Below are 55,059 nucleotides of genomic sequence, written 5' to 3' on the forward strand. Positions count from 1 at the left end.
GCGTTCCTGTGGTTTCCCTCGGGCGAGCTGTCGGTGCTGATGCTGCGCGCCTACCGCGAGCGCGGCCTGGAGCAGGCCGGCATCAAGGCGCTGGGCACGGGCGACGGCACCGACGACATGTTCCTGGACAGCATGGGCGACGTGGCGCTGGGCCTGACGACCTCGTTCCACTATTCGGCCGCCCACGACTCGGCCAAGAACCGGGCGTTCATCAAGGGCTATGAGTCGCAGTTCGGCACCTCGATCCGTCCGAACTTCATGGCGGTGGGCGGCTATGACGGCATGGCGCTGATCTACGAGACCATCAAGAAGCTGAACGGCAAGATCGACGGCACGAAAGCGGTCGAGGCGATGAAGGGCGCCAAGTGGGAAAGCCCGCGCGGTCCCGTCATGATCGATCCGGAAACGCGCGACATCGTGCAGAACATCTACATCCGCAAGGTCGAACGCCGCGGCAACCACCTGTACAACATCGAGTTCTCCCATCTCGACGCCGTCAAGGATCCCGGCAAGATCAAGTAGCACGGCACGCACCCGGTCCGCCCGCTTTCCCGCGGACGGACCGGCATAAGTTTTTTAGGCCGGTAAAAAAGCATATGCGGCTGTTTCGGCCGCGGCCGGGCGCGGACAATAGCAACACCGCCCAGAAGGACCCGACATGGAACCGTCTTGCCGGTCTGCCATGGTCCCCGCGGCGGAGCGATCTGCAGGAGATCATGAACTGCCCTAACCGCACTCCGCGGCCCGCCTTCGTCCAGGCCGCCATCGTCCCCCCGCACGTCACCTGGAAGCACACATGGGCATCGTAATCTTCGACGGCCTGGCCTACGGTATGTTGCTGTTCCTGATCGGAGTCGGCCTGTCGATCACGATGGGCTTGATGAACTTCGTCAATCTCGCCCACGGCGCCTTCGCCATGGTCGGCGGCTACGTGGCCGCGCTGGCCATGAGCCGCCTGCAGGTACCGTTCGTCGCCAGCCTGGCACTGGCCTTCATCAGCGCCGCCGTGGTGGGCGCGCTGCTGGAATTCGTCTTCTTCCGCCGGCTGTACCGCGCGCATCCGCTCGACCACGTGCTCCTGTCCATCGGCATCGTGTTTGTCTTCGTGGCGGGCGGCACCTACCTGTTCGGTCCCACCATGCAGCCCTTCACCGCGCCCGAATGGCTGCGCGGCCAGATCTCGCTGCTGGGCATGGACGTGGGCGCCTACCGGCTGTTCCTCATCATCGTGGGCTTCGTCGTGCTGGCGGCGCTCTTGCTGCTCATCAACAAGACGCGCTACGGCGCCATGGTGCGCGCGGCGGTGGACAACCAGCGCGTGGCCGCGGGCCTGGGCGTGCGGGTCGACCGGCTGTTCTTCCTGACCTTCTCGTTCGGCTGCGGCCTGGCGGGGCTGGGCGGCGCGCTGGGCCTGGGCATGCTGGGCCTGGATCCGTCCTTCCCGCTGAAATACATGATCTATTTCCTGATCGTGGTCTGCGTGGGCGGCGCCGGCACCATCGTCGGCCCCTTCGTCGCGGCCGTGCTGGTGGGCATCGTCGACGTGGGCGGCAAGTACTACATGCCCGAACTCGGCGCCTTCCTGATCTACGTATTCATGGTGGTCGTGCTGCTTGTCCGTCCCCACGGCCTGATCCCCAAGAAGGGGCTCGTATGAAATCCCACCCCCTACGCCCTTCGGCCGCCCCCTCAAGGGGGCGACGCTGGCGGACCGGCAGAGCCGGATCCGCGGCGTCCTGGATCCAGCGGCATCCGTTGCATGCGATGCGAGTAGTACGCGGCGCCATGGGAAATTGACATGACAAAACTCAATCTGAATCCGCGCCAGATCGTGGCGCTGGAAGTGGTGTTCTGGCTGGCGCTGGCCTCGACCTACTTCCTCTTGCCCGAGAAGCTGGTCCTCATCACGCAGATCATGATCACCGGCCTGTTCGCAATCGCGCTGGACATCGCCCTGGGCTACGCCGGCATCCTGACGGTGGGCCATGCGGCGTTCTTCGGCATCGGCGCATACCTGGCGGGCCTGCTGGCCAAGTACGGCTGGGGCGAACCGTTCTCCGGGCTGGTGCTGGCGCTGGTGGTGTGCGCGATGCTGGGCTATATGCTCAGTTACCTGATCGTGCGCGGCAGCGACCTGACCCGCCTGATGATCACCATAGGCGTATGCGTGCTGTTCTTCGAGCTGGCCAACCGCCTGACCCCCATCACCGGCGGCGCCGACGGCCTGCAAGGCGTGGACATGTGGCCGGTGCTCGGCCAGTTCCGCTTCGACCTCTGGGGCAAGACGGCCTTCATCTACACCTTCTGCATCGTGCTGCTGATGTTCCTGGCGGTGCGCCTGATGCTCAAGTCGCCCTTCGGGCTGGTGCTGCGCGGCATCCACGACAACCGGCGGCGCATGCTGGCCATCGGCTCGCCCGTGGATGCCCGCCTGCGCCTGGCCTATTGCTTCTCGGCGGCCATCGCCGGCGTGGCGGGCGCGCTGCTGGCGCAGACCACCCAGTTCGTCGGGCTGGAGATGCTCAGCTTCAACCGTTCCGCCGAAATCCTCATCATCCTCATCCTGGGCGGCACCGGGCGCCTGTACGGCGGCCTGATCGGCGCGCTGCTGTACATGACCGTGCACGACGTCTTCTCCGACTTCGATCCCAAGTTCTGGCAGTTCTGGCTCGGCATCTTCCTGATCCTGGTGGTCATGATCGGCCGCGGCGGCGTGCTGGGCGTGCTGTCCCGGGTCTTCAAGGTACGGGAGCAACGCCCATGACGACCGCGACCCTCGCGACGCCCGCGCTGCGCACCCGGAATCTGACCAAACGCTTCGGCGGCTTCACCGCCGTCAACGGCGTGACGCTCGATATCGCACCGGGTTCGCGCCAGGCGTTGATCGGCCCGAACGGCGCCGGCAAGACCACGCTGATCAACCTGCTGACCGGCATATTGCGCCCGACCGAGGGACGCATCAGCCTGGATGACGACGACATCACCCACCTGCCGGCGGACAAGCGGGTGCACCGGGGGCTGGTGCGCACCTTCCAGATCAACACGCTGTTCCCGCGCCTGACGCCGCTGCAGGCCGCCTCGCTGGCCATCTCCGAGCGCGAGGCGCTGGGCAAGGTCTGGTGGCGCACGCTGCGCAGTTGTTCCTGGGTGGCCGACGAGGCCCATGCGCTGCTCAAGCAGTTCAACCTCGCCCAATACGCCCACATCGACACCGCCGAGCTGCCCTACGGCAAGCAGCGCCTGCTGGAAATCGTGCTGGCGCTGGCCGCCAAGCCCCGCATCCTGCTGCTGGACGAACCGGCGGCCGGCGTGCCCGAGGACGAAAGCGGCGAGCTGTTCGAGGTGATCGCCGGGCTGCCCAGGGAAATGACGGTGCTCTTCATCGAACACGACATGGATCTGGTGTTCCGCTTCGCCGAGCGCATCTCGGTGCTGGTGGCGGGCGCCGTCCTGGTGGAGGGCACACCCGCCGAAATCGCCGCCGACCCACAGGTGCGGGCGGCCTACCTGGGGAATTCGCGTGTCTGATTTCCTGCAAATCGAAAACCTCACGGCCGGCTACCACGACGCGGTCGTGCTGAGCGACCTGTCGGTCACGATCGAACGCGGCCGCAGCCTCGCCATCCTCGGACGCAATGGCGTGGGCAAGACCACCCTGCTCGAGACGCTGATGGGCAACACCACCGTCAAGCGCGGCCGCATACGGTGGCTGGGCGAGGACATCACCCGCCTGCGCTCGGCCGACCGTGCCCGTCGCGGCATCGGCTGGGTACCGCAGGAACGCGAGGTCTTTCCGTCGCTGACCGTGCGCGAGAACCTGGAAGTGATCGCCCGCGGCACGCACTGGACGCTCGAACGCGTGTACGGGCTCTTTCCACGCCTGCGCGAACGCGCCGGCAACTACGGCGGGCAGCTCTCCGGCGGCGAACAGCAGATGCTGGCCATCGGCCGGGCGCTGATGACCAATCCGCAGTTGCTGCTGCTGGACGAGCCGATGGAGGGCCTGGCACCCATCATCGTGGAAGAATTGTCCGAGGCGGTACGCCGTATGTGCGCCGATGAAGGCCTGACCGCCATCATCGTCGAGCAGCATCCGGTCCTGGCCCTGTCCATGTCGCAGCACGCCATCGTGCTCGAACGCGGGGTGGTGGCCTATGCCGGCGCCAGCGCCGAGCTGGCCGCGGACACGGAACGGCTCGACCAGTTGCTGGGTGTCGGCAATCGCGCCGCGGTTTCCTGATTCGAATCTCCGGCGCAGCCAGTGCCGGCTCTCACGGCAAGGAGTCGTCTGATCATGAAAGGTAAGAATGCGGGATTGCGCTGCGGGCTGGCCGCGGGCGCGTTGATGGCGGCCGCCTGCGCCCAGGCGCAGGGCGTCGTGAAGGTGGGATTCATCGGCGAGATGTCGGGTCCGTTCGCGGAATTCGGCAAGCAGATGGAAACGGGCGTGCAGCTCTACCTGAAAGAGCATGGCGACACGGTGGCCGGCAAAAAGGTGGTCGTCATCGTCAAGGACGTCGGCGGGCCCAACCCCGAGCTGGCCAAGCGCCACGCGCAGGAACTGGTGGTGCGCGACAAGGTGGACTTCATCGCCGGCTTCGCGTTCTCGCCCAACGCGCTGGCGGTGGCGCCGCTGGCCACCGAGGCCAAGAAGCCCATGGTGATCATGAACGCCGCCTCGGGCAGCCTGCCGTCCACCTCGCCCTACATCGTGCGCACCTCGTTCTCGCTGCCGGCCATCGTGCCGCCCATTTCGCAATGGATGATCAAGCAGGGATACAAGACCACCTATTCAATGGTGGCGGACTACTCGCCCGGCCATGAGGTCGAGGCGGCCTTCATGGATTCGTACAAGAAGGCCGGCGGCACGGTGGTGGGCTCGGTGCGCACGCCGCTCAGCACCATGGATTTCTCGGCCTACATGCAGAAGATCAAGGATCTCAAGCCCTCGGCGGTGTTCGCCTTCGTGAACGGCGCGGACGTGGCCCAGTCCTTCATGCGCGAGTACCGGGCCCGCAACCTGGCCGAGGGCGGCACCGCCATGGTAGGCACGGGCGACATCACCGACGAACCCACCATCGATTCGATGGGCGACACGCCGCTGGGCGTGGTGACCGGCTATCCGTATTCCATGGACCACGATTCGGCGCTGAACAAGAAGTTCGTGCAGGCGTTCAAGGCCGCGCGCGGCCAGCAGGCCCGTCCCAACATCATGGCGGTGGCCGGCTACGACGGCATGGCCCTGATCTACGAGGCCCTGCGCAAGACCCAGGGCAAGACCGACGGCGACGCGCTGATCGCCGCGATGAAAGGCGTGAAGCTGGAAAGCCCGCGCGGCCCGATCGAGATCGACGCCGCCACGCGCGACATCAAGCAGCGCGTCTACATGCGCAAGGTCCAGCGGGTCGACGGCCGGCTGGCCAACGTCGAGTTCGAGACCATCGAACCCCGCTAGGAGACCTATCCATGTCCGCAGCGGACTCCGCCTGGCTGTCGAAGACGGCGGCCGAACTGCACGAGGCCTACCGCGCCCGCGCGCTGTCGCCGCTGGACCTGGCCACGGCGCTGATGGACGCGGTGGCCGACGATGCCCGGGACCTGAACGCCTTCTGCGTGCTGGACCGCGACGCCGCCCTGCGCGACGCCGAGGCCTCGGCCCGGCGCTGGCGCGGCGGCACGCCCATCGGGCCCCTGGACGGCGTGCCGGTGTCGATCAAGGACCTGGTGGACGTGGCCGGTTGGCCGACCCGGCGCGGCTCGAACATGACCGCCGGCGCGCCGCCCGCCGCCGCGGATGCGCCCAGCGTGGCGCTGCTGCGCCAGGGCGGGGCGGTGCTGTTCGGCAAGACCACCACGACCGAATTCGGCTGGCTGGCCGATTCCGAGTCGCCCTATACCGGCATCACGCGCAACCCGCTGGCGCCGGGCCGTAGCGCCGGCGGTTCGAGCATGGGCGCGGCGGCGCACGTGGCCAAGGGCTGGGGCCCGCTGGCACTGGGCAGCGACGCCGGGGGTTCCATCCGCATCCCCGCCTCGTACTGCGGGCTGGTCGGATTCAAGCCCACCTTCGGCGCCGTTCCCTCGGGTCCGCGCCTGAGCGCTTTCGCCGAATACGCGCACCTGGGCCCCATCGCCCGCACGGTGGCTGATTGCCGGCTGGCGCTGCAAGTCATGGGCCGGCCGCATTTGCTGGACCCTCACTCCCTGTACGCGCGTGCGCGGGACCTGCCGCCGCGCCGGCCCGCCATCGGCTACCTGACCGACGCCGGCCCCGATACCGGGCTCGATGCCCGGGTCGGATCGGCCATCGAGGCACTGGCCGAGCGGCTGGGCCGCAAGGGCTATTCGGTGGTACGCCTGCGCATGGACTGGATGTCGCTGGCCGAGAATGCCTGGGCCCTGTGGGAGAACCGCCTGTACGAATCCTTCGTCGACGCCACGTCCGCCCAGCGCGCGCGGCTCGATCCGCGCCTGCAACAATTGTGCGAACGCGGCGCCGCCCATGGCGCCGAACGCCTGGCCCGGGCGCGGAACCAGTTGCGCGACACCGCGACCCAGCTCACGCTGGCTTTCGCCGACATCGACCTGCTGCTGACGCCCGCCAGCCCGGCCGGCGCGCCGAAGGTGGGCGCGCTGTGCACCGACAGCCACCCGCTGCGCGACCGCATCCGCCAGACCTTCAACTGGCAGTTGGCCAACCCCTATACCTTCCCGTTCAACCTGACCCAGCAGCCGGCCCTGTCCATGCCGCTGGCCGCCGATGCCGACGGCCTGCCCGTCGGCTTGCAGATCGTCGGCCGCAAATACCGCGACGACGATGTGCTCGACTTCGCGCAAACGCTGGAGTCCACCCATCTTTTCCAGGAGTCCGAACATGCCTAAGATCATCGTGCAATCCGCGCAGGCCCCCGTCACCGGGTTCACCGACAAGAGCACGCCCTCGCCGCTGGCCCAGGGCATCCGGGCGGGCGACTTTCTTTACGTATCGGGGCAGGGTCCCCTGGACCCGGTTTCCAAGGAAGTCGTGTCCGACGACATCCGCGAGCAGACGCGGCGCACCTTGCAGAATCTGATGGCGGTGCTGGAGGCGGGCGGCGCCACCGCGGCCAACATCGTCAACATGCGGGTGTGCCTGCGCGACGTGGCGGACTTTCCCGCGTTCAACGAGGAGTTCCGCGCCTTCATGGGCGGCGAGAAAGTCACCCGCACCTGCATAGGCGGCACGCCGCACCGCCCGGGCGTGCGCGTCGAGATCGACTGCGTCGCCTATTTCGGCTGAGGAGATCGCGATGTTCAAGATGCCCATCGTCGACCTGATGAAACAGGGCGACGAACTGGCCGCCAGCGGCAAGCGGGTGGCCGTGCTCTGGCAGGAACCCGAGTCCCTCGTGTTCCTGGCCCGCGGACGCGAATACCGCAGCGAATTCCACATCAACCCCAGCGACGAGATGATGTACATGGTCAAGGGCGAGATGAAGCTGCACTACCGCACGCCCGACGGCAAGGAAGAAATCGCCGTGCTGCCCCAGGGGTCGGTCATCTACACGCCGGCGGGCATCCCGCATTCGCCGCGCTTCCCGCCCGACGCCTACCTGCTGGTGCAGGAGCGCAAGCGCAAGCCGGACGAGATCGACCGCTTTCAGTGGTTCTGCCCCAGCTGCGACACGCTGCTGCACGAGGAATCCTGCCACGTCGCGGACTACAAGGCCGACCCCGTGTCCAAGGCCTACCAGCGCTTCTTCGACAGCGAGGAATTCCGTACCTGCAAGTCCTGCGGGACGGTGATGCCCCGGCCGTAGCGCGGGAAGGCCCGGCGGGCGCGGAACCGCGCCCCCCGGGCCGCTTGCGCCCTCAGTCGGCCTTGACGCCCGCCGTCCTGATGATGTCGCGCCAGCGCGCGGTTTCGGCGGTGATGAAGTCGCCGAACGCCCGCCCGGTCAAGGCTTTCCCTTCGCCTCCTATTCCGGCCATCCGCTCCTTGAACTCGGGCATGCGGGTCACCGCCTCCAGCTCGCGCTCCAGCCTGGCCACCGCTTCCGTCGGCGTGCCGGCGCGGGCCAGCACGCCGAACCAGCCGCCGGCGACGAAGTCGGGCACGCCGGCCTCGGCCATGGTCGGCACCTCGGGCAGCATGGGCGAACGCTCGGCGCTGGTCACCGCGAGCGCGCGCAGGGACCCGTCCTTGATCCGCGGCGCGACCGCCGCCACGGCCGACGGCATCATCTCGATCTGCCCGCCCAGCAGGTCGGTCACCGCCGGGCTGCCGCCCTTGTAGGGCACGTGCACGATGTCCAGGCCGAACCTGGCCTTCAGCATCTCACCGATCAGGTGGACATTGGTGCCCGTGCCCGGTGAGCCGAAGTGGTAGCGCCCGGGCTGGGACTTCGCCAGGTTCACGAACTCCATCAGTGTCCGGGCCTGCACCTGGGGGTTCACGACGAACACCGACGGAATGCGCGTGACCAGGGCGATAGGCGTGAAATCCCGGATCGCGGGCGTGTTCTGGCCCGGCGTCAGGTTCTCGGCGATGCCAAAGGACTCGGCCGTGCCCAGCAGCAGGGTATAGCCATCGGGCGCGGCCTGCGCCGCGGCGGCCACGCCGATCGCGCCACCCGCCCCGCCACGGTTTTCCACCACCACGGTCTGCCCCAGCCTCTGCCCCAGGTACTGGGCCACCACCCGGCCCACCTGGTCGCTGGCGCCCCCGGGCGGGAACGGCACGATCAGCCGGACGGGCCGATCGGGATAGGCAGCCCACGCCTGCGCGCCCGCCAGCACCCCGGCGGCGGCGAATATCCACGGCGCGAGGCGCCGGCTCAGCTTACGACTCATGCATGTCTCCTTCCGCGCTTATCGGGACGCGTCGGTACGCGGGGCGGCGCCGCGCACGACATCGATCACGGCATCCGCATCGGCGGGCGAGGCATCGCCGCGCCACGCGCAATGGCCATCCGGCCGCACCAGCACCAGCCGGCGCTCATACAGCCCGGCCACCCGGGGCGAGGCGATGTCCACGACCGTGAGCGGCAGCCCGCGGCGGCGGGCCGCCTCGACCAGCGGCGCGGCATCGAGCGGCTCGGCCCCCAGGCGCAGCAGCACGAAGCCCCGGCCGAACAGATCGAGCGTGGAGCGGCCGTCATCCAGCCAGGCGTGCGGCGCGCGATGTCCCGGCCGGGTGGTGGGCGTGTAGTAGCGCGGATGGTCCGGCGGCGCGGACGTGCCGTCCGGCACGCAGATGGGCGAATCCTCGTAGCGGTATCCCAGGTGGATGCCCAGCGTTTCCCATTCGGTGTGCGTGGCCTCGGCGATGGCGGCACCGACCTGCGCGCGCTGCGCCTCGCCGCGCGCGGAGTCCTCCAGCAGCTCCGAGGCGTCCTCGACCGACTTCAGCGCGAAGTAATTGTGCGCGGACGCGTTGACGTTGCGCTCGCCCACCGGCTGGCGCTCGACCTCGTAGCTGTCCAGCAGGCGGGGCCCGCCCCAGCCGCGCAACATGGCCTCCAGCTTCCAGCCCAGGTCGACGACATCGCCCATGCCCGTGTTCATGCCGAAACCACCCGTGGGCGACATGGTGTGCGCGGCATCGCCGGCGATCAGCACGCGGCGGTCGCCATAGCGCTCCGCGGTCAACTGGCTGCGGCGCCACGGCAGGGCCGAGATCACCTCGAACGGCACGTCGTCGCGGCCGATGCCCCGGCGCACCCAGGACTCGGCGTCGCGGCAGACCTGTTCGACCTGCGCTTCGTTGCTGACCACCGTCATGCGCCACAGCTCGCGGCCGTCCATGGCGCTGATGTTGCCCCAGAAACCTTCGGCGCCGAAGAACAGGTAGCGTTCCGCCTCGCCCTTGTCATGGCTGCGGGTCAGGGCCGGGGAGCGGAAGAACAGCGCGGCCGAGTGGTCCAGCGCCCGCGTGCCCGCCATGCCTATGCCCAGGGCGCGGCGCACGTTGCTGCCCGCGCCGTCGCAGGCCACCAGGTAGCGCGCGCGCAGCGTCGTACGCCGCTCGGTCTTCAAATCGATCACGTCGGCCCGGACGCCATCGGCATCCTGCTCGAAACCTTCCAACCGGTGCCAGTACCGCAGGTCCAGCGACGGGTATTCGGTCGCGCAGCGGGTCAGCAGCGGGTCGAACCACAGTTGCGGACAACGCCACTTTTTTTCCGGACTCACGTCGGGCGGCGCGTCGTCGCGCAGGCTGGGATACTCGTGGCGGGCCAGGAAGTGTCCCGTCATGCTGGTGCAGAACACCATGTCCAACTGGTAGTCGGGATTGAACGGCGTCTCGCGCACCCGCTGCGCGATGCCCCAGCGCCGGCAGAACTCCATGGTCCTGACGCCCACGGCGCCCAGCTTGGGCGTGCTGATGGATCCGTCGCGCTGTTCCAGCAGCGTGCATGGAATGCCGCGCCAGGATAAGTCCAGCGCCAATCCCAGCCCGACCGGGCCGGCGCCGACGATCAGCACCGGAATGTCGTCCGCCTGTGTCATCTCCAAATGTCCCCTCTACGTTGGTCCGCCGTTTCGTTCCGGAGAATGGAAGAAACGATATGTCGGGGGACTATATGCCTTGGGGCCCGGTCCGCAGCCGGGATTTCTGCCAGATGGAAACGACTTGGCGTCAGAAAACCGCGGTTCCGACGCTGCCGCCGCCGCACACGAACAGGTTCTGCCCCGTCACGAAACCGGACTCCGCGGCCAGAAAAAACAGCACCGCGTGGGCCACATCGTCCGGCGTGCCGATCCGGCCGACAGGCAGGCCGGCCAGGACCGCCTCGGTCTGCGGCGCGCCGGGCGGATGGTTGGCACGGAACAGGTCGGTCTCGATCGGCCCCGGACTCACCATGTTGACCGTGATGCCGTCCCGGGCCAGCTCCAGGGCAAGGCTGCGCGTCATGCCCAGCAGCCCGGCCTTGACCATGCCGTAGACCGCGCGGCCGGGCCGCCCCAGCATCATGCGGCTGCCGATGCTGACGATCCGGCCTCCGCCCAGGGCCCGCATGCCGGGCACCAGCGCCTGCATGCATTGCAGCGACGCGCGATCGTGTATCTCGAACATGGACCGCGCCCGGTCCAGGTCCAGGTCTTCCAGCCTGGGGACATAGGTGAAGCCCGCGTTGTTGACGAGGTTGCGCACGCGGTGCCGGGCGACGATCGTCGCCAGCATGTCCGCCGTCTCGGCCTGATCGGTCAGATCGGCGCAATAGGTAATGGCGGGAAGATCCTCGGCGGGCGGCGCCAGGGAAAGATTGATGACCTCGTGCCCCCGCGCGGCAAGACGGCGGGCGATGGCGCCGCCGATGGCGCCGCTCGCGCCGGTGACGAGGCTGACTGTCGATGCTTGACTCATATGCGTATCGGCGGCCTGCTGTGCCGCCGCTCCATTCAATCGATTGAAACCACACGCTGCGGCACCGTGGACCGCCCCGTTTTCGCGGACAGATAGGCCGCGTCGATGACCCGCTGGGTCCTTTCCAGGTCCTCCAGCCCGGCGACGGGCGATGCGCCGGCCTGCGCACGGGACAGGGTCGCGCGGACGTAGTCGGCGAAGTAGTCCTTGAACCGCCACCCGCCATCGACGCTCCGGGAAGCGCCGGAGGCGGTGTCCAGGAATGCCAGGCGCTCCCCCTCCCGCTTCGCGGTGAAGGCGCGATGGGCAAGCGAGATATGGAAATCCATGTAGTCCGCCGCGCGCGCGGGCTGCCGGTACGACGTTTCGAGAGAGGCAACCGTCCCGTCAGACAAGACCAGGGACAGCGAAGCATGATCCTCGACGGCCAGCCGCCACGCCTTGTCCGACAGCGTGGCCTGCACGGACACCACGTCGGCGCCCGTGATCCACGACAACAGATCGATGGGATGATGGCCGAGGTTCATCAGGCATCCGCCTCCGGCCCGCCCGGGCTCGACCAGCCATGGCGACGAATCGGCGAACCGCAGCGGCGATCCGGCATGGACGGAACATTGCATATGGAGAAAATCCGGCGATGGCAGCGGCAGGGTCGCCGACAAGGCCCGGGCCAGCGCGCTCAGCCGGTAGTGGAACGGAATCGAGACGAATACGTCCGCGCGCCTGGCCGCGCGGCGAATGCCGGCGATGTGGTCACCATGCAGCCCCGCGGGCTTCTCGATGGAAAAGGGCATGCCGCCATCGATCAACCGGCTGGCAATGGCCGGCATGTCCGCGTGCGCACCGAAAGCGAACGCGAACCCGGCTCCCGATCGGCTCAGCAGCTCATCCACGGTCGCGAATACCGGCGCATCGAACTCCGCCGCGACCTGCCGGGCAAGCGGCGGAGAAGGATCCCAGATACCCGCTATCCGGACGTCGGGCCCAAGAAAGGCCGGACGATACATCGGATAGTGCCAGTGGCTGGGAGCGATCAAGGCAACACGATGCTCCGCCATCCCCAGGTCCTATTCCGCCTTGATGCCGTGGTCGGCGATCAGCTTGCCCATGCGCTGACGCTCGGCCGCCAGCCAGCGCTCGGAGGCTGCCCGGTCCATGGTTTTCGCATCCAGGCCCAGGTCGCGCAGTTTCTGTTGCACCTGCTTGTCCGACGCGGCGGCCAATACGCGCTGCTCGAGATCCTTCACCACCGCCTCGGGCGTCTTGGACGGCACCATCACGAAGTACGCCCCTTGCATCACGAAGCCGGGCAGCCCCGCTTCGCTCACGGTCGGCACGTCGGGCATGGCGGGGATGCGCTGGTCGCCCGAGACGGCCAGCGCCTTCAGCCTGCCGCTCTTGATGAACCCCATCGCGCCGGCCACGCCGACGAATGCCGCGGGGACCTGGCCACCGACGAGATCGTTCATGGCCGGCGCGCCCCCTTTGTAGGGCACGTGCGTCATGTCCAGGCTCGCGGCGCTGGCAAAGGCCGCCATCGTCAGGTGCCCCTGCGATCCCAGGCCGCCCGACGCATAGTCGAGCCGCTTGTCCTTGGCATAGGCGATGAAGTCCTTCAGGCCTTTCACCGGCACGGACGGGTTCACCACCAGCACCGCCGGCTGGAACGCCACGGCCGCGACCACCTTCAGATCCCGCTCCGCGTCGAAGGCCGGGTCGCGGGGATAGAGACGCGGGTTGACCGTGACCATCGCGCCATCGGCGAACAGCAGGCTGGACCCGTTCGTGGCGCCGCCCGCGGCCACCCGGGCGCCTATCATGCCGTTGGCGCCGCCGCGGTTGTCGACCACGAAGACATCGCCCGATGTCTGCTGCATTTGCGCGGTCACGATGCGGGCGACCAGGTCCAGGGGACCCCCGGCGGGAAAGGGCACGATGGCCTGGACCGTCGCGGCCGAGGATGAAAACGCGACCAGCGCGCAGGCCGTGAACACGGCGCTCGACAGAATCTTCTTCACGATGTCTCCAATAGGGCGGACCGACTGCGGCCGCATTTGGCGTGAAGATTACTGGCGCGATCCGGCGGGGTAAAACGACTTTTCGGCGCTTCAGTTGATCAAAACAGCAACTCAAGACGAACTGAGTACGTATTGCCGGATCATCTCCAGCAACTGGTCCCGAAGCGCGTGCCGGCCCGCGCCCTGCCGGGCAATGATGCCCAGCGGGGCTTCCAGCATGGAACAATCGACGGACAATTGGTCCAGCAGGCCTTGCTCGAGATCCGGCTTCACGTGCCGGGTCGACGCGAACCAGACCGCGTCGCTCGTCTGTGTGCAGGCACGGCTCAGTTCGAGATAGATCGTCTCGATGCGGGTCTCGTTCATCTGCAATCCCTGCGACACGAACAACCGCTGGATCTCGGCCCAGGTCACGGTCTCGGGCGGAGGCAGGACCAGCGGATAGGCAGCGATGTCCGCGAGCCTCAGTTCGGGGCGTCCGGCCAGGGGGTGGCCAGGACGGACCACGGCGATGTACCGGTCCAGCAGCAATTGCTCGAAGAAGAGGCCCTGCATGTCGTCCGCGGGCGGCAAGCGGCCGAGCACGGCCTGAATGGCATCCTCGCGCAGCAGGTTGAGCAGGATCGCCTTCGAGCCGGCCACGACCTCCAGCGTCATGCCGGGGACTTGTCCGGTCAGGCGTTGCAGGACGGCCGGCAACAGGCTCACCGCCGCGACCGGCATGGCGCCGATGCGAAGCGCGGCGCCGGCCGGCGCCAGGCCGCGGGCGGAGGCCGCGCCCCATCTCAAGGCCTCGACCGCGCTCGCCGCATGGCGCGCGAACTTCTCTCCCGCCTCGGTCGGCACCGTGCCCAGCTTGGACCGCTGGAACAGGGTCACGCCCAGCTCCGCCTCCAGCTCACGCAGCGTCTTGGACGCCGCCGATTCCGTCACGTGCAGCGCCTGCGCCGCATCGCGCAGGCTGTGGGTGCGCATGACCTCGAGCATGCACTCCAGGTGCCGCAGCTTGATGCGCCGCAGATCCAGGGGCCGGTCGCTCCCGGACGCGAGCGGATCGGAAACAAGGCGGGGGGTCCTGGCACGCATGTCGGGAACGCTCGGGCAAGAAGGCAGGCATCCGATTCTATCGGATGCGTCCTTCCTGCCCGCCCCCGTCGGTTACTTCGGCAAACAGGGCGAGGCCGGCGAACACGTGTCGCCCAGCACCGCCACGGCCTGGATCTCGATCTGCATGCCCGGCACGGCCAGCGCCGAGACCGTGATCTGCGCGCTGGCCGGGAAGCGGCGGTCGGGGAACATCTCGCTGCGAACCTTGGCGAAGGTGGCGCCGTTGCGCACGTCCGTCATGTACACCGTCATGGTGACGATGTCCTTCAGGCTCCCGCCCGCGCGCTTCAAGGTCTGGTCGATCAATGCGAACACCGTGCGCGCCTGCGCCTCGAAGTCGCCTTTGATGTCGCGGCCCTGCAGGTCGGTGGTGGCCGTCTCGCCCGCCAGCCAGACGATGCGCCCGCCTTCGGTCACGACCGCGGGCGAATACGAACGGCCCTGCGTGCGCTCTCCCTGCGGCATGTGGTCGGCCGCCTGCACCGTCCCCCACGCCAACAACGACAACGCACACGCCGCCCCCAGCTTCGATACGGCGCTCATGGACGCGCTCATAGGAAATTGAACAACTTGTATGACGGATCGTCCTTGCCCAGGCGATCTCCCAGAGTGCTATAGCGGGTCTTCAGTTCGGAGGCGGGAAAGACCTCGATACGCCGAAAATCCGTGACCGACTGGCGCGAGTCGATGGCCCATCTGCCGTTGCGGCGCGACCAGCGGTCCAGATAACGCGAGTGCATCCAGCGTTCCTCGACCTGATCTTTCTCGACGGCGACCACCAGGGTCGCGGTGCCGGTCGTTTCGCTGACCGCCTTGTCGCCCCGCACCTCGATCAGCATATTGGTCATGCGATGGTTGTTGGACAGCATGGATTTGTGCGCATCGAGCAGCCAATCGACGAACGAGGCCCAGGGATCGAAGCGCATTTTGCCGAACTGCACGGTGCCATTGGCGTGGCCCAGCGACAGCAGGATGTCCCGGTCCAGCAGGTCCAGGCCACGCGGGTAACGGTACAGCACCTCGGAAATGGCCTGCTTGCCGAGCAGTTGCTCCAGGGCCTCGGCCTGCGAAGGCGGCGTCGCGGCGCGGGCTGGCGCGCTGCCCATGGCGGCGCCGACCACGGCGGCCAGTCCCGCTCCGGCGGTAAGAAGCTGGCGCCGCAGCGGCGCGTTCGGTGCTTGCTGCATGAGTCTCTCCTGACAGATGGGGAAGAATGTCCCCGGCCCCCCGGGCCGGGAACGGGTAAGCCTCAGCCGGCGCGCCGGTCGGCCGGCGCCAGGCCCGGGACGATGCGCAGCGCGTTGCCGCGCTCGATGGCTTCGAGCTCGGCCTCGGTGAACATCCCTAGGTCGCGGATCTCTTTGACCGCCCGGCCCGCCGAGCGGTACGGGAAGTCGCTGCCCATCAGGATCTGCGAGGCCGGCACCAGTTGGCGCAGCGCCGCCATCGCGGGCGGATTCAGGATGGCGGCCGTGTCGTAGTGCAGGCGCCGGAACTCGTCCATGGCGCGGGTCGGCCAGCGCGGCGCGGTGGGCGACCCGGCGAACAGCGCATCGATACGGCTGGCGAAGCTGGGCAACGATCCGCCGCCGTGCGACAGGATGAAGCGGATGTCGGGGCAGCGCGACAGCACGCCGTTGATGTAGAGGCTGGCCGCGCAGCGCGTGGTGTCGGTCGGGTACTCCAGCGACACCTTGGTCTCGGGCACCAGGTTGCCGCAGCAGTTGGCGGCGGTGGGGTGGAAATACACCGTGGCCTTGCGGCGATTCAGTTCCTCGAACACCGGGAAGAACGCAGGATCACCCGCCCAGCGATCGCCGTAGCTGGTCAGCAGGCCCACGCCGTTGAGCTTGAGCTCGTCCAGCGCATAGGCGATCTCGCGCAGGCTGCCTTCCACGTCGGGCAGCGGCACGGCCGCGAACATGCCGAACCGGCCGGGATGGTCGGCGATCATCTTCGCGCCGTATTCGTTGCACTCGCGCGCCAGGCGCCGGCCCTGCGCCACGTCGCCGAAGAACACGCCCGGCGTGGAAATCGACACGATGGCCGTCGCCACGCCCTGCTTGTCCATGTCGTCCAGCGACTTGCGCGGCGACCACTGGTCGAACATGTCGGTGGGCGCGCCGGGCGACGAATCCACGACGCCCTCGCGCGCGGCCGCCAGGTAGGCGGGTGGAAAGATGTGATGGTGCGTATCGATGCGGCGCGGCGCCGCGCCCTGGGCGCCGGCCCGGCCCGACATTGCCAGGCACCCGGCGCACAGCGAGGCGTAGCCCGCCAGTCCCTTCAGCGCGCGCCTGCGGCCCGGTTGCGCGAGCGGCGGCGCGGCGATTGCATTGCGGTCAGACGGCATTGCCCGGATCCTCGTTCGGTCATCGACGGGCGCATCTTATGCCGCGACTTCACGCATGTCGCATTGCAAATAATCATGGATCCATGAGCAAAAACGGGGGGGCCGGGAAGGGCGGGAATCAGCCGCGCGACTTCAGGCCCTGGCGTATCTGTCCGGCCAGTTCGGCCAGGCGGGGGCCGACGTGTTCCACCAGGCGCTGGCGATCGACCACATAGGAAGAACCGCCCAGGATCAGGGCCATGGGCGGATTGCCGTCGTTCAATTCCAGCGGCACGCCCACGGCGTTGATTTCCTTTTCCCAATCGCCCAGCGACAGCGTGAAGCCGCGCGCCTGGTAGTCCTTCAGGCCTTCCTGGATGCCCTTCAGGATCCTGGGCCACTGCGCGCCGTGGCGGATCTTCTCGGCGGCGAACAGCTTGTCTCGCTCGGGCCGGTCCATCACCGCGATCAGCGCGCGACCCATGGCGGTCGTGACCAGGGGCGTGCGCGAGCCGGACTGCACGCTCATGATGAGCGCGCCGGAACCGCGCGTGTGTTCGAGATAGACGGCATCGGCATCGTCCCGGTAGCCCAGGGCGCAGCACAGGTTCAGCTCTTCCGAGACCCGCTCCATCAGCGGCGTGGCGACCTGCCGGATATAGGATCCCGCCATCGCCCAGTACCCCAGCGCCAGCGCGGACGTGCCCAGTTCGTAGCGGCCGGTCTGCGGCGAACAGACCAGGTAGCCCAGGCGGGTCAGGGTATAGGTCAGCCGGGACACCGTGGGCTTGGTCAACCCCGTGCGTTCGGCCAGTTCCTGGTTGCCCAGGGACGTGTCGCCCCGGGTAAAGGCCTTGAGGATGCTCAGCCCCCGGGCCAGCGCGGTCACGAATTGCCTGCCAGGATCCTCGTCGGCATCCGGCTCGGCAAATGGCACCGGGCTGATCGCCCTCGATTGGGAAGTTCCTCTCATCCGAGCTGCTCGCAAACTTCGTTGACACGCGCAAAAGTTGTTGGGTAGGATACCCCAAAAGTTTGCGAAACTTAATTTCGCATTGCGAACCACCAAGGAGACTAGGCCGCATGGCCTGGGTTGCACAAGCGCCCACGGCGGGGGAGCCGGGGCTTCGTCACCATCATCAAGGGTCGAGCATGAACGTCAAAGCAGTCTTGAAGGCCGCCATCGGGGCCGCCGCGCTGGCAACCAGCCTGGGAGCCCATGCGGAATGGCCGGAACGGCCCATCACCCTGGTCGTGCCCTGGCCGCCGGGCGGAGGCGTGGACGCGGCCGCGCGCGTGGCCGGCCCCATGCTGGCCAAGCAGCTCGGCCAGCAGGTCATCGTGGTCAACCGGCCCGGCGCCACCGGCAGTATCGGCGCCGAATCCGTCGCCAAGGCCGACCCCGACGGCTACACCCTGCTGTGGAGCTCCCTGACCAGCCACGCGATCTACGCCTCGCTGTACGAACGTTCCACCCCCTTCGACCTGGAGAAGAGCTTCACGCCGGTCTCCGTGTTCGGCAGCATCCCGTTCGTGATCGTCGTCAATCCCGGCGTCAAGGCGCAGTCCGTCCAGCAACTCGTCGCGCTGGCCAAGGCCAGGCCGGGCGCGATGACCTTCGCCTCCAGCGGCAACGGCTCGGTGCAGCACCTGGCCGGGGAAATGTTCAAGCGCGCCGCGGGCGTCGATCTGCTGCACGTCCCGTACAAGGGCATCTCGCCGTCGCTGCTCGACCTGGTGGGCGGCCAGGTGAACATGAGCATCGAAAGCCTGGCGGCCACGCTGCCCCACATCCGCAGCCAGAAGCTGCGCGCGCTGGCCGTCGCCTCGCCCGAGCGCATCAGCCTGCTGCCCGACGTGCCGACGGCCACCGAGGCCGGCCTCAAAGGCTACGACGTCAGCGCCAAGCTGTTCGCGCTGGCGCCCGCCGGCACGCCCGCGCCCATCATCGACAAGCTCGATCGCGCCTTCAAGCAGGTCTTCTCCGACAAGGCGGTGCAGGAGCCGCTGCTGGCCCAGTCCATCATCACGCGCTATGCGTCGCCGGCGGAATCGGCCCGGCTCATCCACGATGAACTGGCCACCTTCAGGACCGTCATCCGCGAAGCCAACATCCGCCCCGAGTGACCACGAAGATCCGCCGCCTTCCCGGCCACGCCGGCCCGGCGCGCCCGTGCAAGCGGGTGGCCGGGGATGCCCGTGGCCACGAACACGATTCATCCAATCGCTCCGGGCAACGGCCATGGCCGTCCCCGCAGCCCGTCATGGAAACATCATCGACATGAGCAAGCCGGTGTACCGCATCGGACAGATCGTCCCCAGTTCCAACACCACCATGGAGACCGAGGTCCCGGCCATGTTCCGCGCGCGCGAGACCGTGGCCCCGGAACGCTTCACCTTCCATTCCAGCAGGATGAGAATGATGAAGGTCAACAAGGAGGAACTGGCCGCCATGGACGCGCAGGCCGACCGCTGCGCGGCCGAACTCAGCGATGCCGCCGTCGACGTCATCGGCTATGCCTGCCTGGTCGCCATCATGTCCATGGGCAAGGGTTACCATCGGACTTCCGAGGAAAAGCTGACGCGCATCGCCGCGGCGGGCCATCCCGGCACCCGGGTCGTGACCAGCGCCGGCGCGTTGCTCAACGGCATCCAGGCGATCGGCGCCCGCAAGGTGTCCATCGTCACGCCCTACATGAAGCCGCTGACCCGGCTCGTGGTGGACTACATCGAATCCGAAGGCATCGAAGTGCTGGACGCGATCTCGCTGGAAATCGACGACAACCGCGCGGTCGGCAACCGCGATCCGCTGGCCCTGGTGGAGATCGCCGACAAGCTGGACGTGCGGGGCGCCGATGCCATCGTACTGTCGGCCTGCGTGCAGATGCCGTCGCTGGCCGCCATTCCGGAAGTGGAAGCCCGCCGCGGCCTGCCGGTCCTGTCGGCGGCGGTGGCCACGACCTACACCATGCTGCAGCGCCTGGACCTGCCTCGCCACGTTCCGGGGGCGGGCGCGCTGCTCGACGGCTCGCATTGAAGGCGGAAACGATGAACGACACCGCCGCATCGGTCTATCGCAGACAGGGCCTGGGCGCCCGCAGCGGCTGGGGCCTGCGGCCGGCCCTGGTCGTGGTCGACTTCGTCAACGGCTTCAACGATCCCGACGTGCTCGGCGGCGGCAACATCCCTGACGCCATCGCGGCCACGGTCACGCTGCTGGCGGCCGCCCGGCGCGCGAAGCTGCCCGTGGCCTTCAGCCGCATTGTCTACGCCCCGGGCGCCGACAGCGTTTTCTGCATGAAGATACCGGCCCTGGCCTCGCTGCACGAGGACAATCCGCAAAGCCACATCGTCCCGCAACTGGAAGTCCGGCCCGGGGACGCCATCATCCGCAAGACCCAGCCGTCCGCCTTCTTCGGCACCGACCTGGCGGGGTGGTTGATCCGGCGCGGCGTGGACACCGTGCTGGTGGCCGGCAGCACCACCAGCGGCTGCGTGCGCGCCACCGTGGTGGACGCGATGAGCTTCAATTTCCGTCCGGTGGTGGTGGCCGACTGTGTCAGCGACCGCGCGCCGGCCCCGCACGACGCCAGTCTCTTCGACATGGGCCAGAAGTACGGCGAGGTGCAATCCCTGGCCGAGGTGCTGGCCACGCTCGACACCCCGGAGGTCCCATGCCGCTGAGTCCCTCGCAACTGACCCGCTGCTGGACGGAAGTCCTGGCGCTCTCGAAACTGGCCCCCGGCGAGAACGTGCTGATCCTGACCTCGCAGAACTCCGACTCGCGCGTGGTCGATGCCGCCGCGCGGGCCGCCGCCGCGCTGCAGGCGCGGGTGGTCAGGCTGGAAATCGCGCCCAACTGGGATAGCTGCGAAGTGGGCACCGATCCCACCGTGGTCAGCGGCGCTTCGCCCATCGACGACGATCCCATGGCGCTGGCCGCGATGAAGGCGGCCGACCTGGTCATCGACACGGTATTCCTGCTGTTCACGCCTGGCCAGCGCGCGGTACTGGAATCGGGCACCCGCATGCTGCTGGCCTACGAGCCCCCGGAAGTCCTGGCCCGCGTCATGCCATCGCCGGACGACCGGCGGCGCGTGCTGGCCGCGCGCGACGCCTACGCGGCAGGACGCCGCATCACCGTCACTTCCGCCGCCGGCACCCGGCTCACGGCGTCCATCGGCGCCTATCCCATCACCGCGGAATACGGCTACGTGGACAGCCCCGGGCGCTGGGACCACTGGCCCAGCGGCTTCGTCGCCCGCCTGCCCGACGACGGCACGGCCGAGGGCGTGGTCGTGCTGGCACCCGGCGACATCATCCTGCCGTTCAAGAACTACGTGCAGGCGCCCATCACCCTCGACATCGAGCGCGGCACCATCGTGCGCATCTCGGGCGGGCTGGATGCCGAGTTCCTCGACGCCTACCTGCGCGGCTTCGACGACCCGGACGCCTACGCGGTGTCGCACCTGGGCTGGGGCCTGCAACCCAAGGCCCGCTGGACCTCGCTCGGGCTGTACGACAAGGCCGCCACCATCGGCATGGAGGCCAGGTCGTTCTACGGCAACTTCCTGTTTTCCACCGGACCCGGCGGCAGCCGCCGCACCAAGGCGCACCTCGACATTCCCATGCGTAAATGTTCGTTCCACGTGGACGGCCAACCCATGGTCGTGGACGGCGACGTCGTGGCCCCCGACCAGCGCGTCGACGGCGCGCGGCCGCAGTAGCGCCTCCGGCGATCAACCCAGGATTCCCCACAGCATGTCAGACCTGCCGTTTCTTTCCCTTCCGCAACTCGCCCAAGCCTTCGAACGCAAGGAGATCTCCCCGGTCGAGGCGCTCGAAGCGCAGCTTGGCCGCATCGCCGCGCTGAACGAGCGCATCAACGCGTTCACCGTCCTGGACGAAGGCCGCGCCCGCGCGGCGGCCCGCGCCAGCGAGGCGCGCTGGCGGCGCGGCGCGCCGCTCGGACCGCTGGACGGGATGCCCTTCACCGCCAAGGACAACCTGATGGTGGCCGGCCTGCCCCATCGGCGCGGCTCGCGGGCGATGCCCGCCGATCCCGTGGCGGACACCGCGCCCGCGGTGCTTCGCTGCCAGGAGGGCGGCGCGGTGCTGCTGGGCCTGACCACCATGCCGGAGCTGGGCGCGGGCCCCGTCACCATCAGCCCGCTCACCGGCGCCACCACCAACCCCTGGGACACCACCAAGCAGGCCGGCGGATCCTCCGGCGGCGGCGCGGCCTCGGTGTCGGCCGGTTTCTGCCCCTTCGCGCTGGGTTCGGACGCCGGCGGATCGCTGCGCATTCCCGCGGCCCTGACGGGCGTCGTGGGCTTCAAGGCCACCGGCGGCCTCGTGCCCATGTATCCGCCCAACGTGGCCGGCGGCCTGTCCTGCGTCGGACCGCTGGCCCGCAACGTGCGGGACGCGGCCACGGTGCTGGACATCATCGCCCGGCCCGATCCGCGCGACGCCATGTCGCTGCCCTGGCTGCCCGACAGCCTGGGCGACGGTCTGGAACAGGGCGTGCGCGGCAAACGCATCGCCCTCAGCCTGACCCTGGGCTACGCTCCCAAGGTCGACGCCGAAATCGCCGAGGCCTTCGGGCAGGCGGGGCGGCGCCTGGCCGAACTGGGCGCCATCGTCGAAGAGGCCGACCCGGATATCGACAACCCCATCGACGACTACCTGGTCCTGCTGCAGGCGGGATACCGGTACGCGCTGCAGCACATGCCGGCCGAGCGGCGCGCGCTGCTGTCGCCCGTCATGGCCGGCATCCTGGAGGATGGCGCCGGCCTGGCGCTGGAGGACTACATGGGCGCGCAGGCGCGCTGCCAGGACCTGGCGCGGCGCCTGCACGCCTTCCACCAGCGGTTCGATCTGCTGCTGACGCCCACAGTCGCGGCCCCCGCCTTCGACGCCAACCTGAGCTACCCGAAGGAGTTCGAGGAATTCCCCAACCGTCGCGCCTGGACGCCCTACACCTCGCTGTTCAACCTGACCCAACAGCCTGCCATCAGCATACCGATGGGGCTGACCGCCGCCGGCCTGCCCATGGGCCTGCATATCGCCGCGCCGCGCGGCCACGACGCCCAGGTCTTGCAGGCGGCGCACGCGCTGGAAAGCGTGCTCGGGTTCGAGGCGCGTCCGCCGGCCTGATGATCCCCGCGGGGCTGGGCAGGACGCGCGCCATCGAATAAAAAGGTGCCTGTATGTGAAGGACACCTTTTTCATGACACTGGCAAGCCTGGGGCCGCGCATCTGTATCGTCGGTCCCTCCAACAGCGGGAAGTCCACGCTTGCCGAGGCGATCGCCCGCAAGTGCGGCCTGGAGCCGGTCCATCTCGACCGGCTCTATCACCTGCCCCATACCGACTGGGAACCCCGCCCGCCGGACGAGTTCATCGCCCTGCACGACGCGGCCATCGCGGGCGAGCGCTGGGTCATGGACGGCAACTATTCCCTATGCATGCCGCAGCGCTTCCGGCGCGCGACCGGCGTGATCCTGCTGGACATCTCCACCCCGCTGAGCCTGTTGCGCTACCTGCGCAGGACCTGGTTCGAGCGCGACCGGCGCGGCGCCCTGGAGGGCGGCCGCGACAGCGTCAAGTGGGCGATGATCCACCACATCGCCGTGGTTACGCCGCGCAACCGCAAGAGCTATGCCGAGATGGTCGACGGACTGGACCTGCCCCGGGTATCGCTGCCGTCGGCGTCCGCGATCAGGCGGTGCTATCGGCGGTGGGAGCTGGCGCGGTAGCGCGTACCGCGCCCAGCTTTTCGGCCACGGCCTCCCGGCAGTCATAGGTGTACAGCCAGTCGACCCGGCGCCATTTCTCCTGGCTGTTGGTCAGCGCGGCCCAGCGGAACTTCAGGTTGCGCATCAACTTCTTCAACGGATCGGTCTGGTGGAACATCTGTCCCGCCTCGCGCGAGCCCAATTGCACGCGCGCCGTCCGCGAGGTGCGCAGCTCCTGGTAGGCCTTGAGCGCGGCCGCCGGATCATGCGGCAGTCCTTCCAGGCACAACGCCAGCACATAGCCGTCCTCGATGCTTTGCGAACCGCCCTGCGACAGGAAAGGCACCATCGGATGGGCCGCATCGCCCAGCAGCGTCACGCGGCCGCGGGTCCAGACGGGCCAGGGGTCGCGGTCGTACAGCGCCCACTTGAACACGTCGTCGGTGGCCTCGATCAGGCCGCGCACGATGGGGTGCCAGCCGTCGAACTCCTTGAGCACCTCGGCCTTGTCGCCACGCGCCGACCAGGATTCGAGCCGCCATTCCCCCGCCGGCACGATGCCTATCCAATTGATGCGCCGGCCGGCCGAGACGTAATAGTTCACGAAGTGCCGGTGCGGCCCCCACCAGGCATTGACGTTCTTCTCGATGCCCAGGTGGCGCGCGCGGTCCGCATCCGCCATGCCCCGCCACGCGAGCAGTCCGGTGAAGCGCGGATCCTGCCCCGCCAGCAACTGGCCGCGGACGACCGAATGCACGCCATCGGCCCCGACCAGCACATCGCCTTCCACGGTCTCGCCCGACTCCAGGACCACGCGCACGCCCTCGGCGTCCTGCGCATATGTCTTGACGCGCTGCGCCAGCCGCACGTTCTCGCGCCCATACGCGTCGATCAGGGCATTGTGCAGATCGGCGCGGTGCACATGATAGTAAGGCGCCCCGTATCGCTGCGCGCACTCCGGCCCCAGCGGGAAGTTACGGATGGTGCGGCCGCTGGCCCAGTCGCGCGACCGGGTGGCCAGCGGCGCCACCGCCACGGCTTCCAGTTCAGGGGCGATGCCCAGCTCGTGCAGGACCTTGACGGCGTTGGGCCCGAGCTGGATGCCGGCGCCGACCTCCTTCAGGACCGCCGTCTGCTCAAGCACCTCGATGTGGCGAAAGCCCAGTTTCTTGAGAGCCAGGGCCGTCGTCAGCCCTCCTATGCCCGCGCCGGCAATGAGGATGCGCGGTTGGTCGTGTGGCGCTTTCATGCGTGCTGTTTCTCGCTATAGGACATCAGGGGGTGGCCGGACATACTAAGTTCGCATTGCGAAACTAAGTTCGCATTGCGAAACTAAGTTTCGCAAATAGTTTACGAGCGTAGCTATTCCGCGTCAACGCGCAAAGTATCGGGCGCGGGACGCGGGCGGGTCGAAAGCGGGGATGAAGACAGCGGGGTACGCGGTGCCGGACCGCGCAGGCGATCCGGCACCGCGCAGGGCTCAGCCCTGGGTCTTGGGCGTGAAGAGGGCGGGGCGGCGGGCGCCACCGCTGCGGGCCTCGCCGGCAGGACGCGCCGCGCCCTGGGAAGCCGGCGCGGCGTGGCGCGGCTGGGCCGGACGGGCCTGGCTGGGCGGGGACGAGGCCGGCCGGTTGGCCGGTCCCTGGGCCCGCGCGGCGCCCTGTCCGCGGCCATTGCCGGACGACTGGCGGCCGCCCGCGCCATGGCCGGCCGCCGCACGGCCGCCGTCGCGCGGCGCGCCCTGGCGACCCTGGCCCTGGCGCGGCGCATGCGAACGGGGCGGGCGGTCGGCCCGCTCGTCGCGGTCGGGAGCCGACACGGTGAAGGCCGGCAGGGGCTCGCGGTCGATCTTGCGCTTGATCAGCTTCTCGATGTCGGCCAGCAGCTTGCCTTCCTCGCCATCGACCAGCGACACCGCCGCGCCCGTCGCGCCCGCGCGGCCAGTCCGGCCGATGCGGTGCACGTAGTCCTCGGGCACATTGGGCAGTTCGAAATTCACCACCTGCGGCAGCTGGTCGATGTCCAGGCCGCGCGCCGCGATGTCGGTCGCCACCAGCACTTCCACCGAGCCGTCCTTGAAGCCGGCCAGGGCCTTGGTCCGGGCGGACTGGCTCTTGTTGCCATGGATGGCGGCGGCGGAAACACCGTCCTTGACCAGCTTTTCGGCCAACCGGTTGGCGCCGTGCTTGGTACGCGTGAACACCAGTACCTGCTTCCAGCCGTTGCTGCGCACCAGATGGCTGAGCAGGTCGCGCTTCTGTTCCTTCTGCACCAGCAGCACCGATTGGCGCACCAGTTCGGAGGCGGTATTGCGCCGCGCGACGGACACTTCACCCGGGTCTTTCAGCACGCCCTTGGCCAGGGCGCGGATTTCGTCGGAGAAGGTGGCCGAGAACAGCAGGTTCTGGCGCTTGGACGGCAGCAGCGCGAGGATCTTGCGGATATCGCGGATGAAGCCCATGTCCAGCATGCGGTCGGCTTCGTCCAGCACCAGGATCTCGACGCCGGACAGGTCCAGCGTCTTCTGGCCCACGTGGTCCAGCAGGCGGCCGGGCGTCGCAACCAGGATATCCACCGGCTTCTTCAGCGCGGAGATCTGCGGATTGATGTTGACGCCGCCGAACATCACCATGGACTTGAGCGGCAGGTATTTGCCGTAGATCTGCACCGACTCCTCGACCTGCGCGGTCAGTTCGCGGGTGGGGGTCAGGATCAGGCAGCGCGGGCGGCCCGGACGCATCTGCGCGGGACGGTTCGACGACAGCAGGTGCAGCAGGGGCAGGGTAAAGCCCGCGGTCTTGCCGGTGCCGGTCTGCGCGGCGGCCAGCAAATCGCCGCCCTGGAGCACCTGGGGGATCGCCTGGGCCTGGATGGGGGTGGGATGGGTGTAACCGGCATCGGCGATGGCGCGCATCAGCGGCTCGGCCAGGCCAAGGTCGGCAAACGAAATATCGGAAGTAATCAAGACAACTCCAGCGACGGCCCGTCGCTCAAGCTGAGTGACTCCAATCGAGGCTGACGTATGTATTTAACGGGGGATAGGCCGGCCGGAAACGGCTGTCCGGGGTTGAGGCCCGGGGAAACGTGGCGCGCGGCGCCTGGCCGGATGCACGCCCGGATTGGAGCCAGGCGCAAGTCGCCATTGTACCCGGTAATGGCGGCCTAGTGTTTACCCTAGTGACGATTTCACCAATAGGGCGTATATTTAGCCTTGTTTCACTATTAAATCCGCGTTTTAAATATAAAACGCCTGGCAGTGACAGCGAACACACCGCGGCGGGCGCCTTCCGGGCCCGCTTTCACCCGCTTTCGCGGCGCCTCGCCGCCCATGCAGGAGTACACCATGACGGATATGTCCGAACAACAGCAAGTCGCCCGCAGCTGGGACCGCCCTGAAGGCGCCGACTTCGAAACCTGGATGAACTCGCGCGTCGCCCGGTTCTCGACCCGCAAGTACGACTGGGACGCCCTGAAGTTCCAGGCAGACTTCGATCCCAAGTACCGTCGTGCGCAAATGCGCTACGTCGGCACGGGCGGCACCGGCGTCGCCGCCGACGTGAACACCGTGCCGTCCGAGCACTTCACGTTCTCGACCATGGTGATCCCGGCCGGCCACGAAGGCCCCCCGCACCTGCACACCGACGTCGAAGAAATCTTCTTCGTCATCCGCGGCAAGCTCAAGCTGGTCCTGGAGAAGGACGGCGAACGCTTCGAAACCATCCTGACCGACCGCGACCTGGTCTCGGTTCCCCCGGGCGTGTACCGCGAGGAAATCAACGTCGGCGACGAAGACGCGCTGATGTGTGTGATGCTGGGCGCCAAGAAGCCCATCACGCCGACCTACCCGGCCGAGCACCCGCTGGCGAAGATCAAGCGGTAATAGGGCCCCCCTACGCGCTTACGCGCGCCCCCAGGGGCGGCACTGGCGGACCGGAAGGGAAGCCCACCCCCAAGCGGCCTTCGGCCGCTCCCCCTCAAGGGGGCGGCACCGGCGGACCGGCAAAGCCGGATCCGCTGTGCCCTGGGATAACAACAGGCAGGTGAAGGGCGGCATACTTGCCGCTCTTTGCAGCCGGATGAGCCTCCCCATGTAACGGGGCGGTTGACACACGGATACAATGCCGCGCTTTCGCGTTCGTGGACGAAGGGTTCGCGGGCGCAAGAGGACTACAGGACGATGCAGACCGATACGTTGGCGCCGGAACCGTCGCCGGAAACGCTGGAGTTGCTCAATAGCCGTTTTGCCGAGAAGTCGGTGCAGACGGCCGGGGGCGTGCAGTGTTATCGCGAGGCGGGCACGCCGGGCGCGGACGGCACGGCCATCGTGCTGTTGCATGGCATTGGCTCGGGCGCGGGCTCGTGGTTGCATGCGGCGCTTGCACTGGCGCAGCGTGCGCGCGTGATCGCCTGGGACGCGCCGGGCTATGGCAATTCGGCGCGGCTGGCGCCGGCCTCGCCCGGTGCCGAAGACTACGCGGCCCGGCTGCACCAGATGCTCGATGCGCTGGGCATCGAACGCTGCGTGCTGGCCGGCCATTCGCTCGGCACGCTGATGGCCACGGCCTATGCGCACGGCCTGGGCAAGCAGCGGATCGCGCGCCTGGTATTGCTGAGTCCCACGCGCGGCTACGGCAATCCCGCGCTGGCCGAGCGCCAGGAAGCGGTGCGCGCCGAGCGGCTGCGCACGCTGGAACAGGTGGGCATCGCCGGCATGGCGCGCACGCGCCCGGCCAAGATGCTGTCGTCCGAACCCAGCGCCGAGGCCCTGGCCTGGGTGCGGTGGAACATGGAACGCCTCGATGCCGCCGGCTACCGCCAGGCTATCGAGATGCTGTGCAATGCCGACATGGCCGGCTACGCGCCGGCCCCGATGCCGGTCGAAGTCCATTCCGGCGACCAGGACACCGTGACCGTGCCGGCCAACTGCCGCGCCATCGCCGAGATGTTCGGCGCGCCCTACGGGTCCATCGCCGTGGCCGGCCACGCCTGCCACATCGAGCGGCCGGAAGCGGTCGCGGCCATCCTGGCAGGCGCGCACGCCGCGGCCACCGCCGGCGCCACGCCCCGCTGACCATGGACGACGCCACCATCAGCGAAGAGATCCCCGAGCGCTACATCGTCCCGGGCCTGGAACGCGGCCTGCGGCTGCTCAGCCACTTCAGCCGCCAGCACCGCACGCTGTCCGCGCCCGAGTTCGCGCGCAAGATGGGATTGCCTCGTTCCACGGTGTTCAGGCTGCTGACCACGCTCGAGGCGCTGGGCTTCATCGAACGCACCGAGGGCGGACGCAGCTACCGCCTGGGCATGGCCGTACTGAGCCTGGGCTTCGAGTACCTGGCTTCGCTGGAGCTGACCGAACTCGGATCACCGCTGCTGCAACGCCTGCGCGACGAGATCGGCTATTCCTGCAACCTGGTGGTGCGCGACGGCCGTTCCATCGTCTACGTCGCGAAGGTCTCGGCGCCCACGCTGTTCCCCAGCGCGGTCAACCTGGGCACGCGCCTGCCCGCGCACGCCACCGTGCTTGGCCGCGTGATGCTGACCGACCTGGACCGCCAGGAGATGGGCGAGCTCTACCCCGACGAAGAACTGGAAGTCTATTCACCCAGCACGCCGCCCACGCTCACGGCGCTGCACGGACTGCTGGAACAGGACCGGACCAACGGCTATGCCATGGGCGCCGGTTTCTACGAACCCAGCATCACCAGCATCGCCACGCCGGTGCGCGACCATACCGGCCGCGTGGTCGCGGCGCTGGGCGCCGCCCTGCCGTCGTCGCGCGTCGAGCAATCGCGGGTGTCCGAACTGATCGGCCGCGTGCGCGGCACCGCCGACGAGCTGTCGCGCCTGCTCAACTATTCACCGTCCCATTGACCGGGCAACGCATCGCCCAGGAGCCAACATGCTACGAATCACGATGATAGGGTCGGGGGCCATCGGCCTCTCCGTCCTGTCGCTGCTGAAGAACGATCCCGACGTGTCGATCGACAGTGTCATCGTCGCCCCCGACACGCTGGACCAGGCCCGCGAGCAGGTCGGCGCGATCGCTCCCCAGGCCCAGGTCGTGACCGGACTGGCCGAGGTCGCCCAGCGCCCCGACCTGCTGGTCGAATGCGCCGGCCACGGCGCGCTGCGCGCCCACGTGCTGCCCGCGCTCGAACAAGGCATCCCCTGCGTGGTGGTCTCCATCGGCGCGCTGTCCGACGTCGAACTGGCGCGGCAACTGGAAGAAGCGGCCAGGCGCGGCAAGACCCAGGTGCAGCTCCTGTCCGGCGCCATCGGCGGCATCGACGCGCTGGCCGCGGCCAAGATCGGCGGCCTGGACTCGGTGGTCTACACCGGCCGCAAGCCGGCCCTGGCCTGGAAGGACACGCCGGCCGACGGCCAGTTCAAGCTCGAGGCGCTGACCGAACCCACGGTGATCTTCGAAGGCCCCGCCGGCGAAGCCGCGCGGCTGTTCCCGAAGAACGCCAACGTCGCCGCCACGCTGTCGCTGGCCGGCCTCGGCCTGGACCGCACGCAGGTGCGCTTGATCGCCGACCCCACCAGCAAGGAAAACGTGCACCACGTGCAAGCCAGCGGCGCCTTCGGCAGCTTCGAGATCACCATGCGGGGCAAGCCGCTCGCGGCCAACCCCAAGACTTCCGCCCTGACTGTCTATAGCGTCGTGCGCGCCATCGGCAATCAGGCACATGCTGTAGCCATATAACCCCCCCTACGCGCTTGCGCGCGCCCCCCAGGGGGCGATGCGGGTGGACCGGCAAAGCCGGATCCACCGCATCCTGGGGTAACAAATAGGCAGACGGAGAACCGTGTTCTTCTTGTCGAGGCCTGCATGCGAGAGGGTCGGAGGAGCAGATCCATCTCGCCCTGTCTGACGCTCATTACTCGGCGTAAAACTGAGTTCAGCCAGGTTATTCAAGGCGGGAAAAACGCCATTTTCCGCCAGCCCGGTTTTACCCCGGGGCGCCGCGGATCCGGCTTTGCCGGTCCGCCAGCGCCGCCCCCTTGAGGGGGCGCCCGTCAGGGCGCAGGGGGTGGGCACTTATTGTCTTGGAGTAGTAGTCAATCATGTTTGAATTTCGCACTCGCCTGGTTGCCGGCGCGCTGTTCGCGGCGGTCGCCACCGCTTCTTTCGCCCAGGCTCCCGCGGCCGACGACGCCGCCGCCAAGGCCTCGCTCAAGCACGGCCAGTTCCGCATCATCGCTCCGTTCCCGCCGGGCGGTCCCGTGGATGTGCTGGCCCGCCTGCTGGGCACCGGCCTGCAGAATGAATACGGCCAGAGCGCCGTCGTGGACAACCGTCCCGGCGCCAACGGCAACATCGGCATCGACGCGGTCAAGCGCGCCACCGGCGACGGCCACACGCTGCTGGTCGTCCCGGCCGGCAACATGACCATCAACCCGACGCTGATGGCCAACCTGCCCTACAACGTCGACAAGGACTTCACCGCGATCGCGATGATGGCCAAGGCGCCCAACGTGGTCGCCGTGTTCCCGTCGGTTCCCGCCAAGAACATCCAGGAACTGATCGCGCTGACCAAGTCCAAGCCCGGCACCATGGCCTACGGCTCGCCCGGCGTGGGCAGCGGCCTGCACCTGGCCGGCGAACTGTTCAAGGACGCCACCGGCGCCGACCTGCTGCACGTTCCGTACAAGGGCACGACCCAGGCGCTGAACGATGCGCTGGGCGGCCAGATCCAGGTCATCTTCGGCGCGCTGCCGACCCTGATGCCCCAGATCAAGTCCGGCAAGCTGCGCGCGCTGGCCCTGACCGGCTCCGAGCGCTCGCCCATCATGCCCGAGATCCCCACCCTGGCCGAAGCCGGCGTGAAAGGCGTGAACGTGGTGTCCTGGTATGGCCTGTACGTGCCCAGCTCGACGCCGGCCAATGTTTCCGGCCAACTGGCGCGCGACGTGACCAAGATCCTGGGCGAACCCGCCACGCTGGAAACGCTGAAGGCCCAGGGCCTGGAGCTGTCGCCGCTGCGTCTGGACGCCTTCCGCAAGTTCCAGGCCGACGAGACCGCGACCTGGGAAAAGGTGATCAAGTCGCACAACATCACCGCCGGCTGACGCGCGTTCCGGGGCCTGCGCCCCGCATCGGCGCCACCGACGACCCCTCGCCCCGGCGAGGGGTTTTTTTTCGTGCCGCGCCGTGCCTCGCGCATCCAGGCAGGTTGGGGTAGACTCGGCCATTTTTGCCCAGCCGTTCCACACGGAACCGGCCATCGCCGCTCGAATCGGAAGCCTCTGGCCTTCCGGGCTTTCGTAGTGCCCATCCCCTTGGTCGCAAGACTTCTTTCCAAGGAGCATCGACACCATGCAAGGCCTGCACCTTACCGCAGATCTTTATCATTGCGCCTGCGAATCCGTCCTGATGACGGACGCCGACATGCTGGCGCAGCTTTGCCGCCGCCACACGCTCGAAGCCGGACTCACCCTGGTCGACGAGAAGTGGCACACCTTCCCCGAGTTCCAAGGCCAGCCCGGCGGCGTGACGGGCATGCTGCTGCTGGCCGAATCCCACCTGGCCGTCCATACCTGGCCCGAACGCAACGGCGTGACGCTCGACGTCTACGTCTGCAATTTCCAGGAAGACAATTCACGCAAGGCCGAAGCGCTCATGAAGGCCATCGTGGAAGCCTTCCGGCCGAGCGACATGCAACGCCAGCACCTGACCCGCGGCGACGTCGACGGGCCGGCCGACGCGGGCGAACTGGTGTTCGAGGACGTTGCCGGCCAGGCGTACTTCGGTTTTCGTTTCGATCGCCGCATCCTTGACCGGCAGACGGCCCATCAACGATTGGAACTGCTGGAGTCCGCGTCGCTGGGCCGCACCCTGCGGCTGGACGGACGCTACATGACGTCCGAGGCCGAGGAATTCTTCTATCACGAGGCCCTGGTACATCCCGCCGCCACGGCCCACCCCGCGCCCCGGACCGCTCTCATCATAGGCGGCGGCGACGGCGGCGCGCTGGAGGAATTGCTCAAGCACCGCGGCATCGAACAGGCCACGCTGGTCGACCTGGACGGCGAGGTCATCGACGTGGCGCGCCGGTACCTGGAGAAGATCCACCGTGGCGCGCTGGACGATCCGCGCGCCACGGTGCTGGTCGGAGACGGCGTGGATTTCCTCGCGCGCACGTCCGACCGCTACGACCTGATCCTGCTCGACCTGACCGATCCGGACACCCCGGCGGGCCCGCTGTACACGCCCGAATTCTTCCACCGCTGCAAGCACGCGCTGGCGCCGGGCGGAGCGCTGGTGCTGCACATGGGTTCGCCCTTCCACCAGCCCGGACAGGTCCGCGATCTTTGCCGGATGCTGCGCGCCCAGTTCGCCCACGTGCGCCCTTACGGCCTGCACATCCCGCTGTACGGCACCTACTGGGGCCTGGCGGTGGCCTCGGATGCGTTCGATCCCGACGCGGCGGCGGGCGAGACGATCCACGCGCGCCTGGAGGAACGCGGAATCCGCGACCTGGAGTACTACAACGCCCGGGTGCATGGCGCGCTGTTCGCGCTGCCGAACTACTACCTCCGGCTCACCCGGGACTGAACCGCCCGCCGGCGCTGCCCGTCATTGCCTGGCCCCCCCGAGGCGGCAATTCGAGGCCCCGGCACGCCCGCGCCCTCATGCCGGGCGCCACGGCGGCCGGGGCCGGAAGGCCTTCTTCAGCATGTCGACGAACAGCCGGGCGCGCGCCGAGGCGATGCGCGACTGCGGCACCAGCGCCGTCACGTCGGCATCGGGCAACCAGTGGCGCGGCAGCAGGGCCACCAGCCTTCCCTCGGCCAGGCTGGCGGCCACGTCCCATTCCGAGCGCACCATGATGCCCCGGCCCGCCAGGCACCACTGGCGGATGACTTCGCCGTCATTGCTCTCCATGGCCGGATGCACGCGCACCGTCTGCGGGCGCGGCTCGCCGCGCCCGCCCTCGCGCTGCGTAAAGCGCCACAGCGTCACGTCCTCGTCGTTCTCGCGCAGGACCAGACAGGCATGATGCGCCAGATCGGCGGGGCTCTCGATCGCGGGCGCGCCGCGCAGATAGGCCGGCGCGGCGCACAGGACTCGACGGTTGGGCGCCAGCCGATGGGCCACCCAGCGCGAATCGGGAATCTCGCCGATGCTCACCAGCACGTCGAAGGCATCGCGCCCATGCACGGGCTGGCTGGGCAGCACGAGGTTGTCGGACAGGAAGAGCTGGGCCTCCACCTGCGGATGGCTGGCGCGGAACGTATCCAGCAGCGGCGCGAGATACCGGCGGCCGAAGCCGAACGGACCGTGCACCTTGAGCTTGCCCGCCACCACCTGGCTGCGCTGCTGCAAGGCTTCCTCGATGGCCTGCATGCGCTCGATGACCCCGGTGGCGTGCTGGGCCAGCAGGTGTCCCTCGTGGGTCAGTTGCAGGCGGCGCGTGGTGCGCATCGCCAGGCGCACGCCCAGCCTCGCCTCCAGCTGGCCAAGGCGTTTGGTGATGGCGGGCGGCGTGACGTTCTCCTCGCGCGCGAGAGCGGCCAGGCTGCCGACCCGGTCCAGCGCCAGGATGAAGCGCAGGTCGTCGATATCCAGCTTCATTATTAACCTTATGGTGAATGAAGAAATTCTATTCCATTAACCACATCAGACCGCCCGGCTCCTAAACTGGCCGTCATTCACCGACCTTTCCCGACCGCCATGACACGCCAATACGATTTCGTCCTGTTCGACCTGCTGACCGCGCTGCTCGACTCCTGGACACTATGGAACAGCGCGGCCGGCGGCGAAGAGGCGGGCCGCGCCTGGCGCGCCGCCTACCTGAAGCGCACCTATGCCTGCGGCGCCTACCGGCCGTACGAGACCCTGGTGCGGGAAGCCGCGGCCGAGACCGGACTGCCGCTGGCCGCCGCCGACGCGCTGGAGGAACGCTGGGCCGGACTCGCTCCCTGGGAAGGCGTGGCGACGGTACTGGAAAGCCTGCGCGGCACGCACCGGCTGGGCGTGGTGACCAATTGCTCGGAACGGCTGGGCCGGTTGGCCGCCGGCCTCCTGAACGTTCCCATGGACGTGGTCGTGACCTCGGAACGGGCCGGCTACTACAAGCCCGACCCCCGTCCCTACCGCCTCGCCCTGCAGGAGCTGGGCGCCCAGCCCGGCAACACGCTGTTCGTGGCCGGATCCGGCTACGACCTGTTCGGCACCTCGGCCGTCGGCCTGGACACCTTCTGGCACAACCGCGTGGGGCTGCCGCTGCCCGCCGGCGCGCCGGCGGCGCGCCAGGAAGCGCGCGGCATCCTGCCGGCACTGGCACTCGCCAACAGCCCCCGGCGCGGCTGACAACCCCACGCCGCCGGACCTTTCCCCTTCCAGGAGTCCCCATGAAAATCGCCGCCATCGCCGCGGGGGCGCTGTTCGCGCTCGCCGCCGCCTCTTCCGCCTGCGCCCAGGCCTGGCCCGACAAGCCCATCACCCTGATCATGCCCTTCCCCGCGGGCGGTCCCAGCGACGCGCTGGGGCGGGCGGTGGCGGCCAAGCTGGGGCCACGGCTGGGCGTCTCCATCGTGGTGGAGAACGTGGGCGGCGCCGGCGGCTCGATCGGCATGCAGAAGCTGGCCCGCGCGGCCGCCGACGGCTATACCATAGGCTTCGGCACCATAGGCACGCATGCGGCCAACATGATCATGTATCGCAAGCCGCTGTACGACGCACGCAAGGATTTCGAGCCCCTGGGCCAGGTCGGGTCGGCGCCGGTGCTGCTGCTGGTCAAGCAGAACCTGCCGGTCAACGATTTCCCGCAGTTCGCCGACTACCTCCAGGCCCACAAGGCCGCCATGTCGTACGGCAGCGCGGGCGTGGGCTCGATCGCGCACCTGGCCTGCCTGCTGCTGCTGAGCGACATGAAGGCCGAGGTCATGCACGTGCCCTACAAGGGCGTGGCGCCCGCCATGACCGGGCTGATGGGCGGCGAGACCGACTTCATGTGCGACCAGACCACCACCTCGCTGGCGCAGGCCGCCAGCGGGCGGGTACGGGCCGTGGCCGTGCTGACGCGCGAGCCCTTTCCGGGCCTGCCCAAGGTCGCCACGGCACAGAGCAGCGGCAGGACCGCCATCGACTTCCGCTCCTGGAACGCGCTGTTCGCGCCACGCGGCACGCCGCCCGCCATCGTGGACAAACTCAACGCCGCCATCAATGACACCCTGGCCGACCCCGCGCTGGTCAGGCAGATGCGCGACGTGGGCGTGGAATTCCCCGCCCGCGCCGACAATACCCCCGGCCACCTCGCCCGGCTGGTGGACGGCGAGATCGCCCGCCTGCGCCCCATACTCGAGGCCAAGAACGTCTATATCGATTGAATCCAGGCACATCATGCAACTGAACGAACTCGACACCCCGGTCCTGGTGCTGGACCGGAACAAGATGGACCGCAACATCGCGCGGCTGCGCGAGCGGCTGGCGCCGTTCGGCGTCGCGCTGCGGCCGCACGTCAAGACCAACAAGTCCGCCGACGTCACGCGGCGCCTGGGTCCGCCCGGCACGCCCATCACCGTCTCCACGCTGAAGGAAGCCGAGTACTTCCTGGACCACGGCTGGACCGACATCCTCTATGCCGTGGGCATCGTGCCGTCCAAGCTGCCTCACGTAGAACGCCTGGCCCGGCGAGGCGCTACGCTGACGATCATCCTGGACAATACCGAGGCGGCCGCGGCCACCTTCGCCTATGCGCGCGACCATGGCCTGCAACTGCCCGTGCTGATCGAGATCGATACCGACGGGCACCGGTCCGGCGTCAAGCCCGAAGACCCCGTGCTGCTGGAGATCGCCGCCCGCCTGTCTGCGCGCGAAGGCGAGGGCGCCTGGGTGGCGGGCGTGCTGGCCCATGCCGGCGACTCCTACAACTGCCGCTCCACCGAGGCCATCGCCGCCATGGCCGAGCAGGAGCGCGCGGGCGCGGTCCGCGCCGCGCGGCGCCTGCGCGAGGCCGGCCACGCGGCACCGGTGGTCAGCGTGGGCAGCACCCCCACCGCGCATTTCGCGCGCTCGCTGGACGGCGTCACCGAAGTGCGGGCCGGCGTGTTCGTCTTCTTCGACCTGGTCATGAACGGCCTGGGCGTCTGCCTGACCGACGACATCGCCCTGTCCGTGCTGTGCACCGTGATCGGCCACCAAGAGGAAAAAGGCTGGCTCATCACCGACGCGGGCTGGATGGCCATGTCGCGCGACCGCGGCACGGCCAGGCAACCGGTGGACCAGGGCTACGGCCTGGTCTGCGACCTGGAAGGCCGGCCGCTGCAAGACCTGATCATGATCGACGCGAACCAGGAACACGGCATCGTCCGCCACCGCGCCGATCCCGCCGCCACGCCCATGCTGCCGGTAGGCACCTTGCTGCGCATCCTGCCCAACCACGCCTGCGCCACCGCCGCCCAGCACGCTTCCTATGCCGTCGTGGCGGGAGATCCCCGCGTCCAAGCCCACTGGCCGCGCTTCGGAGGGTGGTGATGAACGATGCCGCCTTCCCCGCCGTGGCCGGCCTTGCCGCGCCACGCGGCCACTACTCGCACGTGGCCGCTGGCGGCGGCCTCGCCTTCGTGTCCGGACAACTGCCGCTGGATGCCGCGGGCGAGCCCCGGGCCGACTTGCCGCTGGACGAACAAGCCACCCTGGCGCTGCGCAATGTGCAAGCCGCGCTGGCCGCGGCGGGCTGCGGCTGGCGCGACGTCATGAAAGTCACGGTGTACCTGGCCGGCGTCGAGCACTGGCCGGCCTTCGACCAGGCCTATCGCCGCGTGCTGGGCGACGCGCGGCCGGCGCGGGCCGTTGTACCCGTGCCGGCGCTGCATTACGGCGTACGGGTGGAAATCGAGGCCGTGGCATTGCAGCCCATCCTGTGAACGATGTAGCCCGGGAAACAGGAAAAGGTACCCATAGCTTTTCTGCATAGGTCCCACGCTACCGGTATTGGACGCTCCGCCGGCCCAGGTGCCACCATGAAAACGAATGGAAAGGAGACCAACGATGGCGATGAACGGCGTGCTGCGGCCTGGCTACTGCCAATTGCGCGTAATGGACATGGACGAGGCCCTGCGTTTCTATACAGGCGTCCTGGGATTGAAACTGGTGGAGCGGGACGCTTCGGGCCGGGCGTATCTGAAGTGCCTGGACGAGCAGGATCACAGCAGCGTCATCCTGCGCCCGGCCGACCGGGCCGGCATGGACTGCTATGCGTTCAAGGTCTTCGACACCGCCACGCTGGACAGGCTGGAGAGCGACTTGAAGGACTATGGCGTGGCGACCGAGCGCGTGGCCGCCGGGGAACTGCCCGAGACCGGCGAGCGCGTCCGCTTCCAGGCGCCGACCGGCCACGTCTTCGAACTTTACGCGCAACGGACGCGCGTGGGTTCCGCGTTCGGCACCCACAACCCCGAAGCGATCATCGCCAACAGGCAGGGCATTTCCCCCATCCGCCTCGATCATTGGCAGATCCATGGCGGCGACCTGGATGGCAGCCGCGACCTGTTCACCCAGGTTCTCGGCTTCTCCATCGTCGAACGCATCCTGATGGAGGATGGCCAGACCGACATGGCGGTCTGGATGAGCTGTTCGAACAAGGCCCATGACATCGCTTTCGTGCGGGACGAACGCGACGACACGCTGCACCATCTGTCGTTCCAGCTCGAAACATGGGAGCAAGTACTGCACGCGGCGGACCTCATGACCGTACACCGGGTCCCCATCGACATCGGGCCGCTGCGCCACGGCATCACGCGCGGCACGACCATCTACGCCTTCGATCCATCGGGCAACCGTTTCGAGACGTTCTGCGGCGGCTACGACTTCTACCCGGACATGGAACCCATCACCTGGTCCTGGGAGGAGATGGGCCGGGGCGTGTTCTACCATACTCGCGAGTTGAACGAGCGGTTCCTGACGGTGGTGACCTGAATCATCCGCCGGATCCCCGCTGACCGGTGACAGCCGGTACTATGCGCTCCATCCGGGATGACAAGGACAGGACACGCGCATGCAAATCAGCCAATTGCGCGCCTTCGTGGCCGCCGTCGCCGCCGGCGGCATGGGAGCGGGGGCGCGCAGCCTGGGGATCGCGCAACCGACGCTGACCCGGGCGATCCAGCAGTTGGAAGCCGACCTCGGCGCCACGCTGCTGGCCCGCGGGCCGGCCGGCATGGTCCTGACCCAGTTCGGGCGCCAATTGCTGCCCCATGCGCAGCGCATCGTGCGCAGCCATGGCAAGGTCCACGAAACCAGCCTGCAGCTGGCCGGAGACGGTACCGGCGAAGTCTGCGTGGCGATATCGGCCGTCCCCCGATGGCTGCTCGCCCCCCGGGCCGCCGTCATGCTATGGGAGCGCTACCCTCGCGTCCGCCTCACGCTGGCCGAGGCGGTCTATCCCCAAGTGCTGCATCACTTCGAACGCGGCAGCATCGATTTCGCCATCTGCCCGGCCCCGATCGGCACGGACCAGGCCACCTTGCGGGTAGAACCCATTCCTCTCCAGTCCCACCTGGCGGTCGCCATGCGCAAAGACCACGCGAAAGCCCGTGCCAAGAACCTCGGGGAATTGGCCACCTGTACGTGGATCGCCTCCGGCCCCAGCACCGGCCTCGGCCTGCCCGAGATGTTCCATGCGCACGGCCTGGACGCACCTGACTGCCCGTTGCAGTGCGAATCGGTCGAATGCGCGCTGCGCTTCGTGGCCGACACCGACATGCTGACCCTGGCACCTCGCCTGCTGATCGAACGAGGGGCCCAGGAAGGCAAGCTGGCGCCGCCCTTGCTCGGCGGCCTGGGAGGCACCGTGCAGATCTGCATGCTGACTCCCGAGGAACGGGTACTGACACCCGCCGCGGCGTTCTTTCGGGCCGCCCTGCTGCGAACGGCCGAGGAGCGCGCATCATGAGCACGCTGGTCCAACTCCAGAGTCTCGTCGCGGTCCACCGGCACGGCAGCGTGACCGCGGCAGCCGAGGCCCTGGGCCTGAGCCAGCCGGCCGTCACCCGGTCGCTGCAGGAACTGCAATCCGAAGTGGGCCAGGCATTGTTGTCGAGGCAGGGCCGCCGCCTGGAGCTGACCGGTATCGGACGCATCATGCTGGAGCATGCCGAGTCGCTCGTGAACCAGGATGCGCGGGCAGGCGAGGAACTGGCGGCGTGGCTGAAATCCCGCCACGCCGAAATCCGTCTGGCCGCATCCGCCGTGCCCATCGCCACCATCCTTCCCGGCGCCATCGAACTGGTGCGAAGCACCCATGCCCAGGCCCGCATCCGCATCGTCGAATCCGCCTACCCCGACGTCATCCGGCTGTTCCGCGAGCACGCCATCGACCTGGCCGTCGGCTCGTTCCCAACCGAGTTGCGGCGCGAGGGCTATCGCGTGGAATCGCTGTTCTCCGTTTCCATGCGCGTCGCGCTTCCCCGCGGCCACCGTCTTCGCAATCGGCGCCGGCTGGCCGATCTGCGCAAGCTCCCCTGGGTGGTTTCGGGCTCACTGGAAGCGTCTACCGAGCTGTTCCAGCATGCGTTCGTCCAATGCGGACTGGAACCTCCCCGGTCGGTCCTGCATTGCGAATCCACGGCCTCCAGCCTGCAGTTCATCGAGCAGTCGCGCGAGCTGGCCGGGTTCATCGCCCATCCTCTTGCCTGGGAGGCCGAGCGGGCCGGGCGGATCAGCCTGCCGCCGATCACGGATCCGTTGCCCGGCCACGCGGTCGGAATCTTCCACCCCTCCCATCTCTCGCAAACGACCGTCAGCATGGCGCTCTTCTCCGCGCTCAGGCTCGCCGCCCGGCGCTACGCGCAGCAGCTCGCTCGCGAAGCGGGATGAACACGGCGTCCCAGGTCACACCCGCGGCATGTCCTTGTCCGTGTAGACCAGCGTGACGCGGGCATCCTCGGGGATGGGCGGCATCGTCGACTCCCATTGCTCGTAGCGGCCGCGAAACTCGGCCAGCAGCCCGGGATGCCGCCCCGCCAGATTGGCCCGCTCCCGGCTGTCCTTCTCGATATCGAACAGATATTCATTGCCTTCGATGGCCAGGTACTTCCAGTTGTCCCGGCGCATCGCGCGCTGCCTGCGATGCTTCATGCGCCAGAACAACTCCCTGCCGCGGTCGAGGCCGGGATCGCGGAACAGCGGCATCAAGGACATCCCGTCCGGCGGATAGTCGGGATGTCCTTGCGCGCCGGCCGCCTCCAGGAACGTGGGCATCCAGTCCATCGTCATCGCGAACTGGCGGCTGACGGTGTCCGGGGCGATCATGTCGGGCCAGCGGACGACGTAGGGCACCCGGATCCCGCCTTCGGTGAGATCCATCTTTCCCCCGACCAGCGGCCAGTTGTCCGAGAATCTCTCGCCGCCGTTGTCGCTGGTGAACACCACGAGCGTGTTGCGATCCAGGCCAAGACGCTCCAGCTCGGCCAGCAACGCGCCTATACCCTCGTCCATATGATGGATCATGCGCTGGTACACCTCCACCGAGCCGCCATCCAGGTGGAAGGTCTTGCCGACCAGCGATTGCGCCAGCTCGCGGTCTTCGCGCGTCTCCCACGGCCAATGAGGAGCCGTGTAGTGCAGGCTCAGGAGAAAAGGATCGCGACTGGCCGCGCAGCGGCGCACGAAGTCGATCGCCTTTCCGGAAAACAGGTCGGTCAGATAGGCGTCGGAATGGAACGGCTCGCCATTTTCCCAAAGGTCGTGTTTGCCGTTGGGCGCCGTATGGGTGAAGTAGTCGATGCCGCCAGACATCAGGCCGCAGTGTTCGTCGTAACCGCTGAGCAGCGGTCCGAAATCGGGCTCGAATCCGAGATGCCACTTGCCGACCAGGGCGGTCCGATAGCCTTGCGCGCGCAGCAGCGACGGCATGGTGGGATGCCCGGGAGGCAGTCCCGATGCACTTCGGCTGGCGCTGCGGCCATGCAGAGGCTCATCGGCGGCTCCGCGCAAGCGGTACTGGTAGCGGCCGGTCATCAACGCGAACCGGGTTGGAGAGCATACCGGCGAGTTCGCGTAGCCCCGGGTGAGCTTCATGCCTTGCCGGGCCATTCGGTCGATGTTGGGCGAGACGGGCGCGCGCCCGCCGTAGCAGCCCAGGTCCGCATAGCCGAGGTCGTCGGCAAGAATGAAAATGAAATTGGGGAGGCTCATGATGGAAGGCCCGCCGGCTCCATGGCGACCACCTCGCGACGCTCCCGGGCCATCAATTCCTGGACCCGCTTGCGCCCCTTGAGCGCCGCCGCGTCCACGCGTTGGTGCATTTCCGGCGGCAGCCCATCGATCTCGACCATGTCGTCGCACAATTTGGCGGCTTCTTCGTCCTGGGCGATGGCCATCTGCACCATTCGCGCCAGCTCGCCATCGTATTCCGGCTCGTGGGCGCGGAAGTTGCGCGTGGTGGCGTAGAAGTAATGGGTGCTGCGCGGCGTTTCCGGCGTAATGCCGTGGATGACCTGGAATCCGCCGAACTCCCGTCCCGGCTCGGCCCCCCCTTCGCTCGCGCTGCGGAAGTACGAAGAAGTCACGTGCAGCGAGGGCGCGAAGAAATGCGCCTCCATTCTTCGATCGACCCTGCCCCGCGTTCCGACGATACCCGCGATCGGCAGATCGTCGATATGGTCCCCCCGCACATCGCGCGTGATCGACAGTCTGTCCGCGCGGTCTTCGACCAGCGGCGGCGTCGCCGCCACCTGCATGCCGCCCACGGTGTCATGATGCAGATAGGACAGGTGCGACAGGTCCAGGATGTTGTCCTGGATGAAGGTGTAGCGTGCCTTCGCCGTCACCCGGCCGCCCACGGCGGGCCGCCATCCGGGCGTATCCAGGTGCATGACCGACATGTCCGGAATCCGGGCCGGATCGGCCAGCTCCGGATCGCCCATCCAGATCCACACCATTTCCCACCGTTCCGCGAGCGGATAGGCCCGCAGCCGGTACGCAGGCGGCACGCGTTCCTGGGAGGGAATGCGGACACAGGCTCCCGACGAATCGAACGTGAACCCATGGTACATGCACTGGATCGCATCGCCCTCCAGCCTGCTGAGGGAAAGCGGATAGCGCCGGTGTATGCACCGGTCGGCCAGTGCCACCGGTACGCCGTCCTCGCGACGATACATCACCACAGGCTCCCCGAGCAGGGTCCGGCCCAGCAGGCTTCGACCCAGTTCGTGACGCCATGCGGCGATGTACCAGCAGTTTTTTGGATAGAGATATCCTTCCGGATAAGGAAACATTGCACGCCTCTCGCTGTATCGACCTGATTGACCGGTGCCCTGGCTGAGTCAGCCGCCGACCTTGATGTTGGCCTTGGTGATGACATCGCCCCACCGCTCGTACTCGGTGCGGATCAGCGCCCGCACCTCCCGCGGCGTTCCCGCTCCGCTGCTCGCTCCGCCGACGCTGTCGAGCAGTTGCTGCGCGTCGGGGCTCTGCAAGGCCTTCGCCAATTCGGCATTGAGTTTCCCGACGATGGTTTCCGGCGTTCCCTTGGGAGCGACAAGCACCCACCATGACTGGCTTTCCAGCTCGGGAAACCCTTGCTCGCGGACGGTGGGCACATCGGGAAACTTGGCGCCGCGCGCCTCGCCGGTCATGGCGATGTAGCGAAACTTGCCCGCCTTCACATAAGGCACCGTGAGCGAGGAGGCCGTCTCCAGCATGAGATCCACTCTTCCGGCCAAGGCCTCGTTGACCATTTGCGGCGTTCCGCCAAACGGAAGATGGGTGAACTGGGCGCCGCTCTTGGCCATCAGGAGCTCCCAGATGAGATGATGCACGGAGCCGACTCCCAGCGAACCGAACACCAGCGGCGTCGCGGCGCTCTTCTGGTAGGCCAGCATGCTCTTCAGGTCATGTATCGGTAGCTCGCTGCGCACGCTGATGTAGTAGGGGCCTCGCTGCACGAAACCGATGGGATCGAGATCGCGCCGCGGGTCGTAGCCCGCGGACGGAATCACGTGAGGCCCGGTCCCCAGGCCCGACGCGACCCCCAGCATGAGCGTGTAGCCGTCCGGCCTGGAACGGGCGACCGCCGCGGTCGCGATGGTGCTTCCCGCCCCCGGGCGGGCATCCACATAGAAAGCCTGCCCCATCGCCTTGGTGAAGTGGTTGGCGATAAGGCGTGCCATGATCTCCGGAGGCGTGCCGGTCGCGAATCCCACGACCAGACGCACCGGTTTCTCCGGATAGGCCTGGTCCGCGGCCGACACCGGCTGCATCACATGCGCGCATACCAGGGCGCCCGCCACGGCCAGCGCCACGCCACGCCGGCGCATCGCTGCGGGGACGGCCCGATCCGATACGTCCATTCGCTTCATGTCTGCCTCCTTCCTGCTCATAGTGTTGTGAGACGGGAGCCAGGATAGGAGTGAAGCGGGTATGCGACAACGTTAGGATTCGGATTGCCCATGCAGTAAATGCATGGATCTCAGGCGCGGTCCGCCCGCCGCGCGGCCGGATGCGGCACGCTTGCGCCGCCCAGCCATTCCAGGGCCAGCGGCCACAGCAGGTCCTGGAAGTCGCCGTGGAAGAACGCGAAGTGTCCGACCGCCGTCCTGCCGATGTCCTCGGGCGCGATACGCAGATGCGTCCGCGTGCTGTGCGTGAAATACCCCAGGGTGCGCTCGATGGCCGCTACCGTGCCGAACGGGTCGTCGGTCAGGCTGATGGCCAGGATGGCGGCCCGCGCCGTGGCGGCCGGCAGGGGACCGCCGCCGAAGGTCCTGCGGGCGCTGGGCCGGTCTTCGTAGCGCGGCGTGGGCGCGCTCCAGTCCAGCGCGACGCCGGTGGGCGTGTCCTCCAGCCAGCCCAGCCTGCGGCCGGGGAAATATCCGCACGCCCGCGCCAGCAGGGGCATGGCCAGGTGCCACTTTGCCGCCATGCGCCAGCGCACGGCGGCGTCGTAGTCGCGCCAGTACGCGAACTGCGCCCCCACCGTGACCATGCGGTCGATGCGGGAACAGGACGCGGCCAGCGCGGGCGCCCAGCCGCCGAAGCTGTGCCCCACGAGGTGGATCGCGCGGCCGGGCCACATGGCGGCGGCATAGCCCAGCACGGCCTCGCAGTCCCGCGCGCCCCAGTCGGTCCAGCTCGCCTGGAAGCCGCGCAGGCGATCCGGGCGCGATTCGCCTATGCCCCGGTAGTCGTAGGCGATGACGTCCATGCCGTTGTCGTGCAGGTACTGGGCGAAACGGAAGTAATAGCGGCACTTGACCGAGGTGGCCGCGTTGATGATCACCACCGGCCTCGTCCTCGCCCCCACGTCGATGCCGCGCCAGACGAAGCCTCCCAGCGGATAGCCGTCGGCGGCATGAATGACGACGGGCAGCGCAGCGGCAGGCCGGTCGAAACCGGCGGGCGGAGGCTTGGGCAGGGCGCTCATGAGGGCTTTCGGGTCGAAGGACCTCCTACGATACCCCGCGGGCCAGGCCCGCACCAGCCCGCAAGGCGCACCGCCCGGTCACGGCGCCGCGGCGCACCCTTCGGCGAACGCCGCCGCGGCCAACAGGTCGAGGTCGCGGCCGGGCGCGCCGACCAGTTGGGCGCCCAGCGGCAATCCGGCCGGCCCGCGGCCCATGGGCATGGACAAGGCGGGCAGGTGCAGGAATGTCCATAGCCCGCCGAAGCGCGGTGAGCCGGTTTCCATGCCGATCTCCGCCTCGCCGTCGGCCGCGGGGTACAGCAGGACATCGGCATCGACGAACAGGCTCGCGGCCTCGCGCTGCGCGGTCCGCATGGACGACCGCAGCTCCGCGTACCCGGCCATCGACAATTCCGCCTCGGCCTCGACCCGCTGCCGCAGGCGCGGACTGAGCCGATCGCGATGCCACCGGCGCTCGTGGGCCAGCGATTGCCGGAGTTCGAACGCCGACAGCCGGGCCTGGAGCGCCACGGCGGCCTCCAGGCCCGGCGGCAGGCGCGCGGTCCGCAGCCGGGCGCCGCCGCGTTCGAGTCGGCGGGCGAAAGCCAGCAGCGCCTCGACGGTTTCCGGACGCGCGGCGGCCCATAGGCTGGATTCGCAGACCACGACCCGTGGCGCCCCCGGGTCGCGCGCGTCCGTCGTACCGAACACGGCATGGCGCGCGTCCGCCACCTCCCTGGCGAAAACACCTATCGTGTCCAGGCTGGGACTCGCATGCTTGAGGCCGGACGTGTTGATCAGGCCGTACGACGGCTTGTAGCCGACGACACCACAATAGGCCGCGGGACGGATGATCGAGGCACTGGTCTGGGTCCCGAACGCCAGCGGTACCATGCCGTCGGCCACCGCGGCGGCCGAACCGCTGGACGAACCGCCCGGGGTACGCGCCGGGTCCTGCGGATGGCGCGTGGCGCACGGTGTCAGCGTGGCGAATTCACAGGTCTCGGTCTTGCCGAGCAGGATGCCGCCCGCCTCCCGGGCCGCCGCGATGCAGGCGGCATCGGCCGCCGGACGATGGCCCGCATAGATGGGCGAACCGTAGGCGGTTGGTAGATCGGCGGAATCCAGGATATCTTTGGCGGCGAACGGCAGGCCGCGCAAGCGCCCCGCGGCGCCTGCCCGGTCGGCCTGCCGGGCCTGGACGATCGCCCGTTCCCGGTCGACGTGCGCGAAGGCGCGCACCGTCGCCTCCCGCTCGTCGATGCGATCCAGGCAGGCCCGCACCAGGGCCTCGCTGCTGAGACTGCCGTCCTCCATCGCCCGCAAGGCGGACAGCGCGCTGAGAAAATTGGGGGCTGGGGTCTTCATGCCGGGGAAACCATATCCATAGAACGAACAGCCCTCGGGGCCGTTCCACACATCGGGAAAAAAGTGCCACTGCTTTCCATGCGCCTGCTCCACACATTCTCGGTCGTCGCGGAAGAGCTGCATTTCGGCCGGGCCGCCGAGCGGCTCCACATGACCCAGCCTCCGCTCAGCCAGCAGATCCGCCAGCTGGAGCAATTGATCGGGGCCGAGCTGTTCCACCGCACGACGCGTTCGGTCAGCCTGACGCCCGCGGGGCGGATCCTGCACGACCGCGCCAGGAAGATCCTGCAGGACGCCGAAGCCGCGGCGGACGCGGCCCGGCGCGCCGCCAGCGGATCGGCCGGCAGCGTGGCCATAGGCTTCACCGCCAGCTCCATCTACGGGACCCTGCCCCGCCTGGTCTCGGCGTTCCGCCGCCAGTACCCCGAGGTCGAACTGCGGCTGGAGGAAATGCGCCCCGAGCCCATGCTCGAAGCGCTGCATGCCGACAAGCTGGACGTCGCGCTGCTGCGGCCGCCGGAAAAATCCCTGGCGGATCCGCGCCTGGCGCACAGCGTCATCGCGCGGGAACGGCTGGTGCTGGCGCTGCCCATCGACCATGTCCTCGCCCATCTCGAACAAGTTCCGGTCGCCAGACTGGACGGGCTGCGCCTGATCGGATTTTCTCCCGACCAGGCGCCGTACTCGTACGAGTTGTGCCAGCGGATCTTCCAGGCGGCGCAAATCGTTCCGCACGTGGTCCAGGCCAGCATCCTGCCCACCATGCTGGCCCTGGTCGAGGCGGGCGTGGGCGCGGCGCTGGTGCCGGCCTCGGCCCAGGCTACGTGGGCCGGCGCGCTGCATTACCGACCGCTGGTGGACACCGAGGAGCACACCACCGAGCTGTACGCGGTCCGCAGGCAGGACCTGCGCAACCCGGCGGCCGAGAAATTCATCGACCTGGCCGGGATGCCGGGCGGCGCGCCCCGCGAACCGTGACACGCGTCCGGCCTATTGGGCCGTGATCTTGGCGGCGCGAATCACCTTCTCCCACTTGGTGTTCTCGGTGGCGATGAACCGGCCGAACGCATCCGGCGTGTCGCCCACCACGCGGGCACCCATGTCTTCGAGCTTGCGCCGGATATCGGCCTGCCCCAGCACCTGGCGCACGGCGCCGTTCAGCTTCTCGACCACCGGCTGCGGCGTGCCGGCGGGCGCGACCAGACCGTACCAGTTGGTGAACTCATAGCCCGGCACGCCGGCCTCGGCCACGGTAGGCACGTCCGGCAACAGCGGAGAGCGCTCGCTGCCCAGAATCGCCAGCGCGCGCAGCCGCCCGTCGCGCACGTAGGGCAGCGCCTGGAGCAAACTGTCGAACGACGCCGACACCTGTCCGCCGATCAGGTCCGACAGGCTCTGGCCGCTGCCTTTGTAGGGCACGTGCGTCAGCTTGGTGCCGGCCAGGCTGTCGAACAGCTCGCCGGCCAGGTGCGGCCCGCCGCCTATGCCCGACGACGAGTAGGTCAGATGGCCGGGACGCGCTTTCGCCAGGTCGATGAACTCGCGCAGGGTCTTGGCCGGCACGGACGGATGCACCAGCAAGGCGAACTGCACCTCCACCACCTTGCTGACCGGCTTCAGGTCCCGCTGGACGTCGACGCGCATCGAATACAGATAGGGATTGACAGCCAGGTTGCCCATGGTGGCCATGAGCGTGGTGTAGCCATCGGGCGCGGCCTTCGCCACGTTCTCGGTGCCGATGACGCCGCCCGCGCCCGCCCGGTTCTCGACGACGACGGATTGGCCGAGCAGTTCGGCCATCCGCGGCGCCACCAGCCGGGCGACGATGTCCGTCCCGCCCGCCGGCGCGAACGCGACGACCATGCGGACCGGTTTGTCGGGATAGGCCTGCGCGCTCGCGGGGCCGGCCACGGACGCGGCGGCGATAGCCCACGCGACGTGGTGGAAGGGGAGGGAAGAAAGGATCTTGCGCATGGCGTGCTTTCCTGGACGGAATGAGGAGGCCGGGACAACAGCCGTTCCCGGAGCGACGCCGGCACTCTAGCCCTGGCCGGGCGGCACCGTCCAATTCGAAAACACGCCTCGATTGAGTCGCAACGGCACTCAATCGGCGCGGCGCCCCACCGGCAGCCCCGAGGTCTGGTCATGGACCACCTGCCGCAGCCAGCGGTACGCCGGCTCGGCATGCCCGGGAAATAGCCGATGGCCAGATCGATATTGCCGCTGTCCAGGGATTCGACCACCTCGTCCGGAAACAGGTCCACGATGGTCAGGCGCGCGGCCCGCTTCAGTTGGGCGGGATGTTGGCCATGCGCACCCAGTCGCGCCAGCGCACGATGTCCGCCGCGATGAAGGCGCCCATGTCGCGGGCGGGCAGGAAGCCGGCCTGCATGCCCTTGGCTTCCAGCGATTGCCGGACCTCGGGATCCGCCATGGCCTTGCCCATCAGCGCGCTCACCGTCTCGACGATGGCGGGCGGCGTCCCGGCCGGGGCCGTCAGGCCCAGCCAGCCCTGCATCTCGTAGCCGGGGATGGCCTCGCCGATGGTCGGCACATCGGGCAGTTGCGGCAGCCGGCGCGGCGTCGTGACGCCTATGGGCTTGAGCCGGTCGTTCTGCAGCGCGGGGGCGGCCGACAGCGCATCCAGGAACGCGAAATCGAACTGCTTGCCGATCAGGTCGGTGATGATCTGCGTCACGTTCTTGTAGGCGGCGCCTTCATAGACCACGCCCGCGGCGGCCTTCAGCATTTCCGCCGGCACCTGCGACGACGAGCTGTAGTAGCCGAAGCTCATGCGCCCGGGCTGGGATTTCGCCTGGGCGATCAGGTCCTGCACCGACCGGAACGGACTTTCCTTGGGCACCATCAGCACCGAGCCGAAGGTGCCGAACCGGCCCACCGGCACGAAATCCTTGACCGGGTCATAGCGCAGGTCCTTGTACAGGCTCAGGTTGGCGGCATGCGTCGAATTGGTGGACAACAGGAAGGTGTAGCCGTCGGGCTTGGCCTCCTTGGCGGCCATGGTGCCGATCACGCCGCCGGCGCCCGGACGGTCGTCCACCACCACGGTGGCCTTGGGATGGACCTTGGCGATGTAGCCCGCGAACACCCGCGCGGAAAAATCGGCCGCGCCGCCCGCGGCCGACGGCACGATGATGGTGACCGGACGGTTCGGCCAGTCGGATGCCTGGGCGTGGACAGGGCCCGCCCAGGCCGCCGAACATGCCAACAGACCTGCCGGCGCCAGGCGCCGGATGCTCCCGATGTTCATGATTGTCTCCTCGTTCTTGCTATATCCCGTCAGGGTTGGGTTGCGCGAAGATGCCGCGCGAGAAACGTGTCCAGTGCATCGTTGTAAGCGCCGGCGCAGTCCACCATGGGGGTATGGCCGCCCGGCAGCAGGACCAGCTCGGCACCCGGGATGAGCGCCGCCAGCCGCCGCGCGTCGGCCACGCCGCGGCGCCGGTCCAGTTCTCCATGCGCGATCAGCGCCGGACAGCGGATCGCGCCCAACCTGGGGCTCAGATCGATCCGGCGCAGGCCCTCGACGGCTTCGAGCAGCGGCGCGGTCGGCAGCGCGCCAAGATAGCGCTCGAGCTCCCTCATCAGGGCCGCCGGCGGATCGTGCGCGAAACAGGCTTGCAGAAAGGCCCGCCTTGCTTCCGGGGTCCATTGGTCCCGGATCCGCGCGGGCAGCGAATTGTCGCCATGATCCCGCGTGTGGGGACCTGTATTGGAGATGACGAGCGCCTGCACGGCGGACGGCCGGGCCAATGCCGTCAGCAAGGCAATCACGCCGCCCAGCGAATGACCCAGCAGCACCGTCGGCGCGGTTCGCGGCGCCAGCGCGGCGGCCAGGCGTCCGGCGACGGCCTGGGGCGTGAACGGACCCGCCCCTTGCATCCAATCCACTTCATGCAACACGAAGCCCGGGGCGGCCACCGGGCCATAGATCCGGGGACTGCAGCCGCCCCCCGCCAGGGCGAGGATGAGCGGGCCGGATTCCTGGATGGCTTGCGGCGGAACAGGCGTCTCGCCGGATCGATCTGCGTGATTCATCCGGCGATGATAGGCCCGTCCGCATCATCCAAAAATTGAATAATATTGATCAGATAATAACCATTTGGAATCGACATGCTGGCAGAGATCCCGATCGCCCAGTTGCGCGTTTTCCTCCACGTCCTGGATGCCAAGAGCTACCGCATTGCCGCCGACAAGGTACTGCGCAGCCAGCCCGCCGTCTCCAAGATCATCCAGTTGCTGGAGGAAAAGCTGGGCGCGCCGCTGTTCGAGGCCGATCGCCGCACGACTCCCACGGCCTTCGGCAAGGTGTGCGAACCCCTGGCCAGGGAGCTGGTGAAACACCACGACCGCATCGTCGAAACGCTGCTGTCGCAATCGCGCCAGCACGCGGGAACGCTCACGCTGGCGTCCATCGGCAGTTTCGCCACCAACTGGGTGCCGGCGCTGATCAAGGACTTCATCGGCCGCCATCCCGGCGCGGCGGTGCGATTGATCGACGACAACTCCGAGAACATCCATCGCATGGTGCTGTCGGGCGAAGTCGACTTCGGCCTGTCCAGCGAGATCTCGATCACACCCGGTCTCGACTTCATCCCGCTCATGACCGATGCGTTCGGCCTGGTCTGCCATGCCAGCCACCTCCTGGCCCGGCGCAGCAGGCTGGACTGGTCCGTGCTGGCCGACCTGCCGCTGATCGGCACCACCGCCCACCGCGAACTGAACGGCACGCCCGAGGCGAAATGGCTGGACCGCTGCTGGTTCCATGTCTCCAACATGATGACGCTCTCGGCGATGCTGTCGAGCCAGGTCGGCGTCACCATCCTGCCCCGGCTGGCGGTACCGGCATTCGCGAACGACCTGCGCTTCGTACCGCTGGTCCGCCCCGGCCGCCACAGGCGGATCGGTATCGTCAAGGTGAAATCGCAAGCCCTGCCACCCTTGGCGCAGGCGATGGAACAGGAGCTGATGGCCTATGCGGCCCTGCACGGCAACGTCCGGCCGGACGCGGCACGGCGGCGCTAGGGCCCGTTCACGCTCAGCGACGCGGAACGGCGGAACCCCGCGCGATAAGTTCGGGCCGGATGCGGATCCGGCGCGCGGCAGGAGCGGGATCGCCGGGCTGTCCCTGGGTGCCGATGCGGGCGAGAACCAGCTCGGCCGTGGACGCCGCCAGCGCATCGATGGGCAGGCGGATCGCCGTGAGCGGCGGTGTCGTCAGTTCGTACCACTTGGGATCGCCGTAGCCCACCACCGAGATGTCGGATGGAATGGACAGGCCGTGCTCGCGGATGACCGACAGCGCGACGATGGTCAGCTCCGAACTGCCGATGACCACCGCCGTCGGGCGCTGCCGCGCGGCCAGTAGCCGACGCATCGCCTCGGCGCCGAACTCCTGGCGTGGCGGCACCTGCACGATAAGGTCGCGGTCCGGCTCCAGCCCGGCCTCGACATGCGCCCGCACGAAGCCCCGCAGGCGGTCCCGCCCCGGTTTGATGCGGCCGTACCCGCCCACGTAGCCGATGCGCCGGTGTCCCAGCGACAGCAGGTGGGCCGCCGCGGCGTGCGCCGCCGCCGCATCGTCCATTGCCACCACGTCGGTGGCCAGCGTCGCGACGCTGCGTATGAGCTGCACGACGGGCGTGCCGGCCAGCAATTCGACCGTGCGCGGCAGCGGCGCCGGCGAGGGCGTGATGACGATGCCGGCGGCGCGGGCCTGGATCAACGCCTGGACCTCGCCGCATTCGGCTTGCGGATCGTCTTCGGTAATCGCCAGCACCATCTGCAAGCCCGCGTCCCGGCAGCGTTCGGCCAGGCGCTTGGCGATGGCGCTGTAGAAATCGTTCTGGATGTCCGGAATGACCAGCCCCACCAGAGGGCTGGCGCCGCCGCGCAGCACGCGCCCCGAGGCGTTCAGCACGTAGCCCAGTTCCTGCGCCGCCTGCCGTACCCGCGCCTTGGTGTCGTCGCTGAGCTTGGGATGATCGTTCAGCGCGCGCGAGACGGTGGTGTGCGAAATGCCCAGTGCGGCGGCGATGTCCTTGATGGTGACGGGACCGTGGGCGGGCTTGGAACTGGCCATGGGTTTCCTGTGGGCGTCCGGTGCCCAGAGTTTACCCGCCCGCCTGCCGGCTCGCGGGCAGGCGGGCGCTCGGGAAACACGGCTATTGCACGCTGATGCCGGCATCCTTGACGATGCGCGCCCACTTGGCCAGATCGTCCTTGATCACGCCTGCGAAGGCCTGCGGCGTATCGCCGATGGGTTCGCCGCCCAGCTCCTGGAAGCGGCGCCGCACGTCGTCGGCCTGCAGGATGCGCGCCAGTTCGGCGTGCAGCTTCTCGATGACGGGGGCGGGCGTGCGGGCCGGCGCGAGGATGCCGTACCACGACGAGACGTCGAAGCCCGGCACGCCGCCCTCGGCCACGGTGGGAATGCCCGGCGCGCCGGCCGCGCGCTGCCCGGACGTCATCGCGATGGCCTTGAGCTTGCCGCTCTTGATGAAGGGATCCGCGGTGGCCAGCGCCGTCACCAGCAGCGGCACCTGCCCGCCCACCACGTCCGTGACCGCCTGGCCGCCGCCCTTGTAGTTGACATGGGACATGCGCATGCCCGTGCGCGCCTTCAGCAGCTCGCCCGCCAGATGGCCGGTACTGCCCAGCCCCGCGGACGAGAAATCCAGGTCGGCGTCGGCGCGCTTGCCCAGGGCCACGAGTTCCGGCAGCGTGGACGCCTTCAACTGCGGATTGGCGACGATGATCAGGGGCACCAGCACGACCCGCGACACCGGCGCGAGGTCGCGCTCGACGTTGAAGGGCAGCTTCGCGTACAGGCTGGGGTTGATCACCATGGTGCCGTCGGCCGCGAACAGCAGCGTATAGCCGTCCGGCTCCGCCTTGGCGACGATGTCCGTGCCGATGTTGCCGTTGGCGCCGGGCCGGTTCTCGACCACGACCTGCTGGCCGAAAGCGGTGGAGAGCTTCTGCCCGACCAGCCGTGCGAACACATCGCTGGTCCCGCCCACCGCGAACGGCACGATCAGGCGAATGGGCTTGTCGGGATAGCGGCCGGCGGCCTGGGCGGCCGCCGGCCCGGGGCTCGCCAGCAGCAGGGCGGGAAGCAGGCTGGCGGCAAGCGCAAGGCGCCGTCGGTGGCCGGGTCGTTTCGTATGGGGGTCCATGCATGTCTCCTCTGGCGTCTGTGCGCCTCGATGATGGGTCAGTCCGGACCGGTCTCGGCCAGTCGCCGCCTGACGTATTCCACCAGCCCGCCCTGCCGGATCATGCCGGCCAGGAAGGGCGGATGGACGGGAAACGGATACGCGCGCGCGCCCAGCCGGACCTGTCCGCCGTCCAGGTCCACCCGGATCGCATCGCCTTCGCGGGCGTCCCGGACCGCGTCCGCGCAGGTCACCAGCGGCAGCCCGTTGTTGAGCGCGTTGCGAAAGAAAATGCGGGCGAAACTCTCGGCCACGATGCATGAGATGCCCGCCGCCTGCAGCGCCAGCACCGCGTGCTCGCGCGACGAGCCGCAGCCGAAGTTGCGGCCCGCGACCAGCACGTCGCCGGGCCGCACCCGCGCGGCGAACCCGGGATCCAGCGGCTCCATGCAATGCCGGGCCAGCACCTCGGGACGATGCGAGGTCAGGTAGATGGCGGGAATGATGACGTCGGTATCGATGTCGTCGCCGAACCGGCGCACCGTCGCGCATGCCGGGTTCACAGCGCCTCCGGATGGATGAGTTCGCCCGCCACGGCGCTGGCCGCGGCGACATGGGCATTGGCCAGGTAGACCTGGGAATCCGGGTCCCCCATGCGGCCCCGGTAATTGCGATTGGTGGTCGCCACGCAGACCTGGCCCTCGGCCAGCACGCCCGTGCTCAGTCCGGCGCAGGCACCGCAGGTCGAAGGCGACACCAGCGCGCCGGCCTCGGCGAAAACGTCGATCAGCCCTTCGGCCAATGCCTGCCGGTAGATGTCCCGCGTGGCCGGCACGACCACGCAGCGCACGCCGCGCGCCACCTTGCGGCCCCGCAGGATGGCCGCGGCCTGGCGCAGGTCGGTCAGCGTGCCATTGGCGCAGTTGCCGATGTAGGCCTGGTCCACGCGCACGCCGCGCACCTCGGCCACGGGCGCCACATTGCCGGGCGAATAGGGTTTCGCGCACAGGACCGGCAGCGTCTCCAGCGCCACGTCCAGCCGGCCGGCGTAGTCCGCCTCCGCATCCCCGTATTCAATGACGCCCTCGCCGCCCGTTGTCCGCCGCGCCCACTCGCGCGTCGTGTCGTCGGGCGGCACGATGCAGGTCTTGGCGCCGGCCTCCACCGCCATGTTGCACAGGGCCATGCGCTCGTCCATGCCCAGCCGGGCCATGCCCTGGCCGCCGAACTCCATGCTCTGGTACGCGGCTCCATCCACGCCCAGGCGCTGGAGCAGGTGCAGGATGAGGTCCTTGCCGGTCACGTAGGGCCGCCGGTCGCCGTGGAACTCGATGCGCAGCGTGCCTGGAACGGTGAACCACAGTTCGCCCATCGCCAGCGCCGCCGCGATGTCGGTCGACCCCATGCCTATGCCGATCGCGCCGAACGCGCCATAGGTGCAGGTATGGGAATCGCCGCCGACGATCAGGTCGCCGGGACGCACCAGGCCCAGCTCGGGCAGCAGGGTGTGCTCGATCCCGCCCGTGCCGATGTCGTAATGGTGGCGCACACCGTGCTCGTCGGCGAAGCGCTGGAGGGAACGCAATGCCCGGGCCGAGGCCACGTCCTTGG

General features: G+C 68.5%; 55 protein-coding genes (1 of these 55 only partly in view). 30 read left to right on the top strand and 25 right to left on the bottom strand.

What is annotated here, in order from left to right:
• From AC1Q6E_RS16735 to AC1Q6E_RS16775, 9 genes are all read left to right on the top strand, one after another.
• A partial coding sequence (locus tag AC1Q6E_RS16735; protein WP_492573135.1) for an ABC transporter substrate-binding protein occupies positions 1-522 on the top strand: 522 nt, incomplete at its 5' end.
• A gap of 274 nt (positions 523-796) precedes the next feature.
• Positions 797-1,657 carry a branched-chain amino acid ABC transporter permease gene (locus tag AC1Q6E_RS16740; protein ID WP_152798293.1) on the top strand — a complete coding sequence of 287 codons (861 nt, stop codon included), beginning with the start codon at positions 797-799 and terminating at the stop codon, positions 1,655-1,657.
• A 141-nt stretch (positions 1,658-1,798) separates the two neighbouring features.
• Positions 1,799-2,764, top strand: a complete 966-nt coding sequence (locus AC1Q6E_RS16745) for a branched-chain amino acid ABC transporter permease (RefSeq protein ID WP_296554924.1) — start codon at positions 1,799-1,801, stop codon at positions 2,762-2,764.
• Positions 2,761-3,528: an ABC transporter ATP-binding protein gene (locus AC1Q6E_RS16750; protein WP_492573136.1), complete on the top strand. Its 768-nt coding sequence runs from the start codon at positions 2,761-2,763 to the stop codon at positions 3,526-3,528. Before AC1Q6E_RS16745 ends, AC1Q6E_RS16750 begins: the two co-directional genes overlap by 4 nt.
• Entirely contained in the window at positions 3,521-4,240 is a 720-nt protein-coding gene (locus AC1Q6E_RS16755; protein WP_296554923.1) for an ABC transporter ATP-binding protein, read from the top strand. Before AC1Q6E_RS16750 ends, AC1Q6E_RS16755 begins: the two co-directional genes overlap by 8 nt.
• Positions 4,241-4,294: 54 nt before the next feature.
• Positions 4,295-5,455, top strand: coding sequence for an ABC transporter substrate-binding protein (locus AC1Q6E_RS16760; RefSeq protein WP_152798296.1), 1,161 nt, complete (start codon positions 4,295-4,297; stop codon positions 5,453-5,455).
• An 11-nt stretch (positions 5,456-5,466) separates the two neighbouring features.
• On the top strand, positions 5,467-6,882 hold the full coding sequence (locus AC1Q6E_RS16765) for an amidase (RefSeq protein WP_492573137.1): 1,416 nt from the start codon (positions 5,467-5,469) through the stop codon (positions 6,880-6,882).
• Entirely contained in the window at positions 6,875-7,279 is a 405-nt protein-coding gene (locus AC1Q6E_RS16770) for a RidA family protein (RefSeq protein ID WP_296554920.1), read from the top strand. Before AC1Q6E_RS16765 ends, AC1Q6E_RS16770 begins: the two co-directional genes overlap by 8 nt.
• Positions 7,280-7,289: 10 nt before the next feature.
• On the top strand, positions 7,290-7,799 hold the full coding sequence (locus AC1Q6E_RS16775) for a 3-hydroxyanthranilate 3,4-dioxygenase (protein ID WP_152798299.1): 510 nt from the start codon (positions 7,290-7,292) through the stop codon (positions 7,797-7,799).
• A gap of 52 nt (positions 7,800-7,851) precedes the next feature.
• Here AC1Q6E_RS16775 and AC1Q6E_RS16780 read toward each other — a convergent pair whose 3' ends face one another.
• From AC1Q6E_RS16780 to AC1Q6E_RS16825, 10 genes are all read right to left on the bottom strand, one after another.
• Complete coding sequence (locus AC1Q6E_RS16780; RefSeq protein WP_492573138.1) at positions 7,852-8,832, bottom strand: Bug family tripartite tricarboxylate transporter substrate binding protein; 981 nt, start codon at positions 8,830-8,832, stop codon at positions 7,852-7,854.
• 18 nt (positions 8,833-8,850) lie between these two features.
• Complete coding sequence (locus AC1Q6E_RS16785) at positions 8,851-10,491, bottom strand: FAD-dependent oxidoreductase (protein ID WP_492573139.1); 1,641 nt, start codon at positions 10,489-10,491, stop codon at positions 8,851-8,853.
• A 130-nt stretch (positions 10,492-10,621) separates the two neighbouring features.
• Positions 10,622-11,350, bottom strand: a complete 729-nt coding sequence (locus AC1Q6E_RS16790) for an SDR family oxidoreductase (RefSeq protein WP_152798302.1) — start codon at positions 11,348-11,350, stop codon at positions 10,622-10,624.
• A 35-nt stretch (positions 11,351-11,385) separates the two neighbouring features.
• On the bottom strand, positions 11,386-12,408 hold the full coding sequence (locus AC1Q6E_RS16795) for a Gfo/Idh/MocA family protein (RefSeq protein ID WP_152798303.1): 1,023 nt from the start codon (positions 12,406-12,408) through the stop codon (positions 11,386-11,388).
• Between the two features lie 9 nt (positions 12,409-12,417).
• On the bottom strand, positions 12,418-13,368 hold the full coding sequence (locus AC1Q6E_RS16800) for a Bug family tripartite tricarboxylate transporter substrate binding protein (RefSeq protein ID WP_296554916.1): 951 nt from the start codon (positions 13,366-13,368) through the stop codon (positions 12,418-12,420).
• Between the two features lie 111 nt (positions 13,369-13,479).
• Positions 13,480-14,454 carry a LysR substrate-binding domain-containing protein gene (locus AC1Q6E_RS16805; protein ID WP_492573140.1) on the bottom strand — a complete coding sequence of 325 codons (975 nt, stop codon included), beginning with the start codon at positions 14,452-14,454 and terminating at the stop codon, positions 13,480-13,482.
• A gap of 72 nt (positions 14,455-14,526) precedes the next feature.
• On the bottom strand, positions 14,527-15,018 hold the full coding sequence (locus tag AC1Q6E_RS16810; RefSeq protein ID WP_296554915.1) for a RidA family protein: 492 nt from the start codon (positions 15,016-15,018) through the stop codon (positions 14,527-14,529).
• An 8-nt stretch (positions 15,019-15,026) separates the two neighbouring features.
• Positions 15,027-15,662 (bottom strand): nuclear transport factor 2 family protein, encoded by a 636-nt coding sequence (locus tag AC1Q6E_RS16815; RefSeq protein WP_152798306.1) that lies wholly within the window; start codon positions 15,660-15,662, stop codon positions 15,027-15,029.
• Positions 15,663-15,724: 62 nt separating this feature from the next.
• On the bottom strand, positions 15,725-16,828 hold the full coding sequence (locus AC1Q6E_RS16820; RefSeq protein ID WP_492573141.1) for an amidohydrolase family protein: 1,104 nt from the start codon (positions 16,826-16,828) through the stop codon (positions 15,725-15,727).
• Positions 16,829-16,946: 118 nt separating this feature from the next.
• Complete coding sequence (locus AC1Q6E_RS16825; protein ID WP_152798308.1) at positions 16,947-17,780, bottom strand: IclR family transcriptional regulator; 834 nt, start codon at positions 17,778-17,780, stop codon at positions 16,947-16,949.
• Positions 17,781-17,959: 179 nt separating this feature from the next.
• Here AC1Q6E_RS16825 and AC1Q6E_RS16830 point away from each other — a divergent pair, with 179 nt between their 5' ends.
• The 6 genes from AC1Q6E_RS16830 (at position 17,960) to AC1Q6E_RS16855 (ending at position 23,567) form a co-directional block, all read left to right on the top strand.
• On the top strand, positions 17,960-18,934 hold the full coding sequence (locus AC1Q6E_RS16830) for a Bug family tripartite tricarboxylate transporter substrate binding protein (RefSeq protein ID WP_152798309.1): 975 nt from the start codon (positions 17,960-17,962) through the stop codon (positions 18,932-18,934).
• Between the two features lie 154 nt (positions 18,935-19,088).
• Positions 19,089-19,844, top strand: coding sequence for a maleate cis-trans isomerase family protein (locus AC1Q6E_RS16835; RefSeq protein WP_492573142.1), 756 nt, complete (start codon positions 19,089-19,091; stop codon positions 19,842-19,844).
• 11 nt (positions 19,845-19,855) lie between these two features.
• Entirely contained in the window at positions 19,856-20,491 is a 636-nt protein-coding gene (locus AC1Q6E_RS16840) for an isochorismatase family protein (protein WP_492573143.1), read from the top strand.
• Positions 20,482-21,534, top strand: a complete 1,053-nt coding sequence (locus AC1Q6E_RS16845; protein ID WP_296561079.1) for a 2,5-dihydroxypyridine 5,6-dioxygenase NicX family protein — start codon at positions 20,482-20,484, stop codon at positions 21,532-21,534. Before AC1Q6E_RS16840 ends, AC1Q6E_RS16845 begins: the two co-directional genes overlap by 10 nt.
• A 34-nt stretch (positions 21,535-21,568) precedes the next feature.
• Positions 21,569-22,966 carry an amidase family protein gene (locus tag AC1Q6E_RS16850; protein ID WP_492573144.1) on the top strand — a complete coding sequence of 466 codons (1,398 nt, stop codon included), beginning with the start codon at positions 21,569-21,571 and terminating at the stop codon, positions 22,964-22,966.
• 73 nt (positions 22,967-23,039) lie between these two features.
• Entirely contained in the window at positions 23,040-23,567 is a 528-nt protein-coding gene (locus tag AC1Q6E_RS16855; protein WP_152798313.1) for a P-loop NTPase family protein, read from the top strand.
• Here the strand turns inward: AC1Q6E_RS16855 and AC1Q6E_RS16860 are convergent.
• Positions 23,530-24,795, bottom strand: a complete 1,266-nt coding sequence (locus AC1Q6E_RS16860) for an FAD-dependent monooxygenase (RefSeq protein ID WP_152798314.1) — start codon at positions 24,793-24,795, stop codon at positions 23,530-23,532. The two genes, AC1Q6E_RS16855 and AC1Q6E_RS16860, sit on opposite strands and share 38 nt — an antisense overlap.
• 231 nt (positions 24,796-25,026) lie before the next feature.
• Positions 25,027-26,460, bottom strand: a complete 1,434-nt coding sequence (locus tag AC1Q6E_RS16865; RefSeq protein ID WP_152799029.1) for a DEAD/DEAH box helicase — start codon at positions 26,458-26,460, stop codon at positions 25,027-25,029.
• 429 nt (positions 26,461-26,889) lie between these two features.
• On the opposite strand from AC1Q6E_RS16865, the gene AC1Q6E_RS16870 reads away from it, so the two are divergent.
• The 6 genes from AC1Q6E_RS16870 to speE all read left to right on the top strand — a co-directional run bounded on the left by AC1Q6E_RS16870 (position 26,890) and on the right by speE (position 33,108).
• Complete coding sequence (locus AC1Q6E_RS16870; RefSeq protein ID WP_152798315.1) at positions 26,890-27,426, top strand: cupin domain-containing protein; 537 nt, start codon at positions 26,890-26,892, stop codon at positions 27,424-27,426.
• Positions 27,427-27,723: 297 nt separating this feature from the next.
• Positions 27,724-28,617: an alpha/beta fold hydrolase gene (locus AC1Q6E_RS16875; RefSeq protein ID WP_492573145.1), complete on the top strand. Its 894-nt coding sequence runs from the start codon at positions 27,724-27,726 to the stop codon at positions 28,615-28,617.
• A gap of 2 nt (positions 28,618-28,619) precedes the next feature.
• Positions 28,620-29,420 carry an IclR family transcriptional regulator gene (locus AC1Q6E_RS16880; protein WP_152798317.1) on the top strand — a complete coding sequence of 267 codons (801 nt, stop codon included), beginning with the start codon at positions 28,620-28,622 and terminating at the stop codon, positions 29,418-29,420.
• 28 nt (positions 29,421-29,448) lie between these two features.
• Positions 29,449-30,255 (top strand): aspartate dehydrogenase, encoded by an 807-nt coding sequence (locus AC1Q6E_RS16885; protein WP_152798318.1) that lies wholly within the window; start codon positions 29,449-29,451, stop codon positions 30,253-30,255.
• Positions 30,256-30,617: 362 nt separating this feature from the next.
• Entirely contained in the window at positions 30,618-31,622 is a 1,005-nt protein-coding gene (locus tag AC1Q6E_RS16890; protein WP_152798319.1) for a Bug family tripartite tricarboxylate transporter substrate binding protein, read from the top strand.
• Between the two features lie 247 nt (positions 31,623-31,869).
• Complete coding sequence (speE, locus tag AC1Q6E_RS16895; RefSeq protein WP_492573146.1) at positions 31,870-33,108, top strand: polyamine aminopropyltransferase; 1,239 nt, start codon at positions 31,870-31,872, stop codon at positions 33,106-33,108.
• Between the two features lie 75 nt (positions 33,109-33,183).
• Here speE and AC1Q6E_RS16900 read toward each other — a convergent pair whose 3' ends face one another.
• The gene (locus AC1Q6E_RS16900; RefSeq protein WP_492573147.1) at positions 33,184-34,128 is read right to left on the bottom strand and encodes a LysR family transcriptional regulator; all 945 of its coding nucleotides are present in this window, start codon (positions 34,126-34,128) and stop codon (positions 33,184-33,186) included.
• Positions 34,129-34,227: 99 nt separating this feature from the next.
• Between AC1Q6E_RS16900 and AC1Q6E_RS16905 the strand changes: the two genes are divergently transcribed.
• The 7 genes from AC1Q6E_RS16905 (at position 34,228) to AC1Q6E_RS16935 (ending at position 40,374) form a co-directional block, all read left to right on the top strand.
• On the top strand, positions 34,228-34,866 hold the full coding sequence (locus AC1Q6E_RS16905; protein ID WP_492573148.1) for an HAD family hydrolase: 639 nt from the start codon (positions 34,228-34,230) through the stop codon (positions 34,864-34,866).
• Positions 34,867-34,907: 41 nt separating this feature from the next.
• Positions 34,908-35,885 (top strand): tripartite tricarboxylate transporter substrate-binding protein, encoded by a 978-nt coding sequence (locus AC1Q6E_RS16910; RefSeq protein ID WP_152798323.1) that lies wholly within the window; start codon positions 34,908-34,910, stop codon positions 35,883-35,885.
• A gap of 13 nt (positions 35,886-35,898) precedes the next feature.
• Positions 35,899-37,032, top strand: coding sequence for an alanine racemase (locus tag AC1Q6E_RS16915; protein ID WP_296561093.1), 1,134 nt, complete (start codon positions 35,899-35,901; stop codon positions 37,030-37,032).
• On the top strand, positions 37,032-37,424 hold the full coding sequence (locus AC1Q6E_RS16920; protein ID WP_152798325.1) for a RidA family protein: 393 nt from the start codon (positions 37,032-37,034) through the stop codon (positions 37,422-37,424). The genes AC1Q6E_RS16915 and AC1Q6E_RS16920 overlap by 1 nt, the downstream gene beginning before the upstream one ends.
• Positions 37,425-37,548: 124 nt before the next feature.
• Complete coding sequence (locus AC1Q6E_RS16925) at positions 37,549-38,475, top strand: catechol 2,3-dioxygenase (RefSeq protein ID WP_152798326.1); 927 nt, start codon at positions 37,549-37,551, stop codon at positions 38,473-38,475.
• A gap of 79 nt (positions 38,476-38,554) precedes the next feature.
• Complete coding sequence (locus AC1Q6E_RS16930) at positions 38,555-39,451, top strand: LysR family transcriptional regulator (protein WP_152798327.1); 897 nt, start codon at positions 38,555-38,557, stop codon at positions 39,449-39,451.
• A complete protein-coding gene (locus AC1Q6E_RS16935) occupies positions 39,448-40,374 on the top strand; it encodes a LysR family transcriptional regulator (RefSeq protein WP_492573149.1) in 927 nt (308 codons plus the stop codon). The genes AC1Q6E_RS16930 and AC1Q6E_RS16935 overlap by 4 nt, the downstream gene beginning before the upstream one ends.
• Before the next feature lie 15 nt (positions 40,375-40,389).
• Here the strand turns inward: AC1Q6E_RS16935 and AC1Q6E_RS16940 are convergent, their stop codons facing one another.
• The 5 genes from AC1Q6E_RS16940 to AC1Q6E_RS16960 all read right to left on the bottom strand — a co-directional run bounded on the left by AC1Q6E_RS16940 (position 40,390) and on the right by AC1Q6E_RS16960 (position 46,270).
• Positions 40,390-41,694 carry a sulfatase family protein gene (locus AC1Q6E_RS16940; RefSeq protein WP_296561099.1) on the bottom strand — a complete coding sequence of 435 codons (1,305 nt, stop codon included), beginning with the start codon at positions 41,692-41,694 and terminating at the stop codon, positions 40,390-40,392.
• A complete protein-coding gene (locus AC1Q6E_RS16945) occupies positions 41,691-42,776 on the bottom strand; it encodes an aromatic ring-hydroxylating oxygenase subunit alpha (protein WP_152798330.1) in 1,086 nt (361 codons plus the stop codon). Before AC1Q6E_RS16945 ends, AC1Q6E_RS16940 begins: the two co-directional genes overlap by 4 nt.
• A gap of 48 nt (positions 42,777-42,824) precedes the next feature.
• Positions 42,825-43,859 (bottom strand): Bug family tripartite tricarboxylate transporter substrate binding protein, encoded by a 1,035-nt coding sequence (locus tag AC1Q6E_RS16950; protein ID WP_492573150.1) that lies wholly within the window; start codon positions 43,857-43,859, stop codon positions 42,825-42,827.
• Positions 43,860-43,969: 110 nt separating this feature from the next.
• On the bottom strand, positions 43,970-44,923 hold the full coding sequence (locus AC1Q6E_RS16955; RefSeq protein ID WP_492573151.1) for an alpha/beta hydrolase family protein: 954 nt from the start codon (positions 44,921-44,923) through the stop codon (positions 43,970-43,972).
• A 78-nt stretch (positions 44,924-45,001) separates the two neighbouring features.
• The gene (locus AC1Q6E_RS16960) at positions 45,002-46,270 is read right to left on the bottom strand and encodes an amidase (RefSeq protein WP_296561108.1); all 1,269 of its coding nucleotides are present in this window, start codon (positions 46,268-46,270) and stop codon (positions 45,002-45,004) included.
• Between the two features lie 63 nt (positions 46,271-46,333).
• On the opposite strand from AC1Q6E_RS16960, the gene AC1Q6E_RS16965 reads away from it, so the two are divergent.
• Positions 46,334-47,248 carry a LysR substrate-binding domain-containing protein gene (locus AC1Q6E_RS16965; protein WP_492573152.1) on the top strand — a complete coding sequence of 305 codons (915 nt, stop codon included), beginning with the start codon at positions 46,334-46,336 and terminating at the stop codon, positions 47,246-47,248.
• Positions 47,249-47,260: 12 nt separating this feature from the next.
• Here AC1Q6E_RS16965 and AC1Q6E_RS16970 read toward each other — a convergent pair whose 3' ends face one another.
• From AC1Q6E_RS16970 to AC1Q6E_RS16980, 3 genes are all read right to left on the bottom strand, one after another.
• Positions 47,261-48,244 carry a Bug family tripartite tricarboxylate transporter substrate binding protein gene (locus AC1Q6E_RS16970; RefSeq protein ID WP_152798335.1) on the bottom strand — a complete coding sequence of 328 codons (984 nt, stop codon included), beginning with the start codon at positions 48,242-48,244 and terminating at the stop codon, positions 47,261-47,263.
• Positions 48,245-48,557: 313 nt separating this feature from the next.
• Entirely contained in the window at positions 48,558-49,541 is a 984-nt protein-coding gene (locus AC1Q6E_RS16975; RefSeq protein ID WP_152798336.1) for a tripartite tricarboxylate transporter substrate binding protein, read from the bottom strand.
• A gap of 29 nt (positions 49,542-49,570) precedes the next feature.
• On the bottom strand, positions 49,571-50,329 hold the full coding sequence (locus tag AC1Q6E_RS16980; protein ID WP_492573153.1) for an alpha/beta fold hydrolase: 759 nt from the start codon (positions 50,327-50,329) through the stop codon (positions 49,571-49,573).
• Positions 50,330-50,404: 75 nt separating this feature from the next.
• On the opposite strand from AC1Q6E_RS16980, the gene AC1Q6E_RS16985 reads away from it, so the two are divergent.
• Entirely contained in the window at positions 50,405-51,316 is a 912-nt protein-coding gene (locus tag AC1Q6E_RS16985; protein WP_492573154.1) for a LysR family transcriptional regulator, read from the top strand.
• Positions 51,317-51,329: 13 nt separating this feature from the next.
• Here AC1Q6E_RS16985 and AC1Q6E_RS16990 read toward each other — a convergent pair whose 3' ends face one another.
• The 4 genes from AC1Q6E_RS16990 to AC1Q6E_RS17005 all read right to left on the bottom strand — a co-directional run.
• Positions 51,330-52,373, bottom strand: coding sequence for a LacI family DNA-binding transcriptional regulator (locus AC1Q6E_RS16990; protein WP_152798339.1), 1,044 nt, complete (start codon positions 52,371-52,373; stop codon positions 51,330-51,332).
• Between the two features lie 82 nt (positions 52,374-52,455).
• The gene (locus tag AC1Q6E_RS16995) at positions 52,456-53,469 is read right to left on the bottom strand and encodes a tripartite tricarboxylate transporter substrate binding protein (protein WP_492573155.1); all 1,014 of its coding nucleotides are present in this window, start codon (positions 53,467-53,469) and stop codon (positions 52,456-52,458) included.
• Between the two features lie 38 nt (positions 53,470-53,507).
• Positions 53,508-54,011, bottom strand: coding sequence for a 3-isopropylmalate dehydratase small subunit (locus tag AC1Q6E_RS17000; RefSeq protein WP_296561121.1), 504 nt, complete (start codon positions 54,009-54,011; stop codon positions 53,508-53,510).
• A protein-coding gene (locus AC1Q6E_RS17005) for a 3-isopropylmalate dehydratase large subunit (RefSeq protein WP_492573156.1) crosses the window boundary here: on the bottom strand, positions 54,008-55,059 show its 3' portion. Its footprint extends 208 nt past the window's final position; only the last 1,052 of its 1,260 coding nucleotides appear in the window; the start codon falls outside the window, past its right edge; its stop codon occupies positions 54,008-54,010. The genes AC1Q6E_RS17000 and AC1Q6E_RS17005 overlap by 4 nt, the downstream gene beginning before the upstream one ends.

It is taken from the genome of Pigmentiphaga sp. MLSB6-MA01 (assembly GCF_058793475.1).

Coding starts and splice junctions, on each gene's coding strand:
- AC1Q6E_RS16950 (WP_492573150.1), bottom strand. CDS start 43,859: ATGAAGCGAATGGACGTATCGGATCGGGCCGTCCCCGCAGCGATGCGC.
- AC1Q6E_RS16845 (WP_296561079.1), top strand. CDS start 20,482: ATGCCGCTGAGTCCCTCGCAACTGACCCGCTGCTGGACGGAAGTCCTG.
- AC1Q6E_RS16750 (WP_492573136.1), top strand. CDS start 2,761: ATGACGACCGCGACCCTCGCGACGCCCGCGCTGCGCACCCGGAATCTG.
- AC1Q6E_RS16985 (WP_492573154.1), top strand. CDS start 50,405: ATGCTGGCAGAGATCCCGATCGCCCAGTTGCGCGTTTTCCTCCACGTC.
- AC1Q6E_RS16860 (WP_152798314.1), bottom strand. CDS start 24,795: ATGAAAGCGCCACACGACCAACCGCGCATCCTCATTGCCGGCGCGGGC.
- AC1Q6E_RS16855 (WP_152798313.1), top strand. CDS start 23,040: ATGACACTGGCAAGCCTGGGGCCGCGCATCTGTATCGTCGGTCCCTCC.
- AC1Q6E_RS16865 (WP_152799029.1), bottom strand. CDS start 26,460: ATGCGCGCCATCGCCGATGCCGGTTACACCCATCCCACCCCCATCCAG.
- AC1Q6E_RS16930 (WP_152798327.1), top strand. CDS start 38,555: ATGCAAATCAGCCAATTGCGCGCCTTCGTGGCCGCCGTCGCCGCCGGC.
- AC1Q6E_RS16970 (WP_152798335.1), bottom strand. CDS start 48,244: ATGCGCAAGATCCTTTCTTCCCTCCCCTTCCACCACGTCGCGTGGGCT.
- AC1Q6E_RS16745 (WP_296554924.1), top strand. CDS start 1,799: ATGACAAAACTCAATCTGAATCCGCGCCAGATCGTGGCGCTGGAAGTG.
- AC1Q6E_RS16870 (WP_152798315.1), top strand. CDS start 26,890: ATGACGGATATGTCCGAACAACAGCAAGTCGCCCGCAGCTGGGACCGC.
- AC1Q6E_RS16915 (WP_296561093.1), top strand. CDS start 35,899: ATGCAACTGAACGAACTCGACACCCCGGTCCTGGTGCTGGACCGGAAC.
- AC1Q6E_RS16830 (WP_152798309.1), top strand. CDS start 17,960: ATGAACGTCAAAGCAGTCTTGAAGGCCGCCATCGGGGCCGCCGCGCTG.
- AC1Q6E_RS16900 (WP_492573147.1), bottom strand. CDS start 34,128: ATGAAGCTGGATATCGACGACCTGCGCTTCATCCTGGCGCTGGACCGG.
- AC1Q6E_RS16940 (WP_296561099.1), bottom strand. CDS start 41,694: ATGAGCCTCCCCAATTTCATTTTCATTCTTGCCGACGACCTCGGCTAT.
- AC1Q6E_RS16795 (WP_152798303.1), bottom strand. CDS start 12,408: ATGGCGGAGCATCGTGTTGCCTTGATCGCTCCCAGCCACTGGCACTAT.
- AC1Q6E_RS16885 (WP_152798318.1), top strand. CDS start 29,449: ATGCTACGAATCACGATGATAGGGTCGGGGGCCATCGGCCTCTCCGTC.
- AC1Q6E_RS16765 (WP_492573137.1), top strand. CDS start 5,467: ATGTCCGCAGCGGACTCCGCCTGGCTGTCGAAGACGGCGGCCGAACTG.
- AC1Q6E_RS16820 (WP_492573141.1), bottom strand. CDS start 16,828: ATGCCGTCTGACCGCAATGCAATCGCCGCGCCGCCGCTCGCGCAACCG.
- AC1Q6E_RS16825 (WP_152798308.1), bottom strand. CDS start 17,780: ATGAGAGGAACTTCCCAATCGAGGGCGATCAGCCCGGTGCCATTTGCC.
- AC1Q6E_RS16945 (WP_152798330.1), bottom strand. CDS start 42,776: ATGTTTCCTTATCCGGAAGGATATCTCTATCCAAAAAACTGCTGGTAC.
- AC1Q6E_RS16840 (WP_492573143.1), top strand. CDS start 19,856: ATGAACGACACCGCCGCATCGGTCTATCGCAGACAGGGCCTGGGCGCC.
- AC1Q6E_RS16960 (WP_296561108.1), bottom strand. CDS start 46,270: ATGAAGACCCCAGCCCCCAATTTTCTCAGCGCGCTGTCCGCCTTGCGG.
- AC1Q6E_RS16850 (WP_492573144.1), top strand. CDS start 21,569: ATGTCAGACCTGCCGTTTCTTTCCCTTCCGCAACTCGCCCAAGCCTTC.
- AC1Q6E_RS16905 (WP_492573148.1), top strand. CDS start 34,228: ATGACACGCCAATACGATTTCGTCCTGTTCGACCTGCTGACCGCGCTG.
- AC1Q6E_RS16880 (WP_152798317.1), top strand. CDS start 28,620: ATGGACGACGCCACCATCAGCGAAGAGATCCCCGAGCGCTACATCGTC.
- AC1Q6E_RS16920 (WP_152798325.1), top strand. CDS start 37,032: ATGAACGATGCCGCCTTCCCCGCCGTGGCCGGCCTTGCCGCGCCACGC.
- AC1Q6E_RS16760 (WP_152798296.1), top strand. CDS start 4,295: ATGAAAGGTAAGAATGCGGGATTGCGCTGCGGGCTGGCCGCGGGCGCG.
- AC1Q6E_RS16955 (WP_492573151.1), bottom strand. CDS start 44,923: ATGAGCGCCCTGCCCAAGCCTCCGCCCGCCGGTTTCGACCGGCCTGCC.
- AC1Q6E_RS16910 (WP_152798323.1), top strand. CDS start 34,908: ATGAAAATCGCCGCCATCGCCGCGGGGGCGCTGTTCGCGCTCGCCGCC.
- AC1Q6E_RS16780 (WP_492573138.1), bottom strand. CDS start 8,832: ATGAGTCGTAAGCTGAGCCGGCGCCTCGCGCCGTGGATATTCGCCGCC.
- AC1Q6E_RS16975 (WP_152798336.1), bottom strand. CDS start 49,541: ATGAACATCGGGAGCATCCGGCGCCTGGCGCCGGCAGGTCTGTTGGCA.
- AC1Q6E_RS16990 (WP_152798339.1), bottom strand. CDS start 52,373: ATGGCCAGTTCCAAGCCCGCCCACGGTCCCGTCACCATCAAGGACATC.
- AC1Q6E_RS16935 (WP_492573149.1), top strand. CDS start 39,448: ATGAGCACGCTGGTCCAACTCCAGAGTCTCGTCGCGGTCCACCGGCAC.
- AC1Q6E_RS16790 (WP_152798302.1), bottom strand. CDS start 11,350: ATGAGTCAAGCATCGACAGTCAGCCTCGTCACCGGCGCGAGCGGCGCC.
- AC1Q6E_RS16980 (WP_492573153.1), bottom strand. CDS start 50,329: ATGAATCACGCAGATCGATCCGGCGAGACGCCTGTTCCGCCGCAAGCC.
- AC1Q6E_RS16770 (WP_296554920.1), top strand. CDS start 6,875: ATGCCTAAGATCATCGTGCAATCCGCGCAGGCCCCCGTCACCGGGTTC.
- AC1Q6E_RS16740 (WP_152798293.1), top strand. CDS start 797: ATGGGCATCGTAATCTTCGACGGCCTGGCCTACGGTATGTTGCTGTTC.
- AC1Q6E_RS16785 (WP_492573139.1), bottom strand. CDS start 10,491: ATGACACAGGCGGACGACATTCCGGTGCTGATCGTCGGCGCCGGCCCG.
- AC1Q6E_RS16810 (WP_296554915.1), bottom strand. CDS start 15,018: ATGAGCGCCGTATCGAAGCTGGGGGCGGCGTGTGCGTTGTCGTTGTTG.
- speE (WP_492573146.1), top strand. CDS start 31,870: ATGCAAGGCCTGCACCTTACCGCAGATCTTTATCATTGCGCCTGCGAA.
- AC1Q6E_RS16875 (WP_492573145.1), top strand. CDS start 27,724: ATGCAGACCGATACGTTGGCGCCGGAACCGTCGCCGGAAACGCTGGAG.
- AC1Q6E_RS16835 (WP_492573142.1), top strand. CDS start 19,089: ATGAGCAAGCCGGTGTACCGCATCGGACAGATCGTCCCCAGTTCCAAC.
- AC1Q6E_RS16775 (WP_152798299.1), top strand. CDS start 7,290: ATGTTCAAGATGCCCATCGTCGACCTGATGAAACAGGGCGACGAACTG.
- AC1Q6E_RS16805 (WP_492573140.1), bottom strand. CDS start 14,454: ATGCGTGCCAGGACCCCCCGCCTTGTTTCCGATCCGCTCGCGTCCGGG.
- AC1Q6E_RS16995 (WP_492573155.1), bottom strand. CDS start 53,469: ATGGACCCCCATACGAAACGACCCGGCCACCGACGGCGCCTTGCGCTT.
- AC1Q6E_RS16815 (WP_152798306.1), bottom strand. CDS start 15,662: ATGCAGCAAGCACCGAACGCGCCGCTGCGGCGCCAGCTTCTTACCGCC.
- AC1Q6E_RS16890 (WP_152798319.1), top strand. CDS start 30,618: ATGTTTGAATTTCGCACTCGCCTGGTTGCCGGCGCGCTGTTCGCGGCG.
- AC1Q6E_RS16925 (WP_152798326.1), top strand. CDS start 37,549: ATGGCGATGAACGGCGTGCTGCGGCCTGGCTACTGCCAATTGCGCGTA.